The sequence below is a fragment of the Coleofasciculus sp. G1-WW12-02 genome, assembly GCF_040219735.1.
Lineage (GTDB): Bacteria > Cyanobacteriota > Cyanobacteriia > Cyanobacteriales > Coleofasciculaceae > Coleofasciculus.
The window spans coordinates 1-57,671 of the sequence record NZ_JAVJRX010000098.1; the positions used below are offsets into that span (position 1 = coordinate 1).

At 46.2% G+C, this 57,671-nt stretch carries 45 protein-coding genes and 2 pseudogenes (1 of these 47 running past the window's edge); 21 read left to right on the forward strand and 26 right to left on the reverse strand.

Annotated features, from left to right (window positions below; translation table 11 throughout):
- The 3 genes from RID09_RS15610 to RID09_RS15620 form a co-directional block, all read right to left on the reverse strand.
- On the reverse strand, positions 1-132 hold a 132-nt coding region (locus tag RID09_RS15610), incomplete at its 3' end, for a cofactor assembly of complex C subunit B (protein ID WP_446336904.1).
- A gap of 329 nt (positions 133-461) precedes the next feature.
- The gene (locus tag RID09_RS15615; protein WP_446336905.1) at positions 462-815 is read right to left on the reverse strand and encodes a PadR family transcriptional regulator; all 354 of its coding nucleotides are present in this window, start codon (positions 813-815) and stop codon (positions 462-464) included.
- A gap of 489 nt (positions 816-1,304) precedes the next feature.
- Positions 1,305-1,766, reverse strand: a complete 462-nt coding sequence (locus RID09_RS15620) for a hypothetical protein (RefSeq protein WP_446336844.1) — start codon at positions 1,764-1,766, stop codon at positions 1,305-1,307.
- A gap of 269 nt (positions 1,767-2,035) precedes the next feature.
- On the opposite strand from RID09_RS15620, the gene RID09_RS15625 reads away from it, so the two are divergent.
- From RID09_RS15625 to rpsN, 6 genes are all read left to right on the forward strand, one after another.
- Positions 2,036-2,605: a DUF3611 family protein gene (locus RID09_RS15625; protein ID WP_446336845.1), complete on the forward strand. Its 570-nt coding sequence runs from the start codon at positions 2,036-2,038 to the stop codon at positions 2,603-2,605.
- A gap of 269 nt (positions 2,606-2,874) precedes the next feature.
- The gene (gene serS / locus RID09_RS15630; protein WP_446336846.1) at positions 2,875-4,158 is read left to right on the forward strand and encodes a serine--tRNA ligase; all 1,284 of its coding nucleotides are present in this window, start codon (positions 2,875-2,877) and stop codon (positions 4,156-4,158) included.
- 142 nt (positions 4,159-4,300) lie between these two features.
- Positions 4,301-5,401, forward strand: coding sequence for an RIP metalloprotease RseP (rseP, locus tag RID09_RS15635; protein WP_446336847.1), 1,101 nt, complete (start codon positions 4,301-4,303; stop codon positions 5,399-5,401).
- Positions 5,402-5,524: 123 nt separating this feature from the next.
- Positions 5,525-6,184, forward strand: coding sequence for an endonuclease III (gene nth, locus RID09_RS15640; protein WP_446336848.1), 660 nt, complete (start codon positions 5,525-5,527; stop codon positions 6,182-6,184).
- On the forward strand, positions 6,181-6,387 hold the full coding sequence (locus RID09_RS15645; RefSeq protein ID WP_446336849.1) for a hypothetical protein: 207 nt from the start codon (positions 6,181-6,183) through the stop codon (positions 6,385-6,387). Before nth ends, RID09_RS15645 begins: the two co-directional genes overlap by 4 nt.
- Positions 6,388-6,495: 108 nt before the next feature.
- Positions 6,496-6,798 (forward strand): 30S ribosomal protein S14, encoded by a 303-nt coding sequence (gene rpsN / locus RID09_RS15650; protein WP_446336850.1) that lies wholly within the window; start codon positions 6,496-6,498, stop codon positions 6,796-6,798.
- Positions 6,799-6,861: 63 nt separating this feature from the next.
- Here the strand turns inward: rpsN and RID09_RS15655 are convergent, their stop codons facing one another.
- Positions 6,862-7,191: a hypothetical protein gene (locus RID09_RS15655; protein ID WP_446336851.1), complete on the reverse strand. Its 330-nt coding sequence runs from the start codon at positions 7,189-7,191 to the stop codon at positions 6,862-6,864.
- Between the two features lie 330 nt (positions 7,192-7,521).
- On the opposite strand from RID09_RS15655, the gene aat reads away from it, so the two are divergent.
- Together aat and RID09_RS15665 are read left to right on the forward strand one after the other, a co-directional pair.
- A complete protein-coding gene (gene aat / locus RID09_RS15660) occupies positions 7,522-8,109 on the forward strand; it encodes a leucyl/phenylalanyl-tRNA--protein transferase (protein ID WP_446336852.1) in 588 nt (195 codons plus the stop codon).
- Positions 8,090-8,278 carry a hypothetical protein gene (locus RID09_RS15665; protein ID WP_446336853.1) on the forward strand — a complete coding sequence of 63 codons (189 nt, stop codon included), beginning with the start codon at positions 8,090-8,092 and terminating at the stop codon, positions 8,276-8,278. Before aat ends, RID09_RS15665 begins: the two co-directional genes overlap by 20 nt.
- A 212-nt stretch (positions 8,279-8,490) precedes the next feature.
- On the opposite strand, the gene RID09_RS15670 is transcribed toward RID09_RS15665, so the two are convergent.
- Positions 8,491-10,638 carry a polyribonucleotide nucleotidyltransferase gene (locus tag RID09_RS15670; RefSeq protein WP_446336854.1) on the reverse strand — a complete coding sequence of 716 codons (2,148 nt, stop codon included), beginning with the start codon at positions 10,636-10,638 and terminating at the stop codon, positions 8,491-8,493.
- A 325-nt stretch (positions 10,639-10,963) separates the two neighbouring features.
- Between RID09_RS15670 and RID09_RS15675 the strand changes: the two genes are divergently transcribed.
- Positions 10,964-15,586 carry an SNF2-related protein gene (locus tag RID09_RS15675; RefSeq protein ID WP_446336855.1) on the forward strand — a complete coding sequence of 1,541 codons (4,623 nt, stop codon included), beginning with the start codon at positions 10,964-10,966 and terminating at the stop codon, positions 15,584-15,586.
- A gap of 32 nt (positions 15,587-15,618) precedes the next feature.
- Here RID09_RS15675 and RID09_RS15680 read toward each other — a convergent pair whose 3' ends face one another.
- The 3 genes from RID09_RS15680 to RID09_RS15690 all read right to left on the reverse strand — a co-directional run bounded on the left by RID09_RS15680 (position 15,619) and on the right by RID09_RS15690 (position 22,571).
- Positions 15,619-16,785, reverse strand: a complete 1,167-nt coding sequence (locus RID09_RS15680; protein ID WP_446336856.1) for a YbjN domain-containing protein — start codon at positions 16,783-16,785, stop codon at positions 15,619-15,621.
- A 334-nt stretch (positions 16,786-17,119) separates the two neighbouring features.
- On the reverse strand, positions 17,120-17,686 hold the full coding sequence (locus tag RID09_RS15685) for a hypothetical protein (protein WP_446336857.1): 567 nt from the start codon (positions 17,684-17,686) through the stop codon (positions 17,120-17,122).
- 136 nt (positions 17,687-17,822) lie between these two features.
- The gene (locus RID09_RS15690; RefSeq protein ID WP_446336858.1) at positions 17,823-22,571 is read right to left on the reverse strand and encodes a hypothetical protein; all 4,749 of its coding nucleotides are present in this window, start codon (positions 22,569-22,571) and stop codon (positions 17,823-17,825) included.
- A gap of 301 nt (positions 22,572-22,872) precedes the next feature.
- On the opposite strand from RID09_RS15690, the gene RID09_RS15695 reads away from it, so the two are divergent.
- Positions 22,873-24,150, forward strand: coding sequence for an FAD-dependent hydroxylase (locus tag RID09_RS15695; protein WP_446336859.1), 1,278 nt, complete (start codon positions 22,873-22,875; stop codon positions 24,148-24,150).
- 143 nt (positions 24,151-24,293) lie between these two features.
- Here the strand turns inward: RID09_RS15695 and RID09_RS15700 are convergent, their stop codons facing one another.
- The 4 genes from RID09_RS15700 to RID09_RS15715 all read right to left on the reverse strand — a co-directional run bounded on the left by RID09_RS15700 (position 24,294) and on the right by RID09_RS15715 (position 30,669).
- Positions 24,294-25,511, reverse strand: a complete 1,218-nt coding sequence (locus tag RID09_RS15700) for an RNA-guided endonuclease InsQ/TnpB family protein (protein ID WP_446336860.1) — start codon at positions 25,509-25,511, stop codon at positions 24,294-24,296.
- 126 nt (positions 25,512-25,637) lie between these two features.
- Positions 25,638-26,549: a circadian clock KaiB family protein gene (locus tag RID09_RS15705; protein ID WP_446336861.1), complete on the reverse strand. Its 912-nt coding sequence runs from the start codon at positions 26,547-26,549 to the stop codon at positions 25,638-25,640.
- A 117-nt stretch (positions 26,550-26,666) separates the two neighbouring features.
- Complete coding sequence (locus tag RID09_RS15710) at positions 26,667-27,992, reverse strand: PilT/PilU family type 4a pilus ATPase (protein ID WP_446336862.1); 1,326 nt, start codon at positions 27,990-27,992, stop codon at positions 26,667-26,669.
- Positions 27,993-28,134: 142 nt separating this feature from the next.
- A complete protein-coding gene (locus tag RID09_RS15715; protein WP_446336863.1) occupies positions 28,135-30,669 on the reverse strand; it encodes a DNA gyrase/topoisomerase IV subunit A in 2,535 nt (844 codons plus the stop codon).
- Positions 30,670-30,804: 135 nt separating this feature from the next.
- Here RID09_RS15715 and RID09_RS15720 point away from each other — a divergent pair, with 135 nt between their 5' ends.
- Positions 30,805-31,206: a response regulator gene (locus RID09_RS15720; protein WP_446336864.1), complete on the forward strand. Its 402-nt coding sequence runs from the start codon at positions 30,805-30,807 to the stop codon at positions 31,204-31,206.
- A gap of 875 nt (positions 31,207-32,081) precedes the next feature.
- Positions 32,082-32,171, forward strand: a pseudogene (locus tag RID09_RS15725) (response regulator); the annotation flags it as partial.
- A gap of 249 nt (positions 32,172-32,420) precedes the next feature.
- Here RID09_RS15725 and RID09_RS15730 read toward each other — a convergent pair.
- From RID09_RS15730 to RID09_RS15740, 3 genes and pseudogenes are all read right to left on the reverse strand, one after another.
- On the reverse strand, positions 32,421-33,314 hold the full coding sequence (locus RID09_RS15730; RefSeq protein ID WP_446336865.1) for a tetratricopeptide repeat protein: 894 nt from the start codon (positions 33,312-33,314) through the stop codon (positions 32,421-32,423).
- A 34-nt stretch (positions 33,315-33,348) separates the two neighbouring features.
- Positions 33,349-33,858, reverse strand: a pseudogene (locus RID09_RS15735) (RNA-guided endonuclease InsQ/TnpB family protein); the annotation flags it as partial.
- Between the two features lie 70 nt (positions 33,859-33,928).
- The gene (locus RID09_RS15740) at positions 33,929-34,219 is read right to left on the reverse strand and encodes a hypothetical protein (RefSeq protein WP_446336866.1); all 291 of its coding nucleotides are present in this window, start codon (positions 34,217-34,219) and stop codon (positions 33,929-33,931) included.
- Between RID09_RS15740 and RID09_RS15745 the strand changes: the two genes are divergently transcribed.
- Positions 34,209-35,618 carry an efflux RND transporter periplasmic adaptor subunit gene (locus RID09_RS15745; protein WP_446336867.1) on the forward strand — a complete coding sequence of 470 codons (1,410 nt, stop codon included), beginning with the start codon at positions 34,209-34,211 and terminating at the stop codon, positions 35,616-35,618. The genes RID09_RS15740 and RID09_RS15745 overlap by 11 nt on opposite strands.
- A 310-nt stretch (positions 35,619-35,928) precedes the next feature.
- Entirely contained in the window at positions 35,929-37,146 is a 1,218-nt protein-coding gene (locus tag RID09_RS15750; protein ID WP_446336868.1) for an ABC transporter permease, read from the forward strand.
- Positions 37,147-37,154: 8 nt separating this feature from the next.
- Here RID09_RS15750 and RID09_RS15755 read toward each other — a convergent pair whose 3' ends face one another.
- Positions 37,155-37,511, reverse strand: a complete 357-nt coding sequence (locus RID09_RS15755) for a hypothetical protein (RefSeq protein ID WP_446336869.1) — start codon at positions 37,509-37,511, stop codon at positions 37,155-37,157.
- A 243-nt stretch (positions 37,512-37,754) separates the two neighbouring features.
- Here RID09_RS15755 and RID09_RS15760 point away from each other — a divergent pair, with 243 nt between their 5' ends.
- Entirely contained in the window at positions 37,755-38,519 is a 765-nt protein-coding gene (locus RID09_RS15760; protein WP_446336870.1) for an ABC transporter ATP-binding protein, read from the forward strand.
- A 117-nt stretch (positions 38,520-38,636) separates the two neighbouring features.
- Here the strand turns inward: RID09_RS15760 and RID09_RS15765 are convergent, their stop codons facing one another.
- From RID09_RS15765 to RID09_RS15785, 5 genes are all read right to left on the reverse strand, one after another.
- On the reverse strand, positions 38,637-39,503 hold the full coding sequence (locus tag RID09_RS15765; RefSeq protein WP_446336871.1) for a DUF4388 domain-containing protein: 867 nt from the start codon (positions 39,501-39,503) through the stop codon (positions 38,637-38,639).
- Between the two features lie 369 nt (positions 39,504-39,872).
- Complete coding sequence (locus tag RID09_RS15770; protein WP_446336906.1) at positions 39,873-40,412, reverse strand: GTP-binding protein; 540 nt, start codon at positions 40,410-40,412, stop codon at positions 39,873-39,875.
- A gap of 11 nt (positions 40,413-40,423) precedes the next feature.
- The gene (locus RID09_RS15775; RefSeq protein ID WP_446336872.1) at positions 40,424-41,290 is read right to left on the reverse strand and encodes a DUF4388 domain-containing protein; all 867 of its coding nucleotides are present in this window, start codon (positions 41,288-41,290) and stop codon (positions 40,424-40,426) included.
- A 471-nt stretch (positions 41,291-41,761) separates the two neighbouring features.
- On the reverse strand, positions 41,762-42,184 hold the full coding sequence (locus RID09_RS15780) for a roadblock/LC7 domain-containing protein (RefSeq protein ID WP_446336873.1): 423 nt from the start codon (positions 42,182-42,184) through the stop codon (positions 41,762-41,764).
- 233 nt (positions 42,185-42,417) lie between these two features.
- Positions 42,418-42,948, reverse strand: a complete 531-nt coding sequence (locus RID09_RS15785) for an orange carotenoid protein N-terminal domain-containing protein (protein WP_446336874.1) — start codon at positions 42,946-42,948, stop codon at positions 42,418-42,420.
- 255 nt (positions 42,949-43,203) lie between these two features.
- Between RID09_RS15785 and aspS the strand changes: the two genes are divergently transcribed.
- Positions 43,204-45,012 (forward strand): aspartate--tRNA ligase, encoded by a 1,809-nt coding sequence (gene aspS, locus RID09_RS15790; protein ID WP_446336875.1) that lies wholly within the window; start codon positions 43,204-43,206, stop codon positions 45,010-45,012.
- Positions 45,013-45,283: 271 nt separating this feature from the next.
- Here the strand turns inward: aspS and RID09_RS15795 are convergent, their stop codons facing one another.
- From RID09_RS15795 to RID09_RS15810, 4 genes are all read right to left on the reverse strand, one after another.
- Complete coding sequence (locus RID09_RS15795) at positions 45,284-46,588, reverse strand: hypothetical protein (protein WP_446336876.1); 1,305 nt, start codon at positions 46,586-46,588, stop codon at positions 45,284-45,286.
- Positions 46,575-46,727, reverse strand: coding sequence for a tetratricopeptide repeat protein (locus RID09_RS15800; protein WP_446336877.1), 153 nt, complete (start codon positions 46,725-46,727; stop codon positions 46,575-46,577). Before RID09_RS15800 ends, RID09_RS15795 begins: the two co-directional genes overlap by 14 nt.
- Entirely contained in the window at positions 46,724-48,223 is a 1,500-nt protein-coding gene (locus tag RID09_RS15805; RefSeq protein WP_446336878.1) for a thioredoxin-like domain-containing protein, read from the reverse strand. The genes RID09_RS15800 and RID09_RS15805 overlap by 4 nt, the downstream gene beginning before the upstream one ends.
- Before the next feature lie 250 nt (positions 48,224-48,473).
- Positions 48,474-50,423, reverse strand: coding sequence for a hypothetical protein (locus RID09_RS15810; RefSeq protein WP_446336879.1), 1,950 nt, complete (start codon positions 50,421-50,423; stop codon positions 48,474-48,476).
- A 212-nt stretch (positions 50,424-50,635) separates the two neighbouring features.
- Between RID09_RS15810 and RID09_RS15815 the strand changes: the two genes are divergently transcribed.
- The 3 genes from RID09_RS15815 (at position 50,636) to psaB (ending at position 55,563) form a co-directional block, all read left to right on the forward strand.
- Entirely contained in the window at positions 50,636-50,911 is a 276-nt protein-coding gene (locus RID09_RS15815) for a hypothetical protein (protein WP_446336880.1), read from the forward strand.
- A 12-nt stretch (positions 50,912-50,923) separates the two neighbouring features.
- Complete coding sequence (psaA, locus tag RID09_RS15820) at positions 50,924-53,179, forward strand: photosystem I core protein PsaA (RefSeq protein WP_446336881.1); 2,256 nt, start codon at positions 50,924-50,926, stop codon at positions 53,177-53,179.
- A 155-nt stretch (positions 53,180-53,334) separates the two neighbouring features.
- Positions 53,335-55,563 (forward strand): photosystem I core protein PsaB, encoded by a 2,229-nt coding sequence (gene psaB / locus RID09_RS15825; RefSeq protein ID WP_446336882.1) that lies wholly within the window; start codon positions 53,335-53,337, stop codon positions 55,561-55,563.
- 261 nt (positions 55,564-55,824) lie between these two features.
- Here the strand turns inward: psaB and RID09_RS15830 are convergent, their stop codons facing one another.
- The gene (locus tag RID09_RS15830; protein WP_446336883.1) at positions 55,825-56,037 is read right to left on the reverse strand and encodes a helix-turn-helix domain-containing protein; all 213 of its coding nucleotides are present in this window, start codon (positions 56,035-56,037) and stop codon (positions 55,825-55,827) included.
- 135 nt (positions 56,038-56,172) lie between these two features.
- On the opposite strand from RID09_RS15830, the gene RID09_RS15835 reads away from it, so the two are divergent.
- Positions 56,173-56,796, forward strand: coding sequence for a Uma2 family endonuclease (locus tag RID09_RS15835; protein ID WP_446336884.1), 624 nt, complete (start codon positions 56,173-56,175; stop codon positions 56,794-56,796).
- Between the two features lie 253 nt (positions 56,797-57,049).
- Positions 57,050-57,671: the 5' portion of an AAA family ATPase gene (locus RID09_RS15840; RefSeq protein ID WP_446336885.1), read on the forward strand. It continues 470 nt past the right edge of the window; only the first 622 of its 1,092 coding nucleotides appear in the window; its start codon is at positions 57,050-57,052; its stop codon lies off the right edge, out of view.

The following is a 57,671-nucleotide window of genomic DNA, read 5'->3' on the forward strand; positions in this document are numbered from 1 at the left end:
TGCTTCTGGTTCTTGGGCAATGAGTTGAACTTTTTGGGTTCGGTCTTTAACCGAAGCACGGATGAAAAAGAACAAGCCCACCGCTAACAACAGAGTTAGCAGGAATGTAGACGACAGAATGGGTGTACTCACTGATATTAATCTAAGCCAGGTATCCTTTGCTTACGACCTATACCTTTGTAAATGAGAATTGAAAGAATTTGTTCTCATTAGTGAATTATACCTTATGCCGAACTTGTTGTCAGAAAAAATCAAAACAAGTTTCGAGAGACTGGCAATTCATCTCACGCCTCCCTAGCGGGTAGGACGTGAGGCTTCTTGCCGAATTCAGATAACTCGTCTAGCCAAAGAACCAGACATGACAGCAGAAGCTGACCACCAGTTCACCTAATCAACCCGTGTTTGCACCGAATGGAGTCAGAGAAAGGTGGTAACTGATGGTGCAAGTCTGCCGCAATGTGCTATATTGCTTCTTTCTCCTGAGTAATATAGCCACGCCAAAACCCTGCTAGTTCGCGGGCTTTATCCCGCCAATCGCTAGAGATCTGATACATACGACGCGGGCGTCCTCGTCCTTCCACTTTTTTCCAATACCCAGTGATTGCCCCAGCTTCCTCCAGAAACTTGAGGGCGCTGTAAAGAACTGTATCAGACAGTCGATAGGTTGGGTATTCGTGTTCGAGTTGTTGGATCAAGTGGGTGCCATAGGATTCCCCTTCTATGAGGACAGACAACACATAACATACAGCTAATTCCTTGTTGAGATAGTTGGGAGGAGGGTCTTGAAAAAACTGATAGATATCCTCAAATTTCATCTGCATAGTCCGCTGAATATCCCAGTAAGTCAAATTGGCATGGGACAGTTTTCCTAAAACTAACCATGGTTTCAACACCCTGAAAATTTTCGGTGCAATGTATCGATGAATAACGAGCAATCTTAGCTTGCTCATTCCTCTGGTACTTTATAACCTCAAACTATTGAGGTCGTCTAATGCACTCGTTAGTTTGGTGACGGCAGATGCAACAACACTGAATAATCTCCATCAATTTTAGCCAAGTAATGGAGTGATTCTCCAAAAACATCTAGGCTTTCTAGTCCAGTTCAAGGGAAAATCGTCCCCTCAGTGTGAACCCGATTGCGCGATCGCATTGCCAGCATTAATAATTTCTACTAGCTTATGGAGCAATAGTCCGCAATATTTTGTTTTCAATTCCTTAACGTTTTCCCAAAAGGGGTTTCAGACCGTCCTTATTTCACTGATAAGAGATGCTACCCTATTCCGGAGGGGTCTGGGAAACGTTAGTTAAACACCCAGTTCTGGATTCGTATGCCAAACTTCTTTAATAATCTTACCCGTTTGATCGAAGTCAGCCTGGTAAGACATTGACCAAACCACCATCAGTCCTTGAGCGGACTTGGCAGTGATCTGAATTTGGGCTTTAACGGTGCGATCGCACCGATGCAGCTCCAGTACCTGAAAGTCTTTAATATCATACTGGCGGAAAAAGTCCTGCCAAGCTGAGTAGATGGATTGTCCCTGATACGTCTGATTTACATCAGGCACACTGTAGGAGCGCTTGAGGACAGCATGATCACTGTAGCCATAGATTAACAGATCGGGATTAGCCGTTGCGATCGCCTGCCAGTGTTCTTGAGCAGCAGATAGGGGATTAGCACTGACCTGAGTTTTATAGAAAGACAAGCTACAGACTAAAGCGATGGCACAAATGGCGTAGGATAAATGTTGTTTCCCAGTTGGTTCCATACGCTTCCTCCATGAGCTGACGTGATAATTACGTTCCCACCGTAGGGTTAAGGCAGGGCACACATACCTGCTCTCTCACAGACGCCTAACCTCCATTAAAAGTTCACGGAGGAATAACCGGGAAGTTAGGAAATATAAGTACATGAATTATGAAATTTTATCCGGAGTGGCAAACAGTCGTGGTAGTCAGCCTTTGGCTCAACAAATCACAGCTTCTTCGTTCTCCTGGTTAAATATGAAATAGGTGTCACTCACGGATTTGAGTCCCCATGCGAGAATTGCCCGATACTTCCTCACTCCCCACTCCCCTCCAGCGCATCGCCTTGGTGCTGCGTACCTTTGGCAGGATTGCCTTATGGGTACAATTAACCCTTGGTGTTGTTTCACTGGGGATTTTACTCACAGGAATCGCGGGTCGCACCATCGGACCGACAGAAGAAAAACAGGGTGTTGGGTTTGGCATATTTTTAGCAATATGTGGGTTAGTCACCTTGGGCGTAGGTGTCTACATTGCATGGCGCTATACTCGCATTTCCAAGCAACTGTTGACTGGTAATGTGGAAACACGACCCAGCAAAGCCGATACCCTCAAAACCATCAGGCTAGGATTAATTGTCAATATGGCGGGAATGTTATTGACGATTCTGGGCGCCCAAGCCATTATCGGCAGCATTGTGATCCGCTCGATTTCTCAACCTTCTGGCTTAACGGTTTATGATGCTAATCGATTCATTCGACCCTTAGACTTATTTCTGGTACAGGCGAATATCAACACCATTACTGCCCATTTCGCGGGAATCGCCATTGCCATTTGGCTGTTCAATCGCATTAATCGGTAATTTGTCATTTGTCATTTGTCACTTGTTAATTAGGAAGTCTCTTCCCCAGCTCCAAGAGGCGCCATGGCAGGTCTGGAAGATTGCTCCCCCAGCTCCCTCTGCTCCCCCAGCTCCCCCTGCTCCCCCAGCTCCCCCTACTCCCCCTGTTCCCCGCTTTCCGGAAATCATACCCTGTACTTTGGAACATAACTGTGCCAGATTGGTATTCTGGAAAATGGTAATTTCACCCAGATGCCCAAGGCAATTTTGCCCAGTATCCGTAAAAATCTGTGCTTGACCTAAAGCAAATCCGAGAAAATCCACAAAGCGTCCAAGAACGCCTAGAGCAACGCGGGGCGGGTCAGTATGACCTTCAGCCCATTTTGGACTTGAATCAGCGTCAAAGGGAGCTAGAGACCTCCCGTAGCCGCCTGCAAGCCCGCAGCAATGAGATTGGTAAACTCATCGGTCAAAAAATTAAAGCAGGGAGTCCCCCTGACGCGCCGGAAATCCAACAATTGCGAGAGGAAGGCAACCAGGTTAAAACCCAAATTAGTGAACTAGAACCTCAAGAAAAAGAACTCAAAGCAGAAATTGAGGCGCTATTACTCTCCCTACCCAATCTACCCAGTCCTTCAACTCCCATGGGTCGGAGTGAAGCGGAAAATGTCGAGGTGCGTCGTTGGGGTGACGAGTATATTCCCCAGAATGACAAGATTGTACCCCATTGGGAAATTGGCGAAACCCTGGGTATTCTCAATTTTGAGCGGGCGGTGAAAGTTGCCCAAAGCCGTTTTGTCAGTCTCATCGGCGCAGGTGCTGCCTTAGAGCGGGCGTTGATTAGTTTTATGCTAGATCGGCAAATTGCAGCCGGCTATGTGGAAGTTATACCACCGATGCTGATTAACAGCCGCTCATTAACGGCGACGGGTCAACTGCCAAAATTTGCCGAAGAAAGCTTCAAGTGCGACAGTGATGATCTGTGGCTTTTGCCTACGGCGGAAGTTCCCTTAACTAATCTTTACCGTGACGAAATCCTAGACGCCTCCCAACTCCCTATTTATCACTGTGCCTACACTCCCTGCTTTCGCCGAGAAGCCGGTAGCTATGGGCGAGATACCAAAGGATTGATTCGACTGCACCAGTTCAATAAAGTTGAGCTGGTCAAAATTGTTCATCCGAATACCTCGGAAGCCGAACATGAAAAGCTGGTTAAGGATGCAGCGGCAATTTTAGAGGCATTAAAACTCCCTTACCGGGTTATTGAACTCTGTACTGGGGATTTGGGATTCTCTGCCACAAAATGCTATGACCTGGAAGTGTGGTTACCTTCCTCGGGAAAATACAGGGAAATTTCGAGTTGTTCCAATTGCAGTGATTTCCAAGCGCGACGCGGTAGTCTACGCTTTAAGGAAGCGGGCAAAAAAGGGACTCAGTTTGTGCATACCTTAAATGGCTCAGGATTAGCCATTGGACGCACCCTATCGGCAATTTTAGAGAATTATCAGCAACCGAACGGTACAGTTAAAATACCAGAGGTTCTACACCCCTATATGGGACGTGAGGTGTTATGATCATTAACCCATCTTGGGCTTAAAGTCTAAAAACCCACAGCTTCTAAGAATCTATCGAGAGTATGGTTTGTGGACACTCAACAAGTATTGAAAGCCACAACGTACAATAGAAAGGACGCAAGCAATCGTTACATTACTTCTTATGTCAATTTTGGCGGCGATCGCAGTCTTAGCGGTTTTGATTGTGGTGCATGAGCTGGGTCACTTTATGGCAGCTCGTTTGCAGGGAATTTATGCCAATCGCTTTTCCCTGGGTTTTGGTCCAGTTCTGTGGAAATACCAAGGACCCGATACGGAATATGCGATACGTGCTTTCCCCCTAGGGGGATTTGTCGGTTTCCCCGATGATGACCCCGATAGCGAGATTCCCCCAGATGACCCAAATTTACTTCGCAATCGACCTGTTTTAGACCGAGCGATTGTAATTAGTGCTGGGGTAATTGCCAACCTGATCTTTGCTTACTTTCTACTGGTTGTGCAGATAGGAACGGTGGGGATTACTGACTTCAATTACCAACCCGGAGTAAGGGTTCCAGAAATTGCCGCAGAAAGTAGCTTAGTGGCAAAACAAGCGGGGATTAAACCAGGGGATGTTATTTTGGCGGTTGAGGATCAACCCTTGGGAGCCAGTCGGGATGCGATCATTACCCTGATGAGCGAAATTCAAAACTCCCCCAACCAACCCCTAGAACTTTTGATTAAACGGGGTCAAAAAACCCTTTCCCTGGACGTGACGCCAGAACGGGGCGATGATGGCAAAGGTAAAATTGGCGTGCAACTGGCACCTAATGGTGAGATAGTTCGCAAGTACGCTGACGGATTCTTAGAGATGTTTACGATTGCGGCTGACGAATACCAGCGCTTGAGTACTGAAATCGCCAAAGGTTTTGGTCAACTGATTAGCAACTTTAGTGAAACGGCTGAACAAGTATCCGGTCCAGTGGCGATTGTGGCAATTGGCGCGAATATTGCCCGTTCTGATGCAGGGAATCTGTTTCAGTTTGCCGCGTTGATTAGCATCAATTTGGCGATTATTAATATCTTGCCTTTACCCGCGCTGGATGGGGGTCAACTAGCATTTTTAGCGATTGAGGGAATTCGCGGTAAACCCATCCCCACAGAAGTTCAGCAAAATATTATGCAAACTGGGTTGGTTTTGCTTTTGGGGTTAGGCATTTTCTTGATTGTGCGGGATACGGCAAATTTAGTTCCCTCGAGTTGGGTGCAAAACTTGTTTCAGTGAAGATCGTCTTATGTCTTATGTATGGAGGGGCGGGTTTCACTATTATCGTTCCTTTTATCACCCAGATGCGACTAAACCCGCCCTGACTGTGTGAGAGAGTATTGAGGATGATCTAGTGGGAACATGAGCATCACCCGTAAATGGTCTGCTAAACAGCAACGCGCATTGGAGATTTTGATTCGCCTGAAGCGACTTTATCCAGATGCTCACTGTACGCTAAAGTATGACACCCCTGTACAGTTATTGGTGGCGACGATTCTGTCGGCACAATGTACAGATGAACGAGTGAATCAGGTGACACCGGAATTGTTTCGCCAATTTCCTAATGCTGTTGCGATCGCGCAGGCGGATATTGAGGTGCTCGAAGCCTTGGTGCGTCCGACTGGATTCTATCGCAATAAGGCGAAAAATATTCAAGGGGCTTGTCGGATGATTGTCACCGAGTTTGGCGGTCAGATTCCTCGACGTATCCAACTGCTGATTAAATTACCTGGTGTGGCTCGCAAAACTGCCAATGTTGTGCTAGCTAATGCCTTTGATATCCACGAGGGGGTGACGGTGGATACTCATGTCAAGCGCTTGACTCAGCGTCTGGGTTTGACGGAACATAGTGACCCGATTCGTATCGAACGCGATTTAATGCGACTCTTGCCTTTGGAAGACTGGGAAAATTGGTCAATCCGCCTAATTTACCATGGTCGGGCAATTTGTCAGGCGAAGAAGCCGAAGTGCGACGCTTGCGTATTGGCGGATTTATGTCCCAGCGCTAGGGTTGAGGGATGAAAGGTGGGGGAGCAGGGGGAGCAGGGGGAGCAGGGGGAGCAGGGGAAGCAGGGGAAGCAGGGGGAGCAGGGGGAGCAGGAGGAGCCGGGGTTGTAGAGGGAGCCGGGGGAGCCGGGGGAGCCGGGGTTGTAGAGACGTTCCGGTGGAACGTCTGGGAGCCGGGGAAGAGATTTTCTAATCAACAAAGGACGAATGACGAATGACCTCTGGATAGTTGTGAAGAAAGAATCCCCACGCCTTTAGACTGGGGAGGTCAAAAAATTCGATAAGATAGGAAACAGTGTCTTTATTTAGGGAAACGCCAAAGACTCATGGCTAAAAAATCAATGATTGAGCGCGAGAAAAAGCGCAAGAAGATGGTTGAGAAGTATGCGGCTAAGCGAACAGCGCTGAAAGAAGAGTTCGAGAATGCTTCCTCTCCGGCTGAGAAACTAGAGATTCACCGGAAAATCCAACAGTTACCCCGCAGTAGTGCGCCGAATCGGGTACGGAATCGCTGTTGGGTAACAGGGCGTCCCCGGGGCTACTATCGGGATTTTGGTCTATCTCGCCATGTACTGCGGGAATGGGCGCACAAAGGATTACTACCAGGGGTGGTTAAGTCGAGTTGGTAGATTTGGGTCATTGGTCAATCGTTCTTACCGAAAGACTTGGGACAAATGACCAATGACGCAGGACTAATTTCCACAGCAACGGTCAATACCCAGACTGTCTAGGAGCAAATCACTAACCGCGTTGGCGATCGCAAATTCACTATAAAAGCTTTCTCGGAAGTCGAAGGCTTGCATTTCGGTCACAATGGCAATCACCAAAGCACCAACATCGTTTTCGCCTTCTAATCGTTGGCGGACAAAGATTTGGGAGGCGCGATCGGCAATGTCCTGATTCGCTGGTTCTGGCAAAAATTCATGATCCAGCCAGTGAACCAAAGCGTCTCGCAACCATTTTCCTTCCTGCTGGGCATTTTCAGCAGGGGGAAGGGTAACGGGGGGAATAGGTTCAGCCATAAAAAGTAAAAAGCCAAAATGTTTATTTTCGGGATGGGAAAACTACCATTCTTGGAAAGGCATTTTTTAGCCAGAGTTGTGTTCGTCTGTAGTATTTTCTCTCCCTTATCTATACTTGCTTGTCTCCCTAATACAGTACGGTGAATCACAACTTGCTATTAAGCAAACATACATTGTTTAATTTGTCAACCTCAGAAGAGATGATGTGAGGGGCATCATTGAGAAATATTATTTTATTTTTAAGCATAGCGAAATTATGTCCGATCAGGGAAATTTTAAACTGAAATTTAGCGGTTCAAGAACAGGGACTCTAAATCGAGTTCGATCACTATGGAGTTAAATATTCCGACAATAATCCAAGGATATGCTCAAGGCTATTTTTTGATGGCGGATGAAACCCGATCATTAGGGTGGTACTCCAGTCGCCAGCGAGCAATCATTCCCTTAGACGAGCGGTTTCGCTATCCCAAATCGCTACAGCGGGTTTTAAATCAGAAGCGGTTTAGCACGGCAATTAACCGAGACTTTAAAGGCGTTGTTGCCGGTTGTGCCAATCGGGAAAGTACCTGGATTTCTGCGGAACTCCAGGAAATTTATTGGTTACTTTATCAGGAAGGTTGGGCGTATAGCTTTGAAACCTGGCAAGGAAATGAGCTAGCGGGTGGGGTTTTAGGGATTGTAATTGGCGGCGCGTTTATTGGCGAATCCATGTTTTACCGGATTCCGGAAGGCTCAAAGGTGGCGTTAGTTAAGTTAGTCGAGCGGTTGCGATCGCGCGGCTTTTTGTTGTTTGATGTTCAAATGATGAATCCTCACTTATCTCGCTTTGGCGCTTGTACGATAGAGGAGCAGGAATATCAGGTGCTACTGCGACAGGCGTTGCGACGGCGATGTTATTTTGATCGGATTCCGGTGTGAATTTTCAGGGTATCGAGAATCGGAAACAGGGAACCGGAATCGGTTATTTAATCAAGGAAAACAGCTAGAGGCGTTAATCGAAGGATTACGGGCGGGGATACCACTCAAGCCGGTGAATGAAGCTAAAGCGGATACATGGATAAAGGTTTTAACGGTACTGACTGGATAAGAGTTTTAGTCCATTTTAATGGACTTAAGCTGGATGCTGCTGACTTAAGGTTGGTGGGCAATGCCCACCCTACTCAAGTCAGAATCGAGCTGACTGGATAAAAGTTTTAGTCCATTTTAATGGACTTAAGCTTTCAGCCAAGAACTTGAGTTCTTGGCGGATGCTGCGGCTTGCTGACAATTGATTTAACGTTCAGCTAACTCCAAAACCATCTAAGTTGTCGCTGCTGCACGCGCTGCGGCTGCTTCATCGGGATGAATTCCCAAACGAGTCAGATTAATCCGACCTTTATTGTCAATTTCTCGCACTTTGACAATCACTTCATCGCCAACAGCAACCTCATCTTCCACCTTACCCACACGATAATCTGCCAGTTGGGAAATGTGAATCATTCCCTCTTTCCCTGGTAACACTTCCACAAACGCACCAATGGGAATAATCCGAGTCACGCGACCGGCATAAACATCCCCTTCTTCTAAGCGACGAGTCATCCCTTGAATCAGGGTAATGGCTTTCTTTGCCTTTTCTCCTTCAACAGCAGAAACCGTAATCGTGCCATCATCATCAATATCGATTTTGGCACCAGTTTGTTCCGTAATTCCTTTAATCGTCTTACCGCCAGGACCAATTACCAACCCAATCAAGTCAGGATCAATCTTCATCGTCAGCAAGCGTGGGGCAAAAGTAGAAAGATCGGGGCGGGGTTTGTCAATCACCGCTAGCATCTTTTCTAAAATGTGCAGTCGCGCCGGTTTAGCTTGTTCAATCGCTTTGGCAATGGTTTCCATGGGCAGACCGGTGATTTTCATGTCCATTTGTAAGGCAGTAATCCCAGTATCTGTTCCCGCGACTTTAAAGTCCATATCGCCCAAAAAGTCTTCAATCCCTTGAATATCTGTGAGAATCCGGACTTCCGTGCCTTCTTTAATCAATCCCATCGCCGCACCACTGACGGGTTTGGTAATCGGAACCCCTGCATCCATTAAAGCTAGAGTCGATCCACAAACCGAACCCATCGAGGTTGAACCATTGGACGAGAGCACCTCCGATACCACCCGAATCACATAAGGAAACTCATTTTGCGGCGGTAATATGGGAATAATCGCCCGTTCCGCTAACGCCCCATGACCGATTTCCCGGCGTCCCGGCGATCGCATGGGTTTGGTTTCCCCCACGGAAAAGGGCGGGAAGTTATAGTGGTGCAGGTAACGCTTCTCTTCTTCTGGATTGAGATCATCCAACATTTGAGCATCCCCAGGCGTTCCCAAGGTCACCGTAGACAGCACTTGAGTCAAGCCTCGGTTAAATAAACCACTCCCATGGACACGGGCGGGTAATAAACCCACCTTACAAGACACCGGACGTACCTCATCCAGTTTACGCCCATCAACACGCACACCGTCTTCGACAATTTGCGATCGCATCAGCTTCTTGGTCAAGCCTTTGAACACACTGCTGAGCAATTGAGAATCAGCGGCGGCGACGCGCAAGGGGTCATCTTCTGGACGTTGTGCGATCGCACTCAGAATTTCCTTTTCCTTAATCTCGTCCAAGGCTTCGTCGCGACCGTGCTTATCTAAGTCAAACTGAGACAATACCTGCTTAATCTGTTTCGTGGCGCGATCGCGGATAAACTCTTCCAGTTCCGATGAGGTTTCTGGCGCTTGTACTTGGGTCATCTCAATCCCCAACTCTTTGAGCAGGTTTTGCTGAGCTGCAATTAAATCCTGCACCGCTTCGTAGCCAAATTCAATCGCCTCAATAATATCCCGTTCTGGCAGTTGATTCGCCCCGGCTTCCACCATAATCACGCCTTGGGGAGAACCCGCGACCACCAAATCTAGATCACCGTTGTCGATTTCGCGGTAAGTTGGATTAATAATGAAATCATCTCCAACTAGCCCCACCCGTACTGCTGCCATGGGACCATAGAATGGAATTTTCGCTTGCAGTACCGCTACTGATGCCCCAGTTACCGCCAACACATCCGGTGGCACTTGTTCATCCATGGACAAGGTTGTTGCTACGATCTGAATATCATCGCGCAGCCAACTGGGAAACAAGGGGCGCAACGGGCGGTCAATCAGACGGCTGGTAAGTGTTACTTTTTCCGGAGGACGCCCTTCTCGCCGCAGAAAGCCACCTGGAATTCGACCGGCTGCATACAGTCTTTCCTCGTAGTCCACTAATAAGGGGAGAAAATCGATGCCTTCTCGACCCGCTGAGCGAGTCGCCGTGACTAAAACCGCTGTATCTCCTGATTCAATTAGTACAGTTCCCCCAGCTTGGGGTGCTAGTAGACCGACTCTTAGCCGAATATCCCGTCCATCAAAGGATATTGATTTGTCTAACTCTACCATTTGGTTCGTTACCCTTCTCTGTTTATCATGTTTTTTTCTCTGTCGCAATCCTAGCATTTATGGAATAATGCTGCTTTGATAAGGGTTTTGAGTTTTGAATTTTGAGTTTTGAATGTCCCAGATGTGCCATAGCCCGTCTGAGTTTTGAGTTCAGTAGGGGAGGGTTTCACTATTATCGTTTTTTCCCTCACAAGAGATTCGACTAAACCCGCCCTGACTGAGTGCGAGAGTGGTGAGTGCGAGAATTGCTGCCTCACACCCATCCTTTAAAATTGGACAAGTAGCAATTGATAGTATTGGATTCTATTTTCATTTTTCTATAAACATGGCAATTTTACATGGTAGTTGGATTACTCGCGAATCTAATAATTATTTATTTATTTGGGGAGAACGGTGGCGTCCTTTAGCCTCCGTGGACTCTGCTGCCAAGAATCAGATTATGCCCCATCCCTTTGGGATGACACAGGCGGAGTTAAGGGAATTTTTACGCGATCGCAGCCTAACCATTCCTGAACCAGAAACGGGAAAAAGCCAAGCCGACGCTGAGAGTGCGATCGCTTCTTGGCAAACCCACCTGCTAGTTTTACCCACTCACCCCACAGCTTCTAAGACATCAGCCTACCCGCTTCTTTCTGCCCAACTCCCCCCTACAGACGAGACAGACTCCTCATCCCTAGAACTGCAAAAATGGTCTGTCAGTGGATACCGTCTCACCCCCTCAGCCGCCCTACCCTTTCTTCAATCTCTACCCTTAGGAGGATTCAACGTCTCCGATAATTACGTCGGATCAGACTTACGGTTTTGGACTCATGTCTATCGCTGGAGTTTAGACTTACTAACTCGGTGTAAATTTGTACCAGGACTCTATCGTCAGCCCAACGACGAAGCCATCGCTTACTGGCAACCCCTCCTCGACAGTGCTACCGATCAAACTCGCTTAGCCGAGTTTACCCAATCCATGCCCTTAGCTTGTCAAGCGTATGAGGATAATGTAGAGACGTTGCATGCAACGTCTCTACATCCCCAATCCCTAATTCTGAACTTTTTACGAGATGCCATTAATACTCAGGTGAAAAATTGGGTAGAGTCGCTATCACCCCCAACCGCTACCTCACCCCTACCCGAATGGCTGCAAGCCCTCTGTAGCGACAAGGATAGCCTAGAAGTCGAACCGATGGCGATCGCACGTTTGGATACTGCATTGTCCACTTGGACAACATCTATCCAACAGCACCTGGTTACCCCCACCACCCAAGATTTAACCCAAAATCTCTTTCGCACATGCTTAGTATTACAACCCCCTGAACCCGATGAAACAAACTGGCGGCTTGACTATTGCTTGCAAGCCATGGATGATGCTGACTTATTAGTCGATGCCAAAACAATTTGGCGGCATCCTGTCGAACAATTAGACTATCACGGGCGAACCATTGAACAGCCCCAGGAAACCTTACTTAAAGGATTAGGGTTAGCCTCTCGCCTCTATCCCCCCCTAGAAGCCAGCTTACACGAACGCTGTCCCCAGTTTTGTGAACTCAACCCCGTCCAAGTATATGAATTTATCAAAGCCAGTGCATGGCGACTGCAAGACAGTGGCTTGGGCATTATCTTACCCCCAGGATTAGCCCCCGGATCAGGGGAAAAACGCCTCGGTATTAGTATTACCGCAGAAGCGCCTAAATCGAAGAAAGAGGAACGTTTGGGTTTACAAAGCCTGCTTAAATTTAAGTGGGATTTGGCAATTGGTGATACTAAACTCTCCAAATCAGAATTCCAGCGCCTGATGTCACTCAAATCCCCGTTAGTTGAAGTCAATGGGGAATGGATTGCTCTACAACCTGCGGATGCGCGGGCGGCGCACACCATTCTGACAGCATCAAAGGAAGATATGAGTCTGTCAGTAGAAGACGCCTTGCGACTGGCGACAGGAGATACCAAAACATTAGGAAAACTGCCTGTTGTTCACTTTGAAGCATCCGGGGCGCTGCAAGAATTAATTACCAATCTCACCGGAAATCGCACGATTGAACCGATTGAAGTTCCCCAAGACTTTAACGGCACATTACGCCCGTATCAACTCCGAGGAGCCAGTTGGCTTGCATTTTTGGAACGCTGGGGCTTAGGTGCTTGTTTAGCGGACGATATGGGATTGGGAAAATGCATCGCGCCTAGTACATTAATTTCCGTCAATGGAACAGTTATCCAAGCTGAAGATATTTGGAAACAGTATGCAACAGAAGCGGAATTTGATGGGGAGGGATTTTGGAGTCAGCCAACAGAGTCGTTACTGATTAATGCCATTGACTCACAAACCCATAAAATGACCACTGCTCCCATTCAGCGTCTCTATCGCCAGCGAGTGCAGGAAAAACTACGCACCGTCAAGCTTAAAGATGGAAGCCAAATTACGATTACCTATCGTCATAAACTCTTAACCAATCACGGTTGGACGACTAATTTTCAGGTGGGGGATTACGTCTGTGTACCTGCCAAAATGATTTGGCAGGGGCAACCCGAAGATCCGGATTTGGTCAAGTTTATGGCTTGGCAAATTGCCGAAGGATGTGAGCAATCGGATCGAGCAAGGGTCAACATTTCGCACAAAGACAAAGACTGTTTACAAGACTTACTCCAGATCTTCAAAAAAATCGGTCAGCGGTACAACATAAAAATCAATAACCCTAGCATTTGTACCTACCCGAATCGAGTGCCAGATCTGCGAATCGATAGCCAAGCCTACCGAGAATTCTTACAAACCAAAGGATACAGTTGGGGGATGCGATCCGATAGTAAATCTATCCCAGATTTTATTATGCAGGCAGATCTAGATACGGTGAAGATCTTCCTCCAAAACTATTTCGATGCGGAAGCGTCTGTTATTTCTCAGATGCGGAGTATTGAAATCAGTACAGCTTCCCCTTTACTGATTCAACAACTCTCTGTATTACTACGGCGCTTGGGAATTTGGTTGCAGATTACACCACAACACAAACGAGAAACCAATGGCAAATCTCTTCTTCACGCTGACTCTAACGATTCCCAAACCGATGAAGTACAGATGACCGTAGGGACACCATCCTTGCGCCCTGACCAATCTACTATATCAGACAGAAAATCCGTATATATTTGTACAATTGGTGGAAATTCAGTACGTCGATTATTACAAGTAATTGGATTTAATTGTCCAGAAAAACAGCGGAAACTGGAAGAAATCTGTAAACCAGAAACCTGGCGACTGGAAGTCGCAGCTACACAAACAAAGTCCGCCTACGCGGACTGGATTATAGAGGTAGATAACCAGAATTTAGTCTCACAACCCTTTTCACGGGCTAGTCGAGAACGAGTGATATCAAGTCTTTCTGAACAGTTCTCATTGACTTCTACCTTGCCACCTTCCTCCTTACCTTCTGCCTTCTGCCCTCTGCCCTCTGCCTTCAAAAAGCTTTCTGCTTTATTCTCATCAGAATACTTACAAAATATCCTGGATCAAGACGTTTTCTACTGTCAGATTCAGGACATCGAGGATATCGACTATGAGGGATGGGTGTATGATTTTGAAGTCAGCCACCATCACAACTTTGTGGCAAATAACATTCTTTGTCATAACACAATTCAAACCATTGCCTTTCTGCTTCATTTAAAAGAACAAGATGTTCTGGAATCGCCTACATTATTGGTGTGTCCCACATCGGTACTGGGGAACTGGGAACGGGAAGTGAAAAAATTTGCTCCTACTCTCAAAGCCATGGTTCACCACGGTGATAAACGGTCAAAAGGCAAGACATTTGCTAAAGCGGTTAAGAATCAGGATTTAGTGATTACCAGTTATCCATTGGTGTATCGAGATGCCACAACTCTAGAAGCTGTATCTTGGCAAGGTGTCGTATTAGATGAAGCGCAGAATATCAAAAATCCAGGGGCGAAACAGTCGCAAGCCGTGCGAAAACTCCCGACGGAATTTCGCATTGCCTTAACGGGGACACCTGTGGAGAATCGATTGTCGGAGTTGTGGTCAATTTTAGATTTTCTCAATCCCCAATATTTAGGCGATCGCCAATTTTTCCAGCGGCGGTTTGCTATGCCGATTGAGAAGTTTGGCGACAGGGATTCGTTGCAAACTTTGCGATCGTTAGTGCAACCTTTTATTCTTCGCCGTCTGAAAACCGATAAGACGATTATTCAGGATTTACCGGAAAAACAGGAGATGACGGTATTCTGTGGACTTGCAGCAGAACAGGCAACCCTTTATCAGAAATTGGTGGATGAATCATTGGTAGAAATTGAAGCGGCAGAGGGAATTAAGCGCAAAGGGTTAATTTTAACCTTGCTGATGCGACTCAAGCAAGTCTGTAATCATCCTGCCCAATTATTAAAAGAGAAAACCTTAAAAGATGCTAAGCGTTCTGGGAAATTACTGCGTTTACAGGAAATGTTAGACGAAGCAATTTCTGAAGGCGATCGCGCTTTAATTTTCACCCAGTTTGCTGAATGGGGTAAGCTGTTGCAACCTTATTTGGCAAAACAATTTGATCAGGAAATCTTGTTCCTCTATGGCGCAACCCGCAAGAATCAACGAGAGGAAATGATTGACCGTTTTCAAAATGACCCCGAAGGACCCCCGATTCTGATTCTTTCATTAAAAGCGGGGGGAACTGGACTGAATCTGACCCGGGCGAATCATGTTTTTCACATCGATCGCTGGTGGAATCCGGCGGTGGAGAATCAGGCGACAGATCGGGCGTTTAGAATTGGTCAAACTCGTAATGTGCAGGTGCATAAGTTTGTCTGTACAGGGACGTTGGAAGAACGGATTAATGACATGATTGAAAGTAAGAAGCAGTTGGCAGAACAGACAGTAGAAGCGGGTGAAAACTGGGTCACGGATATGGATACTGATCAGTTGAGATCGCTGCTATTGCTTGACCGCACAGCGGTAATTGATGAGTAGGAGAGGTGTGCGATCGCGCGTTGTCGGATAAGTCAGGATTCGATTTGTGCGATCGCGTCTTCTGGTGATGTTTTGCTAGAAATCACGGCTTCAATACCCGGAAGGTATTGATCCATAGTTAAGACATTGGTGTAAACCAACTGTTTCAATGTTTCTTCAGTCAGGAAGCTATCCTTAATATCAATGCTAGTTTTGTAGCGAATTTCACCTGTGTTGAAGTCTAGTTCAAAGTTACCGATAATCATGCCAAAGTTAGCGCGACAAACAAACTCTCCTAACTGCTTGCGCTTCTTCGGAGGAACTTTAACTGGACAGAGGGAATAAAAAACAAATTGTTTCTGTGCTTCTCTGGCTCTAGCATAGCAGTTAAACTGACCATTTTTCCCTTGAAATAGGAGATGCAACGTTGAGTTATCTAGCTGCTTAAATGCCCATTCTTCTTTTTGAAAGAAACTGACCATCACCTGAAAAATAGTCCTTTCTGAAGCAACTTCTTCGCTTATCTCAGAAATACTTTCAGCTAGTTCTGCAAAGGCATTTGTCATTTCCTCGACAGTTTCCGAAACCATCTCCTGAGTCATTTCCGAAATGCTGTCAGTTATCTCGGCAAAGTTTTGGCTCATTTCCTCCACTGCTTCTTTTACAGCATCTGCAGTAACTCCTGAACCGTTATTGTTAGCCCACTCCTGGGCAAAGTTAAGCATAGCTTCATTCATTTTTTCAGGCTCAATGCCGTTAGCAGTAATATCGGCAGGGTTAAGATAATACCAGAGAGTACGATAGCCAGTAGTCTTTTGGCTGACTTCTGTAGCGTACCAGCTATGCACGCAGAGGAGAGGATGATTAGGTTGTTCCTGGCTGAGGTGTTGAAGGTAGGTTGCGACTTGTTCTGGAGTGGTAGAATTTGCAGCTATCTCCGGTAGCAAAACCGGGTCTAAAGTTGCTTTGATTGTAATATCAGTTACGGCTTGAAAAGCACCATTTGAGAAAGGACTCCAGATTTCTGGTTTGAGGTTGAATAAGGCTTTGTTATCAATGTGATGATAAATTTCTGGACTAACCTGGAAAGTTAAATAGCAGCTAAAAATTTCTTCATCTTGTTTTGTTAATGTAGAGTCTGAAACAATTATGCCAATAATTATCTTTGAAGTTTCCCAAAAAGATAACTCGTAGCTAGTTTTAGAGCGTTCTGTTTTCATTTTCGATATACCTTATACCAGAATGTTGAAATTATTTTTGGAAAGTTAAGCAGCTAAACACAATTATTTACACATATAGAGAGATCTTTGAGAATAGCTGCTTCAGCCTCTTCAATGGTTAATTTATTCGACATAACTGCTTATAGCGTTTACATTTGAGAAAACTAAGACGTTCGACTTTTACGCTTTGGTATGAGCTGTAATCCCTGACAGTTCAGCATTCCAAGTCAGATTTACTAACCTGAAAAAAAACTCCAAGGTATTTTTATGTATCATTTGAAAACGCTATATTAACAAAGGTATCTGGTCATTTATTTTTTTATATATTATGGCTCTATCCTTCTGGAAAAAGTCTATTTATAACACTTTTATTGTTTATTTTATCCCAAACTAATTTACTATAGCTGCTGTAATTAGGTTGAGCTATTTTATTGTCTATCCATTCAATAAAAGAACTTTTTCCGTTTATTTTAATACCAAAAGTATGCGTAGGGTCTAAAAATATTTTATCTTTACTGCCAATATTTAGTTGAACACATTTAAACACTCCTTCGTCTATATCAATTTCTTGATCTAAAAGAAATTCTATAGATGTTATCTCGTTAGTTCCATAAGGATCAAATAAATACATATCTGAAATTGAACTTATACAATATTCATCCCCTTCTTCTATTTTAAAATCAAAAACTATTTTATCTACAACTTCCATTTTTAATTTGTCATATTGGTTTATTGACGAACATCTTATAAAATAAGGTTCAAATTCTAAATATAGTTCTGTTTGTATAATATTAAACATCTTAACATCAATATCATTATCATGATCAATGAAACCAACAGTGATAATATCTGTAAGGGGGGAAGATTTAATTAGACTAATTATTTGATCCAACTGACTCATATTTTACCAACTCACTTCAACAGTTACAATTATGAACAGCCATAGTATTTCTGTTTTTGGAATGAACTACATTCGTCGTTCATTCTGAGTTCGCCGTTCATTCTGAAATTCTATAATTGAAATTGATAGCCTTCTTTTAAGGTGTGGCTATCATAAAGGAATCTAGCTGTAAGTCCATACCTTTTCCTGTTTCCAATAAAGTCACCCACTCGCCATTACGCTTAAAAACAGCAGTAAGTCCTTCACCTCGATAAACCATTAAGTAATCACCCCCTTTTTGTAACGTGCTAAGCCCAGTATACTTCATCCTGCCAGAACTTATCATTCCACTTAAGTCATTAACAAATTCATCAGCGTGTGTTTTGTACTTCGGATATTGTTTATTCAGTACGTTTTCCAAGAGATCTTTATGTCTGATAAAATGCTGTTTGAAGTTTTTACCTTTCGTTAAACTACTTCCAGGAAGACCTTGGACAATATCCGGTACATCATCCCCAATAAACTTACCTTTTTTACCAACAGAAGTTGTGATTTCGTCGCCGAGGTCTGTTCCTGAAGGTATATCTGAAGCATCTACCTCAACAATGTTACCAGTTGCTAAGACTATCCAAGGATTAATCAATCCTTCAAGTTTAAATCTTCGATTCTTAACCCGAATACGGAAAGCCTTAAACCGCATCTTTTTCAACAGTCCCTGACCTAAATCCTGGAGACGTTTAAACTGTTTACCAATACCACTTCCAGCAATTCCCTTAAACAGGACTTTACCTTTCTGAATCAGGTACTTCGCACCCTTAATAACTGCTTGCGTGATCTTCTTGGCAACTTGAATACCTCCTTTAGCTAATGCCTTCGCACCTTTAGCCGCCGCCTTCGCACCCTTAAGGGCTGCTCCACCAACTTTGAAGGTCAACCAGGACACTAATTCAATCGCTCCTGCGGCTAAACCTTTGGCTAAACTCTTACCTCCGGGTTGAATTTCTCCTTCCCAACCCTTAGCCAGATAGTCGCGGATATGACCCCCAATTTGAGCAATGGTTACTCCAGCAAATAAGGGAGCAACGACAGCCATGATGGTTGGTAAAGCAGCAGTGATGGCTCCACCTGTAACGATATTTGCCGCAATGAATCCCGCCACCCCTAACACTCCTGCACCCAAAACGATGGGCCAATTATCTGACCACCACTGACTAATCCCTTGCTTCATCATCTCCCACTTGATTTCTGCTCGCTGTTTCGGAGCAAGTCCATCATCGGGAATAGTCTCTGGGGCTGGTTCTCCTCCCTCCTGCTTTTGTCCAGTAGCTTCGCCCATAATCGCTTCCAGTGAGCGACTCTCATCATTAGATTCACCCAGCATGACTTCCCCATCACCATTGGTTTGTTCCATTAACTGGGTAACTAACTCAGGGGAGAGTTCCATATTGTTTTCTACGCCATCAACGCCAACATTTTGAGTCGTCCAAGGGGGACTCGGTAACTCCGATGCTTCACCCCCTTGCGCCGTACTTTCTCCTTGTTGGTTGGATAAACTAATACCCATGGCGGCGGCTTGGGATAATTCTTGGGGTGAGAGCGGTTGGTCAAGATTTCCGCCCAACAGTTCCTCTAAAGCCGCCGTTTCAAATTGGGCTGGTGCTGTCTTAGCCGCTTCCACCAGGTTGCCAATGCGTTTAAATAGTTCAGCAAACTCGCCGTTAATAATCATGCCAATAACGGTGAGAGCGCCGTTGTAAATATCTTGGATGAGACCCAACAGAGAGTCTAAGGTATTGGCAAGGAAATCGAGAACCGCAGAAATTCCTTTCTTTAATAAGTCAGCCGCCGCATTAACCGCTTTCTCTGCTTTTTTAACTGCTTGGTCAATCTTGGCATTGATTTTCTTAGCTATCTCTGGAAATGCAGCAAAGGCAACTTTAACTAACCCTTTAAGAATCTCACCGAAGCCTTTGATTAACCCCACAATTGCCTGACGCGCTAAATCAATAGCTGCTGTCGCTAGTTTTTTGGCGGCATCAAAAATTGCCTTAACTGCTTTGCGAAGGTTATCATAGATAAAATTAACGGCTTGTTTAATGCCATCGATAAAGGCTTTGGCTTTGGATTTAACCCAACCCCAGAAACCGCCTGATTCTTTTTCGCCTTCTTCTTTCTTCTTATTAGCGTCTTTGTCAGCTTTCTGTTTTTCTTGTTCAGCTTCCTTCTCGGCATCTTCTAAATGTTGGGCAGCTTTCTCCTCTCCCTTGAGCTTTTCGGTGTCAATTTTATCTCGCTTTTCCTGACTGGCTTGACTGGCTTTTTCCTGATAGTCCTGATCAACGGTATCGAGTTCTGTTCGCCACTCCTGTCTGGCTTGAGTGATTTCTGCCTTTGCTTGTTCCTGTTCGGCTATTTGTTTCTGTTTCGTTTGTTCATCTAAACCAGCAATTTCCTGGTCAGCATCTGCTCTAGCTTGGGCTGTATCCGTATCAAACTTGTCTTTACCTGCCTGATATTTCTCCTGTTCAGTACCAATTTTTTCTCTCAGAAAAGGTGTCAGGGATTGATTTAGTCCACCTGTGGCTTCTCCTGGCAAAGCCGGGGCTTCAAGTCCTTGAATTGTCGGCGGTGCAATTGCAGAAAGTTCTTTGTTTACTTTGAGGGTTTCATTACTGGCTTTGGGAAAAATGCTATTCTCACCAAAGTCTTGATTCGTGTCAGCAACGGCTTGGGCTTTCGCGATTTGTACCTCTTGATTCGATTGTGTCTGAGTGGACTGGATTTGAGCTGGATTCGCTTCCCCATTTAAATCCACATTGGGACGTTCTCCAGCACTGGTGGTAATTTGACTGGTGTTCATCTGGACACTAGACAAAGCTTGTTGAGCTCTGCGGCTCAGGGCTTCATCATTCTGTCCTTCTTCTTGAACATTACCACCAGCGAGTTGGGTTGGTGCAGGTGGTGGAGCAGGTGGAGCTTCTGGTACTTGGGTATCATATTTAGCTTCGGGTTGAGCTGAACCTTCAGCTTTCACTTCAACCTTCGGCTCTCCTTTTGATTGAGCGGCTTTTGTTGCGGCTTTCTCTGCTGTTTGAGTAGCTTCTGTTCCTTGAGCAGGTAATCCAGTCGGTGCTGGAATTTCTGGTATCGTTTCCTGTACGTTTTGTTTTTGTTTTTCTAGTGCTGGAACTGAAGCGGCTTCGGCTTGAGCGTAAGCGGCAACAGCTTGAGTCGGTGGCGTATTTTTTAGCTGTTCGATAATCTGAGCGGGATCTTCCGCCGTAATCGTAACAGCTTCTTGGGGGGCTGATGCCGCTCCTTTTCCCCCTGTACCTCCACCCAAACCAGCGTCTTGACTTTGGGGAGTCATCGCGGTTGGCGGTGTTGGGGCATTACCCATACTTCCACCTGTCCCAGTTTCAGCTTGGCTTTCTACTGGAGTTTCTACTTTTTGTTGAGGCTGTTCCTTTGTCTTTGTTTCAGGTGGCTGGTTTTCCTTGGCAGCTTCTGAATCTACCTGAGTTTGGGGTATTTGCTGTTCTTTGATCGAGGTCAATTGCAGCGGATTATCTTCCAGCTTTTTTGCCTCTAGCGATTCGGGTTTTACTTGTCCTTGTTGTAATGATAGTTGTTGTTTATCTGATGAAAATTCGGGACTCTTATCCGATAAACTCTTAGGTTTTAGAGTATCAAGTTCTTGCTGATCTTGCTCCGACTCATTCTCCTGTTGTGGGGATTGTCCACTACCGCTCTTCCGTTGAATGGATTGTTTGAAAGACGATGTAGCCGTGGCGTCAGAAGGTTGTGACTGTGTTTTTGTCTGAACAGTTTCTTCCCCTGATTCTTGGAGCGGCTGGTTTTGGATGTGTTCTTCATCCTCGGTATTGTCCTGACGTTGAACCTTTTGAGCTGGTGACTGATTCAATACAGGATTAACTGGCTTAGTCGGTGACTCAATTCGCTGGGATTTAAAAGTATTGAGTCGATTTAATCCGGGGTTAGGGGTGGGTTTTATTGGTTGGATAACCTGATTCGACAACCTGCCAAAATTAACCTGTCTGGGGATCGAGGATGACGGTGTACCTGGAACGTTGACCGGAATTTCGAGAAAATTATGATACTCTTCTGATTTTTCAGTTTGTTGAGCGGGTGTATCTGAGGGTTCGGATTGGCGTTGAACCGTTTGAGACTCACTCGATGATATCTCGTCTTCTTCAGCCTCTGGTATCTGACGTTGGATGGTTTCATCCGATTCCTGCGCCTCTTGTTCAACTTCTGGCTCAACCTTTTCCTCGTTTTCAACGGGCTGCTGTTGAATCGAATTGCCTAATCCTCTGAAGTTTACCTGTCTTTGTATAGAGGATGGCGATGTACCCGGAGCATTAACAGGGAGTTCTAGAAAATTACGAGAAGGTTGTTCGGCTTTCGCTTGAATGTCGGCTTCTTCTTCTGGGTTATCAATGCTATCTGTATCAGATTCAGGTATTGCCTCGGCTTCACTATCGGGTATTTCCTGACGCTGGATACTACTATCTGCTGCGGAAGCATCTGAGGCTTCGCCAAAAGCAAGATCCTCTGGCTTTTTCGTCTCGTCTTGAACGTCTGACACATCCGCCTGAATCTCTACAGCATCAGTAGTGGGTTTCTGGTTCGTGATCTCACCAGGTTTTGACTGAATCGGATTCGCGGCTACTGTGGGAGCAGGTGCTTTAATCGGAATTTTCTGGGAGTTATAACCTAACTGGGAGATTTGCTCGGCTTGTTGTTTGAGTTGTAGTTTTTCCTTTTGTGATAATGGCGGTGGTAATGCTTTGACATGACGCCTCTGTATCTTGAATGGATTCTGCACAGGTGTCGAATTGGGCTTAATGAAGCCTTTTTTCCAGAGGTGTTCGTGAGAAGACATTGCCGAGTGCCTCAACGATCGCAGTAATTCTGCTTCAGAATCATTCTATTTTACCTGCTTAGTGCTGGAAATTGATTAAATTGTGAACGTCAAAATCTCGATTATTGGTTCACGCCGAGGCGTGAACCAATAATTCGCACCTTGTACCGCGCTTTTTTTGCACGGAAGGGGGAGAATTCAAAGCCTTCTCTCTCTTCAGGAGAGAGGTTTTCCAGATCCCGACCAAAAGTAAGATTGGTTTACAGACGTGACAAGTCCTTGCCCTCTTCAGCTATCCGCGTCAAAATGAAGAAAAGTAAAAATGCTTATCATTTCGATACATTCTCTAAAAATGGCGCAAGAACAGGCATACAATCAAACCTTTGACTACGATCTGGTCATCGTCGGCGGCGGTATTGTCGGCGCAACCTTCGCCTGTGTGTTGAAAAATTCCGGGTTGCGGATTGGATTGATTGAGGCAAAACCTAAGTCAGTCGCCGTAGCCAGACGGCAAGCTTACGCCCTCTCGCTGCTTTCTGGGCGCATTTTCCAAGGAATTGGGGTTTGGCAGAAAATTCAGCCGCAAATTGCCACCTATCGGCAAATTCGCCTCTGTGATGGCGATTATCCCAAATTTGTGCAATTTCACCCCACCGATTTAGGTACCCAGGATTTGGGGTATGTGGGCGAACATCGTCCCCTGCTTACCTCGCTGTATGAGTTTTTGGCAGATTGTCCGAATGTAAGCTGGTTGTCTCCGGCGGAAGTGGTTAATGTCAAGTATCAAGCCTCTGGGGTAGAGGTTACGGTAAACGTGGATGGAATATCTCAGCAGTTGCGATCGCGCTTAGTTGTCGCCGCTGATGGTTCGCGATCGCGTATTCGTACAGCCGCCGGAATCCGCACAAAAGGTTGGAAATATTGGCAATCCTGCGTCACCGCCCGCATTAAAACCGAGAAATCCCATAATGATACCGCCTTTGAACGTTTTTGGGAGAGTGGTCCGATGGGTGTACTCCCTCTGGCTGAAAATCGCTGTCAGGTGGTATGGACAGCACCTCACGTCGAAGCACAACAGTTAAAAGACTTAGATGAAAAAAAATTCCTAGAACTCCTAGAATACCGCACAGGCGGACTTTTGGGGCATTTAGAATTAGATAGCGATCGCATCCTATTTCCCGTACAGTTAATGCAAAGCGATCGCTACACCCAGCACCGCCTCGCCCTCATTGGCGACGCCGCCCATTGTTGCCATCCTGTGGGTGGACAAGGGCTAAATATGGGCATCCGAGATGCCGCAGCCCTTGCCCAAGTCATACAGGAAGCCCATCAACAGGGTGAAGATATCGGAGACGAACAGATCCTCAAGCGCTACGAACAGTGGCGCAAAAGTGAAAATCTAGTCATTTTAGGCTTTACTGATTTCTTAGATCGAATGTTTTCTAATAACTGGTTGCCTATCGTTACCCTACGTCGCCTGGGATTATGGATGTTGCGTCATCTGTATCCCGTTAAATGTTACGCTCTGCAATTAATGACAGGTTTAAAGGGACGCACTCCTCAAGTGGCTAATCTTAAATCTGGGTCAACTTCAGTTTAATCAATAAAAATAAAAACCAAGAACGTATTGTGAATTAGCTTAACTATGTTTCTCTCACACAAAATTCAGTTTTTATAGTTTAGCTTCTGGAGCAATAAGTACACTTGACACTCCCCCGGCTAAAAGCGCGGGGGATTCTTCGTTCATCCAATCACCTTAAAGTATTGACTTTCATCAATACAGAAGAGGGCGAGTTGTCCCGAAGCGTTTATCCAGTATTCCTGGAATGTTCCCGTATGCCCTACGGTACGAAGTGCTTCCTTGAGTATGTTAATTGCTGCGTTCCAATCACGGTCTAAAACACATCCGCATTTACATTTATGTGTTCGAGTTGATAGTGATTTGTTCACAACACAACCGCAATTGGAGCAATTTTGGGAGGTGTAGTGAGGTTTAACAGCAACCGTTGCTACACCAAATACTTTGCCAAAATATTCAAGAGTGCGTCTAAACTCAGACCAAGCCGCATCACTAATTGATTTAGCTAGGTGATGATTTTTGACCATATTTCGCACTTGCAAGTCCTCATAAGCTACCAAGTCGTTAGACCTGACTACGCACAATGCAGTCTTTACTGCAAAGTCTTTACGCTGCCTACTTACTTTCAAGTGTTTCTTAGCTAACTTTTGTTTAGCCTTTTTGTAGTTGTTAGATTGTGGATGACCTTTCTTAAACTTCTTAGATACTCGCTTCTGGAGACGCTTAAGTTGTTTCTCTGATTTTCTCAGAAATCTTGGATTATCAACTGTTTGACCATCTGAGTCAGTATAAAAATGGTTTAAGCCAACGTCTAACCCTACGTTGTGTCCTGTCGGAGTCCTATCTTCAGTCCTGTCATGGTCAATACAGAATTGAGCATAGTATCCATCAGCGCGACGCACTACCCTAACTCTTTTAATCCGGTCAAGTTGGTAGTAGTTTAAGTCGCGAGTCCCATAGAGTTTAAACTGTCCAGCCTTAAACCCATCAGTGAACGTGATTGAGTCACGATTCTCTGATAGTTTCCAGCCTGATGTTTTATACTCTACGGAACCATGATTAGGGCGATTCTTTTTGTACTTAGGGTATCCTTTCTTTCCTTTGACTTGCTTTTTGCAGTTGTCAAAGAATCTTGAAATAGCCGCGTAGGCACGCTCTGACATTGCTTGTCGAGCTTGAGAGTTTAATTTTCCCGCCCAAGGAAACTCTTTACTTTTACCAAGAATTGTACAATACTTGGATAAATCATTGCGACACCTTCCATGACCATCTTCCCAATATCGGAGGCAAGCGTTACGGATAAACAGACCAGTACGAATGGCTTCATCAAGCCTTCTATACTGATACTCTTTACCTTTTAACTTACCTTCGTAGACAATCATTTTACCACGCTGAGCTTATGGTATAATTATATCACACAAAGGCTAACACTCGCAACTAAAGTTGCTAAACTAGACGTATCGCTCGGTTTCATCCCTCGGATGAATCGCGAGGGCTTTCACCATCGCTTATATAGGTAAAATACTTTCCAAGTTATTCAAATCTCCAACAATACGTCGGACAGGGGGGGGCCAAACTCTCAGCAGTGTGGGAGTCGCTGAAATTTGATTGGCTTCCGCTTGTTCAGGATGTTTAAATACATCAATCACTTTTAGAGTGTAAGGATGTTGTAGGGATTGCTCGATTAACTGATGTAGTTTTTTCAGGATATGTTCAGTTGATCCACTGTGTCCAGATACAAATAAGCGCAAGACATAACTAGGGGTAGTTAAGGGTGTAGATTGAGATTCACTAGGATTCGATTCCCTATCTGATTTAGAGGATAAGAGAGGATCAATCCCTGTAGACGGTGGGTGGGAGGATTCTTGCCACGACGTTTGTTGAATCGTCCAACGTTCTGGTATAGACCAAGCATAACTCTGAGGAGATTTGATCAGGCTTGAATCGTGATCATGCCTAGAATTAGCATCAGACAACTGTTGTGTACATTGCTCCGGGCGATCGCAACGGATAATCAAATCATGATCCTGCCACAGTTGGGGAAAGCGATCGCGATATGTCTCCAAAACTATTGGATCACAGCACTCTTCCCGCCAAGGCGCAACTTGCCACACCACGTTCCTGACACCAAACACAGCATTCAGCAATGCCTGATGATGCTGGATGGGCGGATAAAGTTCTGCTGACGTTCGCATCTGTTGGGTATAAGGATCGAGCCAGCGATCAATTGTGCCAGTATATCCCGGCACTAAAAAATGGGGCGGTTCCGGTAATCCGAGCATTTCTTGCAAACTCGCACACAGATGCAAATGCCAATGCTCTTGTTTACTCGGATCAATGCCATAAATTAAATCTCCCCCTGGTGTAAACAGGGCAATACCCTTAAATAACTGAGAAAACGAGCGTTGAATCTCGTTCATTGTTGATTTTTGATTTTAAATTATGGGCAGGTAAAGGCAGCGGATAAGATGAGAGTTGCTTTCCCCTGCCTTGTCCTGACATATAACAAATGCCCAATGATAAATGGCAAATGATAATTAAACACGACCCCGTAACATCATCGCCATTTCGTTTTGAGTCGGCGACATTTCTAGGGCAGTTTCTTCGGTGATACGCCCTTCCTGATAAAGGTTAAACAATGACTTATTCATCGTCATCATACCGTCAAATTCATTAGCCGCCATCAGTTCGTGAACTTCCTCATATTCACCCTTGCGGATATAATCCCGAATCGCTTCTGTATTAATCAGAATGTCGTGGAAGGCGGCACGTTTACCATCAGTGGTGCGACATAACCCTTGGGCAATGATTGCCACCATTGATTCAGCAAAAGCGATACGGATGGCGTGTTGTTCTTCTGGATTATAAAGATTGAGAATCCGTTCAATGGTCTTCACCGCACTGTTCGTGTGCAGCGTTCCCATAACCAAGTGACCCGTCTGAGCGGCTTTCAGCGCTGTGTTAACGGTACCTCTATCCCGCATTTCCCCCACCAGAATCACATCCGGATCTTCCCGCAAGGAGGCTTTTAAAGCGTTGTCAAATTGGAGGGTATGAGCGCCGACTTCCCGCTGTTTAATTAGGGCTTTTTGGCTTTTGTGAACAAATTCAATCGGGTCTTCAATCGTAATGATATGCTTCGGCATCTCCTTGTTCATATAGTCAATCATTGCCGCTAGCGTCGTTGACTTACCTGAACCAGTTGGACCGGTGACCAAAATCAGACCCTTGTGGTAATGACAGACATCCCTGAGAATTGGAGGGAGTCGCAACTGCTCCATCGTCAAAATCTTGAGTGGAATCAAGCGCATGACTATTGCAGGTCCAGTCAGGGAGTCGAAGATATTAATCCGCACCCGGGCAAAGTCATACTGTGCTGCACCATCAAACTCCAGTTCGTTTTGGAAGCGGCGAATTTCTTCATCCGTGAGGATTTCTCGCAACCAACTCATAAACGTCGCTTGATCAGTTACAGGATAGTCTGTATGTTCCATTTCCCCTCGGTTTCGCATCCGAGGGACTTCACCCACACCAACGTGAACGTCAGAAAATCCCTTGTCATAAGCCTCGCGGATAAGCTGGGCTAATGTTGGCTGTCCGGGAGCAAGTCCCGCACTCGGTGGTGGTGTCCGGGGTTTAGCGCCGGGTGAAGCTTGACGAGAACTGGGTGCTGTTTTAACGGCGGTAGGAGCTGATGCAGATTGACCCGCTTTGGGCGGCATCGGCATCGTTTGAGAGGGCATCGCTTGCGTCGCACCTGGGGGAGCTTGCCGGGGAACTGCCCCCCTTGGCGGTGGCGGTGGGGCTGGAGGAACGCGGGGTGGGGGGGGTGGCGCAATCGGAGGTCGTTTTGGATCGGTCATGGTTGGACTACCACTCTACAACTTAAGTTGAATTTTCTATACTGGTGCTGACAGCTATTTACCCCCTACTATAGAACTATATCTAGCCGATCGAAAAGTTTTCTGTTGTTAACCCTTGAGACACAGAAGAAGCAGTGGACTTTCACGGGAGGATTTCTGTCACGGTGATAATTGTTTCGTCGGACTTGAGTTTAACCAAGCGATCGCCACACCCATCTTTGCCGGACAACTTTACAGATTTTAAAGATACATTCATGACTTGATTATCACTGGTTAGCAAAACAGCCGTCTCTGTTTGAGAGGCGTTGACTAATCCGATCAACCGATCCGTCGATGTTTTAAACTGAAGGGCTTGAGTGCCGAGATCCCCGCGTTTGATGCGCCTGACTACATTGAGTCCTAGGCGTTTGCCATAGCCTTGCTCAGATACCAGTAAAAGATTCTCGTTGGGAGCGATCGCCACACATCCAACTAATTGCTCCCGACGCCGCAGTCGCAACCCTTGATTTCCTTGGGCTGTACGCCCCATAATCGGCAAATTTTCGTCGTTAATTTCAAAGCGTAATAAGCGCCCACTACTGGTGGCAATAATCAGATCATCATTGGGTCGAGCAAGGCTGACATAGGCAAGAGAATCCTCCTCTTTGAGTTTGATCAGCGTTAAACCCCGTGCCGTTAGGTTAAGTAACTCTGTAGCGGGAAGACGCTTAACTCGCCCCTGTTGCGTGAGCAAAATCAGGCTGAGAGATTCGGTGAGTTCTAGGGGTCGAAAATGGGCAATAACAGTTTCGGATTGAGCCGCATCGGGGAGAAGACGAGTCAAGGGGATGCCTTGCTTGCGTCCGGCGGCTGGCGGGATATCTTGCACTTTCAAGGGGTAGGCTTTCCCCCCACTGGTTAGGGTGGCAAATTCTGACTGGGTGGTGGTTTGCTGCGTCTGAACCACAAAATCGTTCCCATCTTTTATCGAGGGTTGGGATTTGGGATCAGGTGCCGAACGCAGTCGCTGTACATGTCCTTGATAGGTAAACTCCAGAACCGTTTGTTCGGCTTCCGTGTCGCTAGGACTCGGCGATGGGGATTTCGAGGTAGAGGTTTTAGGGTTTTCTGACGTTTTGCTTCCCTTACTGGTCTGTTTTTCCGATTTTGGCTGTTTTGGTTCTTTGAGAGATTTCGGCGATCGGATCTTGGTGCGACGTGGATCAGCGTATTTGCGTTTGAGCGATCGCAACTCTTTTTTCAGGGCTTTGAGTAATTCATTTCGGCTACTGAGTAATCCCTGGAGGGTTTCAATTCGGGTGGTGAGTTCCTCAAATTCAGTCTGAAGTTTTTGCCGTTCTAACCCCGTGAGGCGGCGCATCGGCATGGCGAGGATGGCATCAGCTTGACTCTCACTCAGGTTTAACTGCTCTTGAAAACGAGTTTTGGCGGTTGTGCCATCAGCCGCATGGGTGAGGATTTCAATAACGCGATTGAGTTGTTTCAAGCAGATCAATAACCCTTCCACCAGATGACGCCGTTGTTGTTTCTGGTCAAGTTCATAAGTATATTGCCGGGTCAGGGTTTGTTCACGGAACCTTAAAAATTCTTCCAGACATTGCCGTAGGGGTAGCTGGCGGGGCTGTCCATTGACCAATGCCAGCATAATTGCGCCAAAGTTACTTTGTAGGGGAGTTTGTTTATAGAGGTGTTTGAGAACATCCCGAGGATGAGCGTCCCGTTTGAGTTCCACAACCACCCGCATCCCCCGGCGATCGCTTTCATCGCGCAAATCGGCAATTCCCTCTAAGCGTCCATGGTTGACCAGATCGGCAATTTTTTCAATCCAAGCCGCCTTATTTACTTGGTAGGGTAATTCGGTGACAATGAGCGCCGTGCGGCGATGACGGCGAGTGCGACCCACTTGAATCTCTTCCACTTTAGCGATTCCCCGCACTGGAATAATGCCCCGCCCACTGCTATAGGCATCCCGAATTCCCGACGTATCGATAATTTCACCCCCCGTGGGAAAATCCGGTCCTGGAATTAATTTCCACAATTTCTCATCCGCCAGATCCGGGCGATCAATCAAAGCGATTAGCCCATCCACAATCTCGCCCAGATTATGAGGAGGAATATTGGTTGCCATGCCAACCGCGATGCCAGAGCAACCATTGAGCAGTAAAATGGGTAGTTGAGCGGGTAAAACCACTGGCTCTTGTTGAGAGCCGTCGAAATTATCGATAAAATCAACGGTTGCCTCGCCAATTTCTGATAGGAGGGCTTCATGACTAATGGGAGACAGCCGCGTCTCTGTGTAACGCATGGCAGCCGGTGGGTCGTTATCCACCGACCCAAAATTGCCATGACCCCCCAATAGTGGATAGCGAGTGGAAAAGTCTTGGACCAAGCGCACCATAGCATCGTATACAGCTTGATCCCCGTGGGGATGATATTTCCCCAAAACATCACCCACTACGCGAGCGCACTTGCGGTAGGGTCTATCGGGTGTTAAACCCAATTCGTACATGGCATACAAGATACGCCGATGCACGGGCTTTAGACCGTCGCAAACGTCTGGCAGGGCACGCCCAACGATGACACTCATGGCATATTCAAGATATGACTGTTGCATCTCTGCATGGAGGGGCGTGGGAATAACTTGACCAGTCGCCAGCAGATTCAACTGTTTTGCCATGAGTTCTGTTTCCTAATTTCTAACCACAACGAGATGAAAATTTGATTTTTTTGGTGGCAACATTGCCCAGTCCCTGTCAGACTGATGATTAAACCGCACTTTTGTTGAAAAGACGACTTTCTTGATGCAACGCCCATGAAAACCGTTCTGATTGTAGAAGACGATCCCATTAATCTTCGCGTTTTTTCTAAAATTCTCACGAAGCGGGGTGGCTTGAATGTCAAGGGAACCGAAGATGTAGAGGAGGTCATGAAAATTGCCCACGCGGGAGATGCAGATATTATCTTGATGGATGTTTCCCTGGCTCACAGTGTTTACCAGGGTAAGCCAGTGGACGGCATCAAGATTACCCAGATGCTCAAAGCTGATGCTCAAACCAGCAATCTGCCCATTATATTAGTCACGGCTCATGCTATGGAAGGCGATCGCGAAAACTTTCTTAAGCAAAGTGGTGCTGATGGTTATATCTCTAAACCTGTTGTGGATCATCAACAGTTTGTCGATCAAATCCTGGCACTTCTGCCTAAAGATGATTAGTCAAACCTGAGTGAGAGCGACGCCTCCAATAACCAATCTTCGGATCGGGACATCAATCCTCTGGAACTGGGTGCTGACATTGCCGAAAAACTGGAGTCTTACTAAAGTACGTATGTACTGTACCACAACAGTTTCGGCAAAATACAGAGGATGAGAAAGTTTAGCTTTTTTGCCGGAAGCCCCACACCATACCTGTAATCAGGTTGGCGTTGGGATGGATAGGCGGTCAATCGATGGGGTTCAATACCCCGGAGATTGACAACTTTCAGATCAGTTCACGGTAACATCTGACTGGGTTCTCTCTGTTGCTTTGCAAAATCTAGCTAGGTGTTCATATTCCCTGTCTGATACTCGTGTTGTCACTTGGTGCATAGTTGTCAATCTGATTTCAAGATGCTACTATATCATTGTACAGGTTAATCAATCACAGCTAACCGCTGCCTGTACACCGAACCAAGACAACCACCGAATATGGGGTTGGGTTCAGAAACAAGCTACTCGTAGTTGCATCTGTGGACGGGTAAAATTTATGCAGCTACATTGGGTGAACAAAACTTTGTATTGTTCCGGCGCGGTGGGGCATCCCGTGTCGTTAATAAAGCCAAGAGTCTCCTAAGCAATAGCCGGATTGTCTTGGAAGCTTACACCGTAATCTTTGATTCGGTGTAAGAGATGTCACAACCCTTGCTATCGGTTCCCGTTGATACCATCCCCTAATACCGAGTCGTTTTCAATCCTAGTCGATCAGAGCTACCGGGAACAGGGGGGGTAGGGGAAGCCGGGATAGAGAACTTGGTCTGTATTGCCCAGTCCCTATCAGACTGATGATCACATCGCACTTTTGGGGAAAAGATAATGTTCTTGATGCAATGCCTATGAAAACCGTTCTGATTGTAGAAGACGATTCCATTAATCTTCGCGTTTTTTCCAAAATTCTCACGAAGCGGGGACCCTTCTTGGTAGAGGACGATTAATCCTTTGTAACTGGGTGCTGACATTGCCGAACCACTAGAGTCTTGCTAAATACCACAACCGTTTCGGCAAAATATAGAGGATGAAAAACTTCAGAAAGCTTGCTATCGGTTTTGTTTATACATCCCCTGATACCATACCTTAGATGGGGGAGGAATGTAGAGACGCTTCTTGCATCGCGTCTGGGAATGCTCATAGAAGCGTCTGAAGTTTCGCGGGAAGTTATTCACTCAAATTTTGATTTAAGGAATAACTTCCACTTGTACAGGAACATTGCCACTAGGGGCAATGGTTGCCTGGATTCTGGGGTTTGCCAAGAATTTTTGAGTATCAGAGAGCAGACGTTCACCCCAAAGATTTTCCTTGAGGAACTCTAAATCAGCATAACGCTCATCTGACCGGATGGCAGTTTCCCCTAGGGCAAGTCCTCTGTCTTGTTTCCCTTGGGTATAAAGTGCTACCGCTACAGCCAGCTTAGGTTCAGCGGCTTCTGGATCAATCGCGATCGCAGCTTGCCATTTCTCAATCGCGCCAGCCACATCTCCCTGCTCATACTTAACCAACCCAATATTATTGATTGCGGGCCACACGGGCCACGTATCGCTGGTTCCCTGAGCAGCGGCTTTTTGGTATGCCGCGATCGCCATTGGATACTGATCCAGCATATAGTAGGCGTTGCCTAAATCAAACAATGCTTCGGGAACATCAGATTCTAGCTTCAAACCAGCTTCTAATTTGGAGACAGCTGTCCGATAGTCCCCTTTCTGAAAATAGGTATTTCCCAAGGAGAAGAGAACACCAGCCTCTTCGGGTTTCAAGGATTGAGCCTTAGAAAGCGCCTCAATTCCCTCATCCAATTGCTGGTTTTGTACATACAAGGTTCCCAAAATAAACCAAGTTTCAAAACTATTGGGGGCAAGCTGAGTTGCTAATTTAGCTCTAGACAATGCTAGATCGTATTGCTGAAAACGGGTAAGCTGAACGGCATCCTGCGCTAGATTCAAGCCTTGCTGCTCTAATTCCTCAGCATCGAGCTGTAGAGTATAGGGCAGTAGGGCTTGGGCGGATACAGGAGCAGGTTTGCTCAACCAAGCCAGCAGAACAAAAATGGGCAATAACAGAATACGTTTGAACACGGCGGAGTCTCAAACCACAATAAGGAATCTTCAGCTACGGTGACATCCTCCGACGATGTAATCTTTGATTCATCGTCGGCTTCCCAACCTCACGATTGGGCATTGCTCCCCTACGCCAGTTATCTAGGCACATAACCCCCGACACCTCGACTTGAGAGCCAATTTCTTGCTTCTCCAGAGTCCCTGGATACGTTTCTATTCCACGATTACAGATTTCTTGGGCAGCCGCCACATCACGATCTACTTCATAATGGCACTCACGACAGTCATGGATTCGGTCTGAGAGTTCTTTGCTGACCGTGATTCGGCAATTCGGGCAAGTCTGAGAAGTTCCCCGATGGTCTACTTCTCCCACAAATACCCCTTGTTTCTTGCCAACCCACTTGAGGATAGAGCGAAACTGCCCAAACCGGGCGTCAATCGTATGCTTCCCTAAAAAGCCCTTGACCATAATACGCCAATCAATGTCTTCAACAAAGATAGTATCCGCCATAGCGCAGAGTTTATGGGCAAGCTTAAATTGATAATCTTTCCGCTTGAAAGCTTAGATTCTACCACATCTATTTTAAGTCGTAAATTTGACATCCCCACCGCCCTGCAAGGACGGTGATTCCCTACCAGTCAAACAGCGATAGCTGAATGTACTCAAGGGTGGGGTCAGTACGGTTAGTATGGAAATAAAGGAACTTGAACGGCTTAGACGGGCGTCGTTGACGTAGCACCAACTGAGATAGCCAAATCGGTGCAACGGAAACAGATGATTGATTGTTTGTTTTTGCGCCTTGCGAGGAAAATAAGTGTTCACTCCTTAAAAGCAAAAACTCTGCTGTAGCAGATTGATGGGGAAACCTGACACAGACTATGGGTAAAGTCAATAATCCTCTCCCTTGGATAATGGGAATCATCACAGCCAGCCTTCTTGTCGCGGGCGGTGCTGGATATTGGGTGATTGCGGCAAAACCAGCCAAAATTAACCTTGATGAACTGACTGTGCCAGTGGATGTGCAGGATTTAGCGGTGAAAATCAAAGCAAATGGCACGGTACAACCGATTCAAACAGTCAACCTCAGTCCGAAAACGTCGGGTCGTTTGGTCAAGCTGGAAGTCGAACAAGGGGATCAGGTTGACGCGGGAGATGTGGTTGCGGTAATGGAGCAAGACGATGTTAAAGCTCGGTTTTTAGGAGCTAGAGCTGACCTACAGCAGGCACAAGCCCGTCTCGCTGAAGCCAAAGCTGGTCCTCGTCCTGAAGAAATTGCCCAAGCCAACCAGCGATTTCAGCAAGCACAAGCTCGTTTGGCTGAAGCTCTCGTCGGTAATCCTAGAGAAATTGACCAAGCCGTTGCTCAAGCCCAAACTGCCAGTTCTCGCTTAGATTTAGCCACAGTACGAGTCCAACGGTATAAGTACTTGGTGGATGAGGGGGTGGTATCCCAAGATCGGTTCGATGAGGCATTAACTGAAGCCCGCACCGCTAAAGCCCAGCTTGAGGAAGCCAAACAACGCTTAGCCCAAGTCCGCAATACTAAAAACACTGAGGATGAAGCTAGCCCAGAGATTGTGCAGCTCAAAGCGGCGGTCAACGAAGCTGGTTTCGCTGTGCAGCAACTGCTCAAGGGAACTCGCCCAGAAGAAATTGCCCAAGTCGAAGCTGCAGTAGAAGCGGCGAAAGCCCAAGCCCAAGCTGCCTACATCCAACTACAAGACACGATTATTCGTGCGCCTTTTCCGGGAATTATCACTCAGAAATATGCCACGGTTGGCGCATTTGTCACGCCGACAACCTCCGCATCGAGTACGGCTTCAGCTACATCCACATCAATCGTGGCATTAGCCACCCAACAACTGGAAGTTTTGGCTGCGGTTCCCGAAGTTGATATTGGACAAATTCAAGAAAAACAGCCGGTACAAGTGGAATCAGATGCGTTTCCGGATCAGGTTTTCCGAGGTCAGGTGAGACTGGTTGCCCCAGAAGCTGTTGAAGAGAATGATGTTACGTCTTTTCAAGTGCGAGTTGCCCTGGCACCCGAAGCGCAAGAGACATTGCGTTCAGGTATGAATGTTGACTTGACATTTTTAGGGGAACCTATTAGCAATGCTCTGGTTGTTCCTACAGTGGCGGTTGTGACTCAAGAGGGCGAATATGGAGTTATGGTGCCTGATTTTGAAGATCAGCCTAAGTTTAAACCTGTCACAGTTGGAGCCACGATTGAGGCTAAAACTCAGATTATCCGTGGATTGAGAGAAGGAGAAAGGGTGTTTATTGATTTACCTGAAAACTATAATTCTGACGAAGAAGAGTAGGGGAAATGTGGAGAAGTTTAAGGGTGACCAAGATCGCTAATTACCAATCCGTCTTTGTTACCTCTTTGATCTGTTGGTCTTCCGAAAAACCCTCTCTAGGTAAACATTGTAGGGGCGACCCGCCATACCCAATCAACATTACCTAACCCTTAATTTTACCGGGTCGCCCCCCGCAGGGTATCGGTAATTATCTGACACTGCATTTAGACAGGGGCGAGTCGATATAGGTTAATTCTTACACCGCCTATTATGTGCAGCGACTCGCCCCTACAACCACGATAATCCTATAATGACCAATGACAAATGACCAATGGATATTGTAGAAAGCATCAAAATGGCATCCACCACCTTGATGGCAAACAAGCTACGCAGTAGCTTAACTATGTTGGGCATCATTATTGGGAATGCCTCCGTGATCGCGATGGTGGGGATTGGACAAGGAGCGCAAAAGCTAGCTTCTGAACAGTTTGAAGCTCTCGGACCCAATGTCCTGTTTGTCATTCCTGGCTCTCGTGAAGCGCAACAGACAACGGTTGATTTTCCCAAAACATTGGTTTTGGAAGACGCTAAGGCGATCGCGACTCAAGTCCCAGCCGTTGCGGAAGTTGCCCCGCAAATTAATCTGAGATATTTAATCACATACCGCAATCGCAATAGCAATTCGTTGGTGACAGGAACGACCCCAGAATTTCTATCTGTTCGTAGCTTTAATGTTGCCAGAGGACGGTTTTTTACCGATATTGACATTAAACGCAATAACCAAGTTGCCGTTCTGGGTTCTGAAATCGTCGAAAAAATATTTGGCTACCAAGATCCGATTGGTCAATCGGTACGGATTAAAGATGTTAGCTTTGAAGTAATTGGGGTGATGGAATCCAAAGGTACTTTTTTGGGAAATAACCAGGATGATGCGGTGTTTATCCCTCTGAGTACGATGGCGAATCGATTGCGGGGACGCACATCTCCTTACGGCGTCGAAGTTAGCTGGATTGCTATTTCTGCTAGGGATAGAAATAGTATTAGTGCGGCTCAGTTTCAAATTGAAAACTTACTGCGGCGACGTCATAAAATTGTGGGTGAAGATGATTTTGGCGTTCAAACTCAGGAAGATATCTTACAAATCGTCAATACGGTGACAGGTGCATTAACGATCATGCTCGCCGCGATCGCAGCTATTTCCTTAGTTGTTGGCGGTATCGGCGTGATGAACATTATGCTGGTGTCAGTTAGGGAACGAACCCAGGAAATTGGACTGCGGAAAGCCGTGGGTGCTAGAGAACAGGATATTCTAATTCAGTTTATGATTGAGGCAATCATTCTCTCTGCCGCCGGGGGGATAATTGGAACGGCAATTGGTGTGAGCGGCGTTTTGCTTGTCGGTGCTGTAACGCCATTAAAAGCCGGCATTTCCCCCATGGCTATTCTCGTGGCTGTCAGCGTGTCTGGAGGAATTGGCTTATTCTTTGGCGTTGTTCCCGCCAGACAAGCAGCGAAACTTGACCCAATTGTGGCGTTGAGAAGTGCTTAGAAGTTCTACTAGTTTACTAAAAACACTGGAAATTCGAGAACATGGAAATACATCAGTGCCAATACAACTAAGGTGTAAACCGTTGACGTGCCAAAACCAATAAGTAAATCTTTTTTAGAATTCCGTCGCGTTTGCTCAAAAAACATATCTGTTGCCCCCAGTTGCATCATTAAGATTCCTAGAATGTTTGAGAGCCAGTAACCAACAGCGGTGAGCGGTAAGAACAAATCAGGAAAAATCCAACTGAACAGATAGGCAAAAAGGTAGGCAATGGGCATATTAAAAAATAAATCATTCCACCAAGATAATGGTGAGAGCATATAGCCAATTCCCATTAAAAATCCACCTCTAAATTTTTTTAGCATTGAATTTACCCGGTCTATCTATAGCTTTGATGAAATATCACGATTATAAAGGAAAAATACTATTTAGGCTTTTGTTATTCCGTAATTGTCTGATCAATGACAGATTGGGGCAGGGCGGGTTTATCAATATCTGGGTTTCCGGCATCCGATAGCGGTAAAACCCGCCCCTACAAACCAACTTATTATTTTTCTCTTCCTTGTCCCCCTGACTCCACTTGTCTTATTTATTAACCGTAGGACTTTATGCACGACTCTATCAATTTTCCATCATCCCTTCAGTCAACGTCAGTTGAGCCACCCATCATTATTCGTCTAGAAAATATCTCTAAGGTTTATGGTACGGGTAACACAGAAGTCAGAGCCCTCAGCCAAGTGAATCTAACCATAGACAAAGGTGAATACTGCTCAATTATGGGGGCGTCGGGTTCGGGCAAATCAACCGCCATGAATATTATCGGCTGTCTTGACCAACCCACGTCTGGACGCTATTACCTTGATGGTGTGGATGTTTCTCATCTGGATAATGATCAATTAGCTGGGATTCGCAATGTCAAGATTGGCTTTGTGTTTCAGCAGTTTCACCTCCTACCTCAACTTACCGCCTTGGAAAATGTGATGTTGCCTATGGTGTATGCTGGCATTTCCCCCCAAGAACGCCGCGATCGCGCTATGAGTGCTTTAAAGCGGGTGGGATTGGAAAACCGCCAGTTGAATAAGCCCAATCAACTGTCTGGCGGACAACAGCAACGGGTAGCCATTGCCCGCGCGATCGTGAATCAACCTGTATTACTTTTGGCAGATGAACCAACAGGGGCACTGGATTCTCATACAACGGCTGAAGTTATTAGTTTATTCAGTCAACTCCATGGGGAGGGAATTACAGTGGTGATGGTAACTCACGAACCGGATGTCGCTCGTTTGACTAAACGTATTGTTTGGTTTCGGGATGGTGAAGTTATTCATTCTGATTTGACTCCAGAGGAAATGATCCAAGTGGCAACGGCATAGTCACTCAAAACTCGTTCAGAGCGGGTTTAGTCGCATCTAGGTGAAACCAAAACGATAGTAGTGAAAGTGAGTTCCTACACAAAACCATGTTCCCTTGAGCGAATCGCAGGTTACAACTTAAGTTCCAACTGATATTGGTTTGGCTTTATTGTTACGCAAAAAACTCATAAAATTTTGTACGAAAGATTGACTGAGTGTTTGGATTTCGGATTCTTCCGTCAATTGTGCGGGTAAGGGTTCAACGGATTGAGTGGGTAGATTTCCTACTAATAACGGTACTTCTTCGGCTAAACCTACTGTGATCAGGGCAAAAGCAATTTGCTGAACTTTTTCTATCGGTAGTCGTAGTTCCCTGGCGATCATTTTGAGAGAAACCGTCCCTTTTGTATACTCCCAAATCTGCCATTCGATCGGATCGAGTCGGTAATGGAGTTGACTTGTCTTTGTACTGATTAAACCGCTATTGGGATCAGGTAATTTATCGGCTAAGGTATGCCAGTGTCGCAGAACCCGCAATCCCATTAATGTGGCTTCGGTGGCGGGTATACTTAACCCCGTCATTTCTCGTCCAGGTAAGAGTACATTCTGCTCAAATGTAAATTGAGCATCTTTGAGTTGAAACATGATACCAATTTGCTGTAAAACCTGAACTTGGAATAACTGTTTGAGATGTTCAGTTTGCAAAACTCCGTGATTTTTGAGGCACAATCCCAGGGGTTTTCCAGTTGGACAGCACCATTGGATTAACTTGGCTACCACGCGATCGCTAACCCACTTGTATTGCTTAATCAGTGCAACTAAACCTTGACTATCCAAGCGATTAGCCGCCGCAACAATACGACCTTGGTAGACCCATATATAATAAGGAATTGCTGGGCTGGCTAAGGCGGCGCGTAATGTGAGTAACCCAGTTTTTTTTCCTTGTTCAATTAAATGAAAAACTTCGGGAAGGGACAAATCAGATAAGTAACCTGTAATCGCCATTGTTTTAGATAGTTTTAGAATCAAACTTTAAAGAACACAATCACAGACTTCAATCAGGCATGACTGGTTGAATGTTAGAAAAACTAGCAAAATTTAATATTTTTTTAATCTTATCACAAGTTAACAATTATTCACATTAGCCAATAGTCTGAATTTTTGCGATTTATAACCTATGGAGGATGCGATGACATTCTCCCAGAGGCTCACAGGATCAATCATGATTTACAAAAATGGGATTTGCCTTCTGTTTCTTCTGGCATTGGGATGCTTGTATCTAGAACAGAGTGCTCTTTCCCATTTGATTGGATTATTTAGTTTTTATCTGTACTGTAAAAGATTTTTAGTAAAACTCTTGAACCTAAAAAAATACTATGTTTTTGTTTTGACAGCACAGTTTAAATAATGTTCAATTAATACAATTAGAGTATCAATAACAGAATCTTTTTCATTCGCATTTAATGTGACGAAAGGCGGACGAGTTTTTTCATCCACAAAACCTAGAGCGATCGCGACATTTTCTTCAGACCAAGCGCCTTCACAATCCCTGTGGGTCAAGCCAATTAGCATTGGAATATCTACCCTCTGTTTCATAAACGCTAGCAGCTTACGAGCTAAGCGAAAATCGCTGGGTCGGTGAGCATCAACTAGAATGATATAAGCATGGGCTTTGCGAATCAAGATATCCCACATAAAATCGAAGCGAGCTTGTCCCGGTGTACCATAGAGGTGCAATGCCATTTCTGGGGCAAATTGTAAGCGTCCAAAATCCATCGCTACAGTTGTTTTCTTCTTGATGTCAGTGGTTTGATCGGTTGAGACTCGATCCGTATCGACTACGGCAATCTCGCTAACTGAGCGAATGAAGGTGGACTTGCCAGCACCCACAGTACCTGTCACAACCAGACGCATAATTTCCACCGTTACTTGCTGCTCCTCAAGAAACCCAGCAGGTTTTGCATAAAGGAATGACTAACGCCAGAGACATTATCCTCCTTACCGCCGTGATTTGTTCCAGCAGCTACAGGCTCTAGTACATCTTCTGCCATTGCTTTAGAACGAGACAACGCCGTCATCATTGGGACTTCTTGGACTAAACCCACGCTGATCAGTCGGAATGCCGTTTGTTGAATTATTTCTATGGGTTGTTTGAGCTGAGTTGCCATTGTATTCAGAGAAATCGAGCCATTCGAGCGCTGCCAAACTTGCCCTTCCACCGAATCCAAGCGCAGATGACGCTTACCAATCACCACCCTAGACAGGGCAGAGGTTGGTTCTGGCAGTTTGTCTGCTAATAATACCCACTCTCTTAACACTCGTAAACCCATCAGCGTGGCTTCGGTGGCGCTGAGGCTCAAGCCAGTCATTTCCGTGGTGGGCAAAGTCGCTTTAGTATCAAATTTAAATCGAGCCTCCCTCAACCTAAACAAACCACAGACTTGCCTTAGCACTTGAGCATGGAACAATAGTCTGAGTTGTTCCGGCGAAAGAAACGATTGAGTCTTTAAATATAAACCAATCGGAATATTTGCTGGACAACGGTTCACCTGCTCTCGCAGCACTTCCGGGCTAATCCAACCTCGTTGTACAATCATGGCAAGCAAGCACTGGTGATCCAAACGATTGGTCACCGCGACAATGCGACCTTGATGTAATAGCACATGGCGTACCCGTTTCTCTTGATTGTCTGTGTGAAATCGCAAGGTCAGCAATCCAGTTTTGCTGCCTTGATCCAGAAATTGAAATAGTTCGGGGAGAGAAAACTCCGACAAACAACTTGTAATTGCCATTACTTGTTCACTACTGTCTAAAAAATTGTCAAAAAAATAGGCAGCCTTTAGACTTATTGTCTTAGGTCTGAAAGCCGAATTGAAGAATAATCAATTTTTTGTTACTTTTCTTAGATAAATCATAAATATCTTTATGATCTATAGTAATCTATAGTAATCGTGTTATCCTTACCTTGGCAACATCAGTCAAAGGGCAACGGGAGCAATCAGAATAAGTTTACACTGACTGATTCAAGATTGGGTGTCGATGCTTAGGATTCTTTCGGTTTCAATGAGTTGTCTGCCAGCAGCGCTTTAGCTTACCTCACCGACTTGATGGCTCTGGGATTGAATCTCTACCCCGATTTGAGCTTAAACTCAAGTCTACACGGCATTCTGAACAAACTCTTCGGTTGGTGAACAGAGCATCCCACCTCGTCACAGCCATGATAGAGGTAGGAGATCAAGTGCAGTTCCCGTCGTAGTCATGAATTATTCGGCAACCTGTGATTGAGTGTCATAAGCTCCTGATATTTTCCGGATCGGATCAAGCGCTGCTTTGAGCTCTGGGATCACCCGTTTAATTTCCAACAAAAGTACACCTTGTTTCGCCGCTTTGCTGGCTAAAACGAGTAATACAGCATATTCGCCGCAATTGGTCAAAATACCATAGCCGCGATCGCCCTCCACGTAGATACGATCAAGATAGCCTCTGGACAACTCTGATCCAATCCGCTCTCCCAACGACAGCATCGCTGCTGACATTGCAGAAACTCGTTCTTCGTCCATCTCATTGGGTAAGCTTGAAGCCAAGGGTAGCCCATCGGGAGACACCAGAGCTGCTCCCTGAACCTCACTGGTGCCAGTGACAAAATTTTGCAAAATGCTCTCAATTTTCGTCGTGTTAATGGTCATTGTCATCATCCTCGATAAGTCTGGGTTTGAGCTGGTGAGACAGTCAAAGGGTATGAATACTATCAGAACTATCCATTATTCAAGTATTCAACTCTATCTCACAATCGAACTTATCACGGACTTTTTCGGATGAGGAGACAAAGGAGCAGGGGGAGATGGGGGTTCTGTAGGAACCGATTTTACCAATCACGTTCTGTCGATGTCGGATAGGGGGCTTGGGAACCAAGCCCCTACTATAAACTGGGGGTTTTTCCCGTTTCTTCCTGGCTGGGAACGGGTTGAACAGGGCTATAACCCATATCTCCAGCGACTTGGCGTAGGCAGGAGATTTGTCCCTCGAAATCTAGATTTTCGATTTGGGATAGAATCCGATTTACCTCTGGACTCGCTTTATAGTTGCGGGGGATATCGACAACAGTATCACCCATTCCTTGCGCCCATGCGTACCAGGCTAACAATTGGTTATTTTCACTCAATGCCCCGTATGCCCGTGATACTTGTGTATCTTCACGATTGACAATTTCTCGCATGGCGGCTAGCTGCTGATCATCGGAAAGGTTAAAGAAGTCTTGCATCAGTTGGGGGGAGATTTCCGCATCAGCCGCCGTGGGTGCAGCCGGTGTGATCGAATCGCCCATTTTTTCGTAGATGTAGTAAAGTAACGCTAGTTTGTCATCTGTACCCAAGCCCTCAAATGCTTGGGCTACGTTTTTCGTCTCCTGAGAACGGGCAGGGGTTACACCAGTCGGTTGAGTAGAAGCCATATTTTTTATTTCCTCTGTTACAACAAAATATCTCTACTCTTATGTTTACCAAACTTTACAAACCGGGATCGCCCTCCGATCGGTAGAGTTTGCTTAAGATCTGTGGTGGGATCGGCATCTTCCTCTATCCAGAGATGATGAAGTTGGTTGGAAGACACAGACAATGACTGCTGAATGCAGGATAATGGGCAAAGCTTTCACATTTTGTTACCTTAGACGTTCCTCTCTGTCAAAGCACTTATTTTTTCATCGGCTATGCGGACTCATTATTGCGGCGAATTGCGAAGTAACCATGTTGGTGAAACCGTTACCCTGTGTGGTTGGGTAGATCGGCGACGTGACCATGGGGGGGTGATATTTTTAGATTTGCGCGATCGCACGGGTATTGTACAGATCGTTAGTGATCCTCAGCGCACGCCGGATTCTTATCAGAATGCAGAAGCCGTGCGGAATGAATATGTGGTGCAAATTACTGGGCGTGTGAGTCGGCGTCCAGAGGATTCGCTCAATCCTAATTTATCCACGGGTGAAGTAGAAGTGTATGCGGATCAGATTAAACCGTTGAATACAGTTCGTAAGCAGTTACCGTTTCAGGTTTCCACTGCTGACGCCGAAACCGTGCGGGAAGAATTGCGCCTCAAATATCGGTATTTGGATATTCGCCGCGATCGCATGCGCCAAAATATAGAATTGCGCCATGAGGTGACTAAGGCGATTCGCCGTTATTTAGAAGATGAGCAAAGCTTCATTGAGGTGGAAACCCCCATGTTAACTCGTTCCACACCGGAAGGGGCGAGAGACTATTTAGTTCCCTCTCGCGTGAATCCAGGGGAATGGTACGCATTACCACAATCGCCGCAATTATTCAAGCAATTGTTGATGGTTGCCGGATTAGACCGTTACTATCAGATTGCCCGTTGCTTTCGGGATGAAGATTTAAGGGCAGATCGTCAGCCAGAGTTTACCCAGTTGGACATGGAAATGAGTTTTATGTCCCAGGAGGAGATTCTCCAGCTTAATGAAGGGTTGATCTGTCATATCTTTAAAACAGTAAAAGGGATTGAGGTTCCCCGACCTTTTCCCCACCTCACCTACACTGAAGTCATGGAACGCTACGGTACGGATAAACCCGATACCCGCTTTGGCTTGGAATTGGTAGATGTCTCAGAGTTGCTGAAAGACTCTGGATTTAAGGTATTTTCCGGTGCAGTAGCGGCTGGGGGTAAGGTAAAAGTATTACCCATTCCTGGCGGTAACGAAAAAATCTCCAACGTGCGGATTAAACCCGGTAAGAGTGGTGACTTATTTAACGAAGCCACCGCAGCAGGCGCTAAGGGTTTAGCTTATATTCGGGTGCGAGACAACTGGGAAATTGACACGATTGGGGCGATTAAAGACAATCTCACTGAGGAGGTGAAACAGAAACTGCTAGAGATGACAGGGGCGAAACCCGGTCATTTACTGCTGTTTGGTGCGGGTGATACCGATGTGGTGAATAAAACCTTGGATCGCCTGCGCCAGGTATTGGGTCAAGAGTTGGGACTGATTAACCCAACGAAAATTAATTTACTCTGGGTGACAGATTATCCGATGTTTGAATGGAATGCGGATGAGAAGCGCTTGGAGGCAATTCATCACCCCTTTACCGCGCCTCACCCTGATGATATCGATGATCTGAAAACGGCAAGGGCGCAAGCGTATGATTTAGTGTATAACGGCTATGAAGTCGGTGGTGGCAGTTTGCGGATGTACCAACCCGATATTCAGAGACGAGTATTCGACGCGATCGGGTTATCACCAGAAGAGGCTCAAAATAAGTTTGGTTTCTTACTGGAAGCCTTTGATTATGGCGCACCTCCTCATGGCGGAATTGCCTATGGGTTGGATCGGTTGGTTATGTTGTTAGCTGGGGAAGAATCGATTCGGGATGTCATTGCGTTTCCCAAGACGCAGCAAGCCAGTTGTTTGTTAACGGAAGCACCCGCCCAAGTGGGAGATAAGCAGTTAAAAGAATTGCACGTTGCTTCTACCTATAAGCCGAAGAAAGCGTCTGGGGTAAATTAGGTAGTTTGTTTTGGCAATAGTGTAGAGACGTTGCATGCAACGTCTCTACATTTTTGGGTGGGAATCAATCAAAACGAATGACAAAGTAACCCCTTTTACCACGGCGGCGATTAAAATCGCTGCTACACAAACAAAGTCCGCCTACGCGGACTCAGTATAGCGAGGGTGGGAAACCCAGATTCAGTATGCCAAATGACGTAGCTTGCTTCTTTTCGGGAGCGAGTATGACAAATGACAATCCCGACCGTTAAACCTGTGCTGACTGACCGAATTACAATTCTTCTTTGATCGGAGAAATAGGCAAATACTTCTCAATTATCTCGCCTAAGCCTAACCCCAAACAACCAAACCCCATGCCCAACATGATAATACTTAACTCGGCACTGTGAAAAAAAGCTGCGTCTGGTTTCGTCAGGGTCAAGATCAGCATTGACAATGCCGACAAACCACTGATGATTAATGCCAGTCGGACACTACTCGCGGCGAACGTATAGCGTCCAGTTTCAGCGACGAGGTAAGCCGCAAAGGGAACCCAAACGGTTGCTACATATAGGGCATAAAATAAGACAATTAAACTGATAATTGCACCGCCTTTCCAGGCGACGGCTAATCCTAAGACTGTATTGATTATGGAAACGAGTAGCCGATTTAGTTGAGAATCGGGAATCAACTCAAAGTCCAAAACTACCTTAGTCTGCACCCGCAAAATACTACTCCCGACGCCTAAAGCGGGTACGATTAACGATAAAATCAACAACTGTCCCCCCCATTGAGTAGCGCCTCCACCCAGCCATAATAAAATCCAAGGAATTATTTCTTTTCCATCAATATCGGTGGGCAAAATTCCAGCCCTTTGGCTAGCAATCACCACCGCAGACGGTAATAATGCCAGAAATAGAAATAATATAGCCGCCAAGATACAGCCCAGATAGAGGTTGCGTAAATCCTTAGCTTGCACGACAAATTGGTGATATTTCATATCAATTAACACCAGCAATACTGTCGATAAGGAGATGCCGATTAAAGAAGGAGGACTCATCTGCTGTAGTGCGGGGATGAAATCTACCGGGGCGTGTAAATAGAGGGGAACGGCGTGCAATTTCGCGATCGCGTACAATAATGCCAGGATATTGAATCCCAATAATCCCCGGCACAGCCAACTGGCTTTCTCAATTGGGAGTAGAGAAGAGAGCAGAAAGACCAAGGCTAAGCCTAGCATACTGGTCTGCACGGGTACATTTAAGACTTTGAGGATAAATGCGCCAGCAATAATTTGCACCGCAAAAATCCCAATTAGCGATAACCAGGACATGGTTCCCACCAGCACTTTGACGGGATGTCCGTAGCGGTTTCCCAGTAGTGTCCAGATTGGTTCAACTGACCGCCAATAGAATCGAGCAAATCCCAGGAGGATAAGGGTACCGAGGGCGATGGAAATCGGATAGAGGCTACCCGCCCAACCCAAGGTCAAGGCTTTTTCGGCAGTTCCGAGAACAAATCCCAAACCATAATGTGCCGATACCAGTAAAGCCGCGAGAGAAAAGAATCCGAGTTGTCGAGTTTCAGTGTGATTCACAGATGACAAGAAAATAAGTCATAGCGGCTAAAATATGTCCCCGATCGCGATAAGCTTCAACATAGTCAGGATCGATCTGGATAGTTTGGCTGTAATCTGCGATCGCGCCTTGATAATTAAACAGTATGTCAAAACTCAACAGATCTGATACCCGCTCAAATTTAAAGTGGTCACCTCTAACGTACCTAAATCAACGCAACGGATGACATGATTATTCGTGTCAGCAATATAGAGACGAGCCGCGATCGCACTGACTCCAGAGGGCTCGGCAAACTGCGCCTCATGACTCTGACCGTCTCGGTGTCCCGCTTGTCCGTTCCCTAACAAAGTCTGACAGCTACCCGTACTCGGATCGACGCGCTTAATTTTATGATTATAAGTATCGGCGACCCAGAGGTAATTTTGGGTATATTCTACCCCTAAACAGTGCTGGAGTCGTACCTCTGACTTTTGACCATCGCGATCGCCAAATTCAAACAGTTCACCACTGCCACAAATTGTCCGCACTGGTAAATTATTAATCAGACCCACTCCCCGAATCGAACTCACCTCACTATCAGCAACGTAGAGTTCTCGACCATCGCTGGTAATCCCACTGGGTTGAGCAAAGGCGGCTTCATGGAGTGACCCATCTAGACAGGCTTCTGCACCTGTCCCCGCATAAGTGCCAATCTCACCCGTTTCAAGCTGCATTTCCCAGATTTGGTGGGAACCCGCCATCGCAATCAACAGGCGATTATCAATTTTTTCAATATCCCACGGTGAATTCAATGCTGTTTGTAACCCTAAGCCGCTATGGGGTTGAATCTGGCGACTTTGCTCTCCAGTACCCGCAACGGTTTCAACTTGCTCAGTTTCTAGATGAATGCATCGCAAGCAATGATTTTCCGTATCCGCCACGTAAAGACGTTGATTGTTGGGATCTAGCGTGATACCTTGAGGAGCAAAAAATTGGGCTTCGGCAAAAGTGCCATCCGTCAATCCTGGTTTACCTGTACCAATAATATTTAATACCTCACCTGCCAAATTACTTACCACAATCCGATGATGACCCGAGTCAGCAATAAATAGGCGATCGCTAAATTCATCAGCAAGGACTTTTCCAGGAAATGCTAAGGGATTGGTGAGGGGGTGTCGCTGTTTTTCCAAGGTGAAATGAAGTGGCTGCATCGTTATTGTGTCTTTTTGCTGGTGTTTCTGGATCAGTTCCCCAATAAGTTGATCGAGAACTGCTCGATTTCCTTCCCCCGCCACATCTCTAATCACATAACCTTCCGGGTCAATCACGACTAACGTGGGCCACGCCCGAACTGCATATTGCTGCCACAGATTAAAAGTAGAGTCTACAACAACGGGATGCTCGACATCGTAGCGAAGAATTGCCTGACGAATATTTTCTGCGTCTTTTTCGTTATCAAATTTAGATGAATGAATACCAATAACAGTAAGACTATCTTTATATTTTTGTTCTAAATAGTTTAAGTCTGGCAGAACATGGAGGCAGTTAATACAGCAGTACGTCCAAAAGTCAAGAATCACCACTCGCCCTTTTAAATGCTTCAGGGAAAGTGGGTGATTTGTATTGAACCAGATGCCGTCTTGGGGAAGTTCTGGCGCTCGAACCCTTGGGGTCATGCGATTTTCAGTGATTGTTGATTGTTGATTGTTTATTGCTTATTGCTGAGATCCTAACCTAACGTTCACCTTCCGTTTTCCCAGGGTGTGTAGGGGCGGGTTTCACGACTATCTTTTCGGTTGTACCCAGATGTGGCTAAACCCGCCCCGACTAAGGATGCGGGAGCTTTTTTTGCACGGGGGAGACCCAAGGATGCAGGATCTTTTGTTACAGGGGGGAAGCCAGAAGATGCAGGAGCTGTTATTCCCATTATTTTTCAATTAATTCGGGTAAGGTTGGTGGCAAGTCAGTGTTAGGAATGACGGGTTTAATTGTTGGGTTTGGCGAGGGAATTGGGGTTTCCTCTTCCGATGAAAGAGGTTCCGGAGGTAACGATTTATCGGGAGTTACCGATTTTTCTGTCGCCTCTTCTGGGGCGGTTTGGGTTGTCTGTGGGTTCGATTCTGTGTCCTCTGGAACCACCTGGGATGGCGGTGAGGGAGTTTTGAGTTTTGGAGTTACAGGTTTTGTATCCGCTTGAGGTTCCTCTGAGGATGTTTGGGTTTTATCGAGGAATGTGGATACTTCCGTTTCTAACTGCGATTCGGTTTCCTCAGTCATAATATCCGATGCTTCATCAGGAGTTGTCTGGGGTGGAGTTACAGGTTCTTTATCTGCTTGCGGTTTCTCTGAGGATGTTTGGGTTTTACCCAGGGGTGTAGATGCTTCGGGTTCTGGCTGGGATTCGGTTTCCTCAGTAACGATATCCGATGCTTCATCAGGAGTTGTCTGGGGTGGAGTGAAAAGTTCTGTATCCGCTTGCGGTTCTGGCGGCGACTCCGTTTTCTCTGGCAAAACTTCAGGTTCAGGTGACGGTGTTTCTAGTTCTTCTGGTTGTTCAGTGGATGGGGTAGGAGATACTGTGGGTTTTTGGAATCGTTCCCTGATGTTTTGATAGAAGCGATTCAGAAAGCCACGGGCTGGGGATTTTTCTGTCGGTTTGGCTTCAGGAGTTTCCAAGTCTGTAGCTAAGGGGACGGTTTCATCTGGCGTAGCGGGTTCTACGGCTGTGGGAGATTCTTCCCCTGTCTTGGGTTCAGGTATTGGTATTTCTTCAACAGGTGTTTCGGGTTCAGGGGCGGGAATTTCTTCGGGTATCTCTGGTTCAGCCGTTGGTTTTTCTTCAACAGGAGTGGGAGACACTAAAGGTATTGGTGTTGGCTCTACCGTTGGCGGTGGAGTGGGTGCAGGTGTAGGTGTGGGTGTTGGTGTGGCTTGAACTTTATAGTTGGGATCGATAATGCTACGGGCGACTTCAGCAGAAAGCTCGTTCCGCATTAATTGGGATAGGGTGTCATTGCCCCTTGGCTGGTAATTAATTAGCCGCGCTGTGTTGTTGTAAGCGTTTTTAACTGGATTTCCTTGCTCATCCAGAAACTCTAGCTGCACCCAGTTTTTACCGGGTTTAAAGCCGTTGAGATAAACGGAGTGCCAACGATCTAGGATAAAACTTTCACCATTGATGGTGACGCGAATTTGCCAATCTACGATCTCGTCTTCTGGGTTTTCCTGGGCGACGAGGTGGAGTGGAGCATTAGTCACATAGAAGTCGAGCAGGATAGGCTCAGCACCATAGCTACCTTTGGGACGGCTATAGGTTAATAGAGGAAGGTTAGACGCCGGATTATTATCGTCAGTTTTGGTAAATAGGTGAAATGTGGTCTGAGCATAAGCGCCTTCATTTTTAAAGCTTTCATGCCAAGGACGAGCCGCAAAAACTCTCAGAGTATGGGTTCCGGGGGATAAGTCCTCAAAGACAAAGGGTTTTTCTATGTCGTAAACCGGAATATAGGGCTGATTGTCAAGAATCAGATGCAGATGAGGACCCATGTCTAGTTCCGGGTTTTTGAACAGGGGCAAGTCTTGCACCTGCAATTGTACGGAGACGGTGGTGTCTTGAAGAAGTTGATCCGGAGTGGGACTCAGGATGGTGACTTGAGGTTGATAGGTTTCTAGGCGGCGATTCAGTTGCTGAATGACTGGGGGCGGTGCGACTTCTGATAGTCGTACCACTGGCTCGGTTGGCGATGGGGCTTCATCTTCAAGTGGTTGTAACGTCTGTGCGCTTCCGCCACATGCCACGAGTCCCGCTATAAGCACCACCACCAGCAAGACTGAACAAATTGCCCTCACTGTTTTCCACCAGAGATTCCTAGCCAACACACCATCTCCTCAACTAATTCTGCTCATTAGGAACTATAGCGAACAATGGCTCATCCTCTACTGATACTGATGGATGAGGGAGATGGGGAACAAAGGGGCGCAGGTGCAGGGGAAATAGGTTTGTGAATCAACAAATGACGTAGCTTGCTTCTTGTCGGGAAGCGAGTATGACGAATGACGGACGAATCTGAGATTAAATCCCTCAATTGTTGAGTTTTGTAAAATTTACCGACCACACCCTTGACTTTTTGGGGAGTTTACTTACAGCAAAACCCAAAGTAGACCTTGATTTGCTGAAATTTGAATTTTTGTTAAGTGCAGCCCAAGACTTCCTCCAGCAAGACCTATCATCAACAAAAGAGTATCCCCTGAATTTCAAAGGGGATATCGTTTTTCCAGGAAAGTTACGCACAAAAGCGGTGCTTTCCGCTAAATTGATAAAAAAGCAAACTTCCTTTGGGATATTTCTTGTTCCTTGTATATAGAGGAGACTCCTGATGACAATCAGCCCTCCTGAGCGGGACACGAAGGCAAAGGTAACGGTTGATAAAGATCCAGTTCCTACTTCATTTGAGAAGTGGTCTAAACCTGGTCATTTTGACCGTACCCTAGCCAAGGGACCAAAAACCACTACGTGGATTTGGAACTTACACGCGAACGCTCATGATTTCGATAGTCATACCAGTGACCTAGAAGATGTATCGCGCAAAATTTTTAGCGCTCACTTCGGTCACTTAGCGGTTATTTTTGTCTGGTTGAGCGGCATGTATTTCCATGGCGCTCGGTTTTCCAACTACGAAGCTTGGCTTACTGATCCGATCAATATCAAGCCAAGTGCTCAAGTGGTATGGCCCATTGTGGGTCAAGACATTTTAAATGCGGATGTCGGTGGCGGCTTCCACGGCATTCAAATCACGTCAGGATTCTTCCAAATCTGGCGTGCATCTGGAATCACAAATGAATTCCAACTCTACTGCACCGCTATTGGTGGTCTAGTCATGGCAGCCCTGATGCTGTTTGCTGGCTGGTTCCACTACCACAAGCGGGCGCCTAAGTTGGAATGGTTTCAGAATGTAGAGTCCATGATGAACCACCACTTAGCTGGATTGTTAGGTTGTGGCGCATTAGGTTGGGCGGGTCACCAGATACACGTCTCTTTGCCGATCAACAAGCTACTCGATGCTGGGGTTGCTCCTAAAGATATTCCCCTGCCTCACGAGTTCATCCTGAACAAGAGCTTGATGGCAGAGTTATATCCCAGTTTCGAGCAAGGGTTGAAGCCGTTCTTCACCCTGAACTGGGGGGTATACTCGGACTTCCTAACCTTTAAAGGTGGCTTAAACCCAACGACGGGTGGCTTGTGGCTCTCAGATACCGCGCATCACCACTTAGCGATCGCGGTTCTGTTCATCATCGCCGGTCACATGTACCGGACGAACTGGGGCATCGGTCACACCATGAAGCAAATTCTAGAGAACCACAAAGGTCCATTCACTGGTGAAGGACACAAAGGTCTCTACGAAAACCTGACCCGGTCGTGGCACGCCCAACTAGCCATTAACTTGGCAATGCTGGGTTCGCTCACCATTATCGTGGCTCACCACATGTACGCGATGCCTCCGTATCCGTACTTAGCCACAGACTATGGTACACAGTTGTCCATCTTTACCCACCACATGTGGATTGGGGCATTCTGTATCGTTGGCGGTGCGGCTCATGCGGGGATTTTCATGGTGCGGGACTACGACCCAGTAGTTAACCAGAATAACCTTCTGGATCGGGTGCTCCGTCACCGGGATGCAATTATATCTCACCTCAACTGGGTGTGTATTTTCTTGGGCTTCCACAGCTTCGGTCTGTACGTTCACAACGACACGATGCGGGCTTTTGGTCGTCCTCAAGATATGTTCTCCGATACGGGAATCCAGTTGCAACCGATATTTGCCCAGTGGGTACAAAATATCCATACCCTAGCGCCTGGAGGAACTGCACCTAATGCGCTAGAACCCGTTAGCTATGCCTTTGGTGGCGGGATTGTCGCAGTGGGTGGCAAAGTGGCAATGATGCCAATTGCGCTGGGAACGGCGGACTTCATGATCCACCATATTCACGCTTTCCAGATTCATGTCACCGCACTGATTCTGCTCAAAGGTGTGCTATATGCCCGGAACTCTCGTTTGATTCCTGACAAATCTGCACTCGGCTTCCGCTTCCCCTGCGATGGTCCAGGTCGGGGTGGTACTTGCCAAGTATCGGCTTGGGATCACGTCTTCCTTGGTCTGTTCTGGATGTATAACTGCATCTCGATTGTAATTTTCCACTTTAGCTGGAAGATGCAATCTGATGTGTGGGGAACAGTCGCACCAGATGGTACCGTGTCTCATATCACGGGCGGTAACTTTGCCGCTGGCGCAATTACGATTAACGGTTGGTTGCGTGACTTCCTCTGGGCGCAAGCCTCTCAGGTGATCAACTCCTACGGCACAGCGTTGTCAGCTTATGGCATCCTGTTCTTAGGCGCTCACTTTGTTTGGGCATTCAGCTTGATGTTCCTGTTCAGTGGTCGCGGCTACTGGCAAGAGCTGATCGAATCCATCGTTTGGGCGCATAATAAACTAAAAGTGGCTCCAGCTATTCAGCCTCGCGCTCTGAGCATTATTCAGGGTCGGGCTGTGGGGGTAGCTCACTACCTCCTAGGAGGAATTGTCACCACTTGGGCATTCTTCCTGGCGCGAATCCTAGCAGTCGGATGACGGCTGTTTGAATCCAAAGCACTATAAAGCAAGACACAATGTCTTGCCTGTCTAGACCCTATCCCAAACTGGAACTTCGGTTCCAGGGGGTCACAAAAGACAGAAAACGAGCAGCAAAAGCATAAGTCTCTGTAGGATTTCCTAAAGAAAGACAGATGGCAACAAAATTTCCGAAATTTAGCCAGGATCTCGCTCAAGATCCGACTACACGTCGAATCTGGTACGGAATTGCCACCGCCCATGACTTTGAGAGCCATGATGGCATGACGGAGGAAAATCTTTATCAGAAGATTTTCGCCTCTCACTTCGGTCATCTTGCAATCATTTTCCTGTGGACTTCTGGCAGTCTGTTCCACGTCGCCTGGCAAGGCAACTTTGAACAGTGGATTAAAGATCCACTCAACGTCCGTCCGATCGCTCACGCGATTTGGGACCCTCAATTCGGTCAACCGGCTGTAGATGCGTTTACTCAAGCCGGTGCGTCTAACCCTGTTAATATTGCTTACTCTGGGGTGTACCACTGGTGGTACACAGTGGGGATGCGGACAAATGGGGATCTGTATCAAGGGGCATTATTCCTCTTGGTGCTATCTGCCGTCTTCCTGTTTGCAGGTTGGCTGCACTTACAACCCAAGTTCCGTCCTAGCTTGGCTTGGTTTAAAAATGCTGAGTCTCGCCTAAACCACCACTTAGCGGGTTTGTTTGGGGTGAGTTCCTTAGCATGGACAGGTCACCTGGTTCACGTTGCGATTCCCGAAGCTCGGGGACAGCATGTTGGCTGGGATAACTTCCTGTCCGTCAAGCCACACCCAGCGGGTTTAGGTCCGTTTTTCACGGGGAACTGGGGCGTTTATGCCCAGAATCCAGATACGGCAAACCATATTTTTGGTACCTCTGAAGGCGCCGGATCTGCGATTCTCACCTTCTTAGGTGGGTTCCACCCCCAGACCGAATCCCTGTGGCTGACCGATATTGCTCACCACCACCTAGCGATCGCTGTTCTGTTTATCATTGCGGGTCACATGTACCGGACGAACTTCGGTATTGGACACAGCATGAAAGACATCTTGGCAACGCACAATCCCCCACCGGGAACCCCGTTTGGTGGCATGTTGGGTGAAGGTCACAAAGGAATCTACGACACCTATAACAACTCGCTGCACTTCCAGTTAGGCTGGCACTTGGCTTGCTTAGGGGTAGTGACCTCGCTGGTGGCGCAACACATGTATTCGCTGCCGCCTTATGCCTTCATGGCGCGGGATTATACCACTCAGGCGGCGTTGTATACTCACCACCAATATATTGCTGGCTTCTTGATGGTTGGAGCCTTCGCCCACGGAGCAATCTTCCTGGTGCGAGACTACGACCCCGAAGCGAATAAGAACAATGTGTTGGCACGGGTATTGGCTCACAAGGAAGCAATCATCTCTCACTTGAGCTGGGTTTCCTTGTTCCTCGGATTCCACACCTTGGGTCTGTATGTTCACAACGATGTGGTTGTGGCATTTGGGACTCCTGAGAAGCAAATTCTGATTGAACCAGTTTTTGCACAATGGATTCAGGCGGCTCACGGGAAGCTGCTTTATGGATTTGATACGCTGCTATCTAATCCTGATAGCATTGCGACTACAGCGTGGCCCAACTACGGGAACGTTTGGTTACCCGGTTGGTTAGATGCGATTAACGATGGTACGAACTCCCTGTTCCTGACCATTGGTCCGGGTGACTTCTTAGTTCACCACGCGATCGCACTCGGTCTGCATACCACCACTTTGATTTTGGTCAAAGGTGCGTTGGATGCCCGTGGTTCTAAGCTGATGCCGGATAAAAAAGACTTCGGCTACGCCTTCCCCTGCGACGGTCCCGGTCGTGGCGGCACTTGCGATATCTCCGCTTGGGACTCTTTCTATCTAGCGATGTTCTGGATGCTCAACACCATTGGTTGGGTGACCTTCTACTGGCACTGGAAGCATCTGGGAATATGGCAAGGCAACGTAGCCACATTTAATCAGAACTCAACCTATCTGATGGGTTGGCTACGTGACTACCTCTGGCTGAACTCCTCTCAGCTAATTAACGGGTACAACCCGTATGGCACGAATAACCTGTCGGTTTGGGCTTGGATGTTCCTCTTAGGACACCTGATCTGGGCGACTGGTTTCATGTTCCTGATTAGCTGGCGTGGTTACTGGCAAGAACTGATTGAAACATTGGTTTGGGCGCACGAGCGCACGCCTCTGGCGAACCTGGTTCGTTGGAAGGATAAGCCAGTTGCTATGTCCATCGTTCAAGGTCGTGTGGTTGGTTTAGCTCACTTTACTGTGGGGTATATATTAACCTACGCGGCGTTTGTGATTGCCTCGACTGCGGGTAAGTTCGGTTAGCGAACTGAAGCTTTGTAGGTAATTAAATAATCCCCTGCCTTCGGGTGGGGGATTTTTCGTTGGGGCGAAAGTAACCCTCTTTTTACCCCGGTGACTGGAAGTCACGGCTACACAAACAAAGTCCGCCTACGCGGACTTAGGAGAGCTAACCCAGATTGGGTTGCACTTACACCAGGGAGAAGTTAAATCCATCATTCTATGCAGCTATGGGCTTCAAAGTTGAAATTATCGGTTTTCCTCTTCTCTATTAGTGTATCGCCTCTACTCCTCCAGTATTTCAACCACATCCTCAATCATCACATCAAAGGTTCGAGCCAGCTTGTGAATAGCGGTAAAGTCTACCATTGACAACTCGGGACGGCGAGCATAGCTTTTGACCGTGTTGTACATCACGCCAGAACGATCAGCAACCTCCTTGAGCGTCCAGCCTTTCTCCGCCGCCAGTTCTCGAATTTTCAGCCTGACTAAACCCATACTTGACTATCGGTGCAATTGCACCTTATGATAATTCTGATATATAAAGCGATCGCTTTCCCAGTCTGACAAACCTAAGAGCGATCAAAATGCCTATCCTTGAGGCATCAACAATCAATTATAAAAGGTAATGGGATGAGTAACTTAATCACAATTGGAACGCAACCCAAAACGTTAACCTTCGAGCAATTCCTGGAATGGTATCCAGAGGACGGACGATACGAACTTATTGATGGGAAAATTTTTGAGATGCAGCCAACAGGTCAGCATGAAGATGTTACTGAATTTCTAGTCGAGAACCTCACAACTGTGAGTCGGAAACTACAACGGCGTTATCGTTTTCCTCGACGCGCTTTAGTCAAAGCACCCAGTTGGGAAACTGGCTATCTTCCAGATGTTATCGTGGTTAACCGCGATGCCCTCCAGACTGAACCGTTGTGGGAAAAAGCGGCAACGATTCAAAACGGAAAATCTATTCCTTTGGTCGTGGAAGTGGTCAGTACCAACTGGGAAAACGATTACGCCCGAAAGTTGGAAGATTATGAGACAATGGGTATCCCTGAATATTGGATTGTTGATTATTTAGGACTAGGAGGTCGGCGCTATATTGGATCCCCGAAACGACCAACGCTTAGTGTTTACCAACTCGTTGATGGTGAGTACCAGGTAAGCCAGTTTAGGGAAAGGGAGCGTATTGAATCCCTAATATTTCCGGAGTTGGACTTAACGGCTGACCAGATTTTTCAGGCTGGGGAATAAACCAAAAACTTAGTGCTGACGGACAAATCATCATAATAAATGTGCGATGAGGTAATTGTGCGATCTCATGTAGATGAGGATGCTCCCACTAGAGGCTTGCCATAAAGCTTACCACTATTTCCCATGCGATCGCGTTTCCTGATGCTTCGGTAAATTCCAGAGTATTCCTCGCCTCATCATCACCCAGCTATGACCACAGTAATGATTAGCCTCTAAGATAAGAGATAATCACTGCTCCTTTAGCTAAAAGTTTATGTTACGTGATCTCACTATACAAAACTATCGCTGCTTCAAGAACTTTCATATCGATGGGTTAGCACAGGTTAATTTACTCGTGGGTATGAATAATTGTGGGAAAACTACATTACTGGAAGCGGTGTATCTATTCGTTAATCAAGGCAATCCTCAGTGTTTAGGATATTTACTGTATAACCGAGGTGAACTGGTTGAGCGCTCCAGTTTTAGCCTGCCCGGTGAACCCCCGCGCCCTTTGTCTTACTATCAAATTAGCCATCTATTTTACGGTCATGCACCGAGCTTAAATTCAACAATCCGTTTTAGTTCAACCCAAGATAATAATTTACCAGTTGAAATCATTAGACAAAAAGCAGAGAACCCTAAAAATATAACTCCCTTTGAGTTGGTTGTTCGATTAAACTCAAAAGAGGTAACATATAATGTTCCTGTATATTCGGATGATTTAATCGAATATAGATTACTGACATTTCCTGGATTTCCCAATCAATATTATGGTTCATCGAAGCTAGAAGACAAATTCATAAATAAAACTTGGTTTATTCCAACTAATAATTTAAACAATCAGAATATATCTGATATGTGGAATGATATTACTCTCACACCAAAAGAAGATCAGG

Excerpts from the sequence above, each read along its gene's own strand:
- RID09_RS15615 (WP_446336905.1), bottom strand. The coding sequence starts at position 815 with ATGAAATTTGAGGATATCTATCAGTTTTTTCAAGACCCTCCTCCCAAC.
- RID09_RS15620 (WP_446336844.1), bottom strand. The coding sequence starts at position 1,766 with ATGGAACCAACTGGGAAACAACATTTATCCTACGCCATTTGTGCCATC.
- RID09_RS15625 (WP_446336845.1), top strand. The coding sequence starts at position 2,036 with ATGCGAGAATTGCCCGATACTTCCTCACTCCCCACTCCCCTCCAGCGC.
- rseP (WP_446336847.1), top strand. The coding sequence starts at position 4,301 with ATGTCAATTTTGGCGGCGATCGCAGTCTTAGCGGTTTTGATTGTGGTG.
- nth (WP_446336848.1), top strand. The coding sequence starts at position 5,525 with ATGAGCATCACCCGTAAATGGTCTGCTAAACAGCAACGCGCATTGGAG.
- RID09_RS15645 (WP_446336849.1), top strand. The coding sequence starts at position 6,181 with ATGAAAGGTGGGGGAGCAGGGGGAGCAGGGGGAGCAGGGGGAGCAGGG.
- rpsN (WP_446336850.1), top strand. The coding sequence starts at position 6,496 with ATGGCTAAAAAATCAATGATTGAGCGCGAGAAAAAGCGCAAGAAGATG.
- RID09_RS15655 (WP_446336851.1), bottom strand. The coding sequence starts at position 7,191 with ATGGCTGAACCTATTCCCCCCGTTACCCTTCCCCCTGCTGAAAATGCC.
- aat (WP_446336852.1), top strand. The coding sequence starts at position 7,522 with ATGGAGTTAAATATTCCGACAATAATCCAAGGATATGCTCAAGGCTAT.
- RID09_RS15670 (WP_446336854.1), bottom strand. The coding sequence starts at position 10,638 with ATGGTAGAGTTAGACAAATCAATATCCTTTGATGGACGGGATATTCGG.
- RID09_RS15675 (WP_446336855.1), top strand. The coding sequence starts at position 10,964 with ATGGCAATTTTACATGGTAGTTGGATTACTCGCGAATCTAATAATTAT.
- RID09_RS15680 (WP_446336856.1), bottom strand. The coding sequence starts at position 16,785 with ATGAAAACAGAACGCTCTAAAACTAGCTACGAGTTATCTTTTTGGGAA.
- RID09_RS15685 (WP_446336857.1), bottom strand. The coding sequence starts at position 17,686 with ATGAGTCAGTTGGATCAAATAATTAGTCTAATTAAATCTTCCCCCCTT.
- RID09_RS15690 (WP_446336858.1), bottom strand. The coding sequence starts at position 22,571 with ATGTCTTCTCACGAACACCTCTGGAAAAAAGGCTTCATTAAGCCCAAT.
- RID09_RS15695 (WP_446336859.1), top strand. The coding sequence starts at position 22,873 with ATGCTTATCATTTCGATACATTCTCTAAAAATGGCGCAAGAACAGGCA.
- RID09_RS15700 (WP_446336860.1), bottom strand. The coding sequence starts at position 25,511 with ATGATTGTCTACGAAGGTAAGTTAAAAGGTAAAGAGTATCAGTATAGA.
- RID09_RS15705 (WP_446336861.1), bottom strand. The coding sequence starts at position 26,549 with ATGAACGAGATTCAACGCTCGTTTTCTCAGTTATTTAAGGGTATTGCC.
- RID09_RS15710 (WP_446336862.1), bottom strand. The coding sequence starts at position 27,992 with ATGACCGATCCAAAACGACCTCCGATTGCGCCACCCCCCCCACCCCGC.
- RID09_RS15715 (WP_446336863.1), bottom strand. The coding sequence starts at position 30,669 with ATGGCAAAACAGTTGAATCTGCTGGCGACTGGTCAAGTTATTCCCACG.
- RID09_RS15720 (WP_446336864.1), top strand. The coding sequence starts at position 30,805 with ATGAAAACCGTTCTGATTGTAGAAGACGATCCCATTAATCTTCGCGTT.
- RID09_RS15745 (WP_446336867.1), top strand. The coding sequence starts at position 34,209 with ATGGGAATCATCACAGCCAGCCTTCTTGTCGCGGGCGGTGCTGGATAT.
- RID09_RS15740 (WP_446336866.1), bottom strand. The coding sequence starts at position 34,219 with ATGATTCCCATTATCCAAGGGAGAGGATTATTGACTTTACCCATAGTC.
- RID09_RS15750 (WP_446336868.1), top strand. The coding sequence starts at position 35,929 with ATGGATATTGTAGAAAGCATCAAAATGGCATCCACCACCTTGATGGCA.
- RID09_RS15755 (WP_446336869.1), bottom strand. The coding sequence starts at position 37,511 with ATGCTAAAAAAATTTAGAGGTGGATTTTTAATGGGAATTGGCTATATG.
- RID09_RS15760 (WP_446336870.1), top strand. The coding sequence starts at position 37,755 with ATGCACGACTCTATCAATTTTCCATCATCCCTTCAGTCAACGTCAGTT.
- RID09_RS15765 (WP_446336871.1), bottom strand. The coding sequence starts at position 39,503 with ATGGCGATTACAGGTTACTTATCTGATTTGTCCCTTCCCGAAGTTTTT.
- RID09_RS15770 (WP_446336906.1), bottom strand. The coding sequence starts at position 40,412 with ATGCGTCTGGTTGTGACAGGTACTGTGGGTGCTGGCAAGTCCACCTTC.
- RID09_RS15775 (WP_446336872.1), bottom strand. The coding sequence starts at position 41,290 with ATGGCAATTACAAGTTGTTTGTCGGAGTTTTCTCTCCCCGAACTATTT.
- RID09_RS15780 (WP_446336873.1), bottom strand. The coding sequence starts at position 42,184 with ATGACCATTAACACGACGAAAATTGAGAGCATTTTGCAAAATTTTGTC.
- RID09_RS15785 (WP_446336874.1), bottom strand. The coding sequence starts at position 42,948 with ATGGCTTCTACTCAACCGACTGGTGTAACCCCTGCCCGTTCTCAGGAG.
- aspS (WP_446336875.1), top strand. The coding sequence starts at position 43,204 with ATGCGGACTCATTATTGCGGCGAATTGCGAAGTAACCATGTTGGTGAA.
- RID09_RS15805 (WP_446336878.1), bottom strand. The coding sequence starts at position 48,223 with ATGACCCCAAGGGTTCGAGCGCCAGAACTTCCCCAAGACGGCATCTGG.
- psaA (WP_446336881.1), top strand. The coding sequence starts at position 50,924 with ATGACAATCAGCCCTCCTGAGCGGGACACGAAGGCAAAGGTAACGGTT.
- psaB (WP_446336882.1), top strand. The coding sequence starts at position 53,335 with ATGGCAACAAAATTTCCGAAATTTAGCCAGGATCTCGCTCAAGATCCG.
- RID09_RS15830 (WP_446336883.1), bottom strand. The coding sequence starts at position 56,037 with ATGGGTTTAGTCAGGCTGAAAATTCGAGAACTGGCGGCGGAGAAAGGC.
- RID09_RS15835 (WP_446336884.1), top strand. The coding sequence starts at position 56,173 with ATGAGTAACTTAATCACAATTGGAACGCAACCCAAAACGTTAACCTTC.